This is a genomic window from Thermostichus sp. MS-CIW-15 (assembly GCF_054060575.1).
This window is the reverse complement of sequence record NZ_JBSSDI010000007.1, coordinates 1-55,140: the sequence shown is the minus strand read 5'-3', so window position 1 is coordinate 55,140 and position 55,140 is coordinate 1. Positions and strand designations below refer to the sequence as shown.

Annotated in this window: 58 protein-coding genes, 1 tRNA gene and 1 pseudogene (1 of these 60 only partly in view); 25 read left to right on the top strand and 35 right to left on the bottom strand. The window is 60.2% G+C overall.

The genetic code is table 11. The annotated features are described in order from the left end of the window. Nucleotides 1-339, bottom strand: partial view of an oxygen-dependent coproporphyrinogen oxidase gene (gene hemF / locus ACVW0R_RS04065; protein ID WP_099813229.1) — the start only. Its footprint begins 675 nt before the window's first position; only the first 339 of its 1,014 coding nucleotides appear in the window; the start codon lies at nt 337-339; its stop codon lies off the left edge, out of view. A 121-nt stretch (nt 340-460) separates the two neighbouring features. Next, nucleotides 461-703, bottom strand: coding sequence for a Ycf34 family protein (locus tag ACVW0R_RS04060; RefSeq protein WP_011429756.1), 243 nt, complete (start codon nt 701-703; stop codon nt 461-463). Between the two features lie 223 nt (nt 704-926). Between ACVW0R_RS04060 and ACVW0R_RS04055 the strand changes: the two genes are divergently transcribed. From ACVW0R_RS04055 to ACVW0R_RS04045, 3 genes are all read left to right on the top strand, one after another. After that, complete coding sequence (locus tag ACVW0R_RS04055) at nt 927-1,220, top strand: hypothetical protein (RefSeq protein ID WP_457501686.1); 294 nt, start codon at nt 927-929, stop codon at nt 1,218-1,220. 445 nt (nt 1,221-1,665) lie between these two features. Continuing rightward, nucleotides 1,666-2,916, top strand: a complete 1,251-nt coding sequence (locus ACVW0R_RS04050) for an MDR family MFS transporter (protein ID WP_011429752.1) — start codon at nt 1,666-1,668, stop codon at nt 2,914-2,916. Nucleotides 2,917-2,965: 49 nt separating this feature from the next. Beyond that, the gene (locus ACVW0R_RS04045; protein WP_011429751.1) at nt 2,966-4,180 is read left to right on the top strand and encodes an NAD(P)/FAD-dependent oxidoreductase; all 1,215 of its coding nucleotides are present in this window, start codon (nt 2,966-2,968) and stop codon (nt 4,178-4,180) included. Here ACVW0R_RS04045 and proC read toward each other — a convergent pair. From proC to speB, 5 genes are all read right to left on the bottom strand, one after another. Beyond that, nucleotides 4,166-4,969: a pyrroline-5-carboxylate reductase gene (gene proC / locus ACVW0R_RS04040; RefSeq protein WP_011429750.1), complete on the bottom strand. Its 804-nt coding sequence runs from the start codon at nt 4,967-4,969 to the stop codon at nt 4,166-4,168. The two genes, ACVW0R_RS04045 and proC, sit on opposite strands and share 15 nt — an antisense overlap. Nucleotides 4,970-4,974: 5 nt before the next feature. Further along, on the bottom strand, nt 4,975-5,544 hold the full coding sequence (locus ACVW0R_RS04035; protein WP_011429749.1) for a cell division protein SepF: 570 nt from the start codon (nt 5,542-5,544) through the stop codon (nt 4,975-4,977). Nucleotides 5,545-6,117: 573 nt separating this feature from the next. Further along, nucleotides 6,118-6,801 (bottom strand): YggS family pyridoxal phosphate-dependent enzyme, encoded by a 684-nt coding sequence (locus ACVW0R_RS04030; RefSeq protein WP_457501685.1) that lies wholly within the window; start codon nt 6,799-6,801, stop codon nt 6,118-6,120. Between the two features lie 111 nt (nt 6,802-6,912). After that, on the bottom strand, nt 6,913-7,116 hold the full coding sequence (locus tag ACVW0R_RS04025) for a hypothetical protein (protein ID WP_414400487.1): 204 nt from the start codon (nt 7,114-7,116) through the stop codon (nt 6,913-6,915). Nucleotides 7,117-7,288: 172 nt separating this feature from the next. Continuing rightward, a complete protein-coding gene (gene speB, locus ACVW0R_RS04020) occupies nt 7,289-8,194 on the bottom strand; it encodes an agmatinase (RefSeq protein ID WP_457501684.1) in 906 nt (301 codons plus the stop codon). A 173-nt stretch (nt 8,195-8,367) separates the two neighbouring features. Between speB and ACVW0R_RS04015 the strand changes: the two genes are divergently transcribed. The 4 genes from ACVW0R_RS04015 (at nt 8,368) to ACVW0R_RS04000 (ending at nt 11,383) form a co-directional block, all read left to right on the top strand. Beyond that, nucleotides 8,368-9,120, top strand: a complete 753-nt coding sequence (locus ACVW0R_RS04015) for a DUF561 domain-containing protein (RefSeq protein WP_011429746.1) — start codon at nt 8,368-8,370, stop codon at nt 9,118-9,120. Next, nucleotides 9,113-9,451, top strand: a complete 339-nt coding sequence (locus ACVW0R_RS04010) for a hypothetical protein (protein ID WP_041438164.1) — start codon at nt 9,113-9,115, stop codon at nt 9,449-9,451. Before ACVW0R_RS04015 ends, ACVW0R_RS04010 begins: the two co-directional genes overlap by 8 nt. Nucleotides 9,452-9,776: 325 nt before the next feature. Further along, nucleotides 9,777-10,379: a DnaJ domain-containing protein gene (locus tag ACVW0R_RS04005; protein WP_457501683.1), complete on the top strand. Its 603-nt coding sequence runs from the start codon at nt 9,777-9,779 to the stop codon at nt 10,377-10,379. Then, on the top strand, nt 10,370-11,383 hold the full coding sequence (locus ACVW0R_RS04000) for a hypothetical protein (RefSeq protein WP_457501682.1): 1,014 nt from the start codon (nt 10,370-10,372) through the stop codon (nt 11,381-11,383). Before ACVW0R_RS04005 ends, ACVW0R_RS04000 begins: the two co-directional genes overlap by 10 nt. Before the next feature lie 163 nt (nt 11,384-11,546). Here ACVW0R_RS04000 and ACVW0R_RS03995 read toward each other — a convergent pair whose 3' ends face one another. The 4 genes and pseudogenes from ACVW0R_RS03995 to ACVW0R_RS03980 all read right to left on the bottom strand — a co-directional run bounded on the left by ACVW0R_RS03995 (nt 11,547) and on the right by ACVW0R_RS03980 (nt 15,364). Then, nucleotides 11,547-12,545, bottom strand: a complete 999-nt coding sequence (locus tag ACVW0R_RS03995; RefSeq protein ID WP_457501703.1) for a tyrosine-type recombinase/integrase — start codon at nt 12,543-12,545, stop codon at nt 11,547-11,549. Between the two features lie 91 nt (nt 12,546-12,636). After that, nucleotides 12,637-13,992, bottom strand: a complete 1,356-nt coding sequence (gene accC, locus ACVW0R_RS03990; RefSeq protein ID WP_011429740.1) for an acetyl-CoA carboxylase biotin carboxylase subunit — start codon at nt 13,990-13,992, stop codon at nt 12,637-12,639. 534 nt (nt 13,993-14,526) lie between these two features. Continuing rightward, nucleotides 14,527-14,686: pseudogene (locus ACVW0R_RS03985) on the bottom strand (zinc ribbon domain-containing protein); the annotation flags it as partial. A gap of 267 nt (nt 14,687-14,953) precedes the next feature. Further along, nucleotides 14,954-15,364 carry an FHA domain-containing protein gene (locus ACVW0R_RS03980; RefSeq protein WP_011429738.1) on the bottom strand — a complete coding sequence of 137 codons (411 nt, stop codon included), beginning with the start codon at nt 15,362-15,364 and terminating at the stop codon, nt 14,954-14,956. Between the two features lie 469 nt (nt 15,365-15,833). On the opposite strand from ACVW0R_RS03980, the gene ACVW0R_RS03975 reads away from it, so the two are divergent. The 4 genes from ACVW0R_RS03975 to ACVW0R_RS03960 are packed head-to-tail and all read left to right on the top strand — an operon-like array spanning nt 15,834 to nt 19,047. Beyond that, on the top strand, nt 15,834-16,139 hold the full coding sequence (locus tag ACVW0R_RS03975; RefSeq protein WP_011429737.1) for a rubredoxin: 306 nt from the start codon (nt 15,834-15,836) through the stop codon (nt 16,137-16,139). Beyond that, on the top strand, nt 16,136-17,143 hold the full coding sequence (locus tag ACVW0R_RS03970; protein WP_457391054.1) for a photosynthesis system II assembly factor Ycf48: 1,008 nt from the start codon (nt 16,136-16,138) through the stop codon (nt 17,141-17,143). Before ACVW0R_RS03975 ends, ACVW0R_RS03970 begins: the two co-directional genes overlap by 4 nt. Before the next feature lie 7 nt (nt 17,144-17,150). Beyond that, the gene (gene murG, locus ACVW0R_RS03965; protein WP_011429735.1) at nt 17,151-18,239 is read left to right on the top strand and encodes an undecaprenyldiphospho-muramoylpentapeptide beta-N-acetylglucosaminyltransferase; all 1,089 of its coding nucleotides are present in this window, start codon (nt 17,151-17,153) and stop codon (nt 18,237-18,239) included. A gap of 19 nt (nt 18,240-18,258) precedes the next feature. Further along, nucleotides 18,259-19,047, top strand: coding sequence for an endonuclease III domain-containing protein (locus tag ACVW0R_RS03960; RefSeq protein ID WP_457501681.1), 789 nt, complete (start codon nt 18,259-18,261; stop codon nt 19,045-19,047). 3 nt (nt 19,048-19,050) lie between these two features. On the opposite strand, the gene ACVW0R_RS03955 is transcribed toward ACVW0R_RS03960, so the two are convergent. The 4 genes from ACVW0R_RS03955 to ACVW0R_RS03940 all read right to left on the bottom strand — a co-directional run bounded on the left by ACVW0R_RS03955 (nt 19,051) and on the right by ACVW0R_RS03940 (nt 22,727). After that, nucleotides 19,051-20,895: a chloride channel protein gene (locus ACVW0R_RS03955; RefSeq protein ID WP_457501680.1), complete on the bottom strand. Its 1,845-nt coding sequence runs from the start codon at nt 20,893-20,895 to the stop codon at nt 19,051-19,053. Nucleotides 20,896-20,901: 6 nt separating this feature from the next. Further along, the gene (gene map / locus ACVW0R_RS03950; RefSeq protein WP_011429732.1) at nt 20,902-21,690 is read right to left on the bottom strand and encodes a type I methionyl aminopeptidase; all 789 of its coding nucleotides are present in this window, start codon (nt 21,688-21,690) and stop codon (nt 20,902-20,904) included. A gap of 188 nt (nt 21,691-21,878) precedes the next feature. Continuing rightward, nucleotides 21,879-22,412, bottom strand: coding sequence for a DUF2062 domain-containing protein (locus ACVW0R_RS03945; RefSeq protein WP_414347020.1), 534 nt, complete (start codon nt 22,410-22,412; stop codon nt 21,879-21,881). 165 nt (nt 22,413-22,577) lie between these two features. Then, on the bottom strand, nt 22,578-22,727 hold the full coding sequence (locus ACVW0R_RS03940) for a hypothetical protein (RefSeq protein ID WP_011429730.1): 150 nt from the start codon (nt 22,725-22,727) through the stop codon (nt 22,578-22,580). Between the two features lie 109 nt (nt 22,728-22,836). Between ACVW0R_RS03940 and ACVW0R_RS03935 the strand changes: the two genes are divergently transcribed. After that, a complete protein-coding gene (locus ACVW0R_RS03935; RefSeq protein WP_457501679.1) occupies nt 22,837-23,244 on the top strand; it encodes an ATP-binding protein in 408 nt (135 codons plus the stop codon). On the opposite strand, the gene ACVW0R_RS03930 is transcribed toward ACVW0R_RS03935, so the two are convergent. Beyond that, on the bottom strand, nt 23,234-23,710 hold the full coding sequence (locus ACVW0R_RS03930; RefSeq protein WP_011429728.1) for a DUF4168 domain-containing protein: 477 nt from the start codon (nt 23,708-23,710) through the stop codon (nt 23,234-23,236). The genes ACVW0R_RS03935 and ACVW0R_RS03930 overlap by 11 nt on opposite strands. A gap of 771 nt (nt 23,711-24,481) precedes the next feature. Between ACVW0R_RS03930 and ACVW0R_RS03925 the strand changes: the two genes are divergently transcribed. From ACVW0R_RS03925 to ppc, 3 genes are all read left to right on the top strand, one after another. After that, entirely contained in the window at nt 24,482-24,823 is a 342-nt protein-coding gene (locus tag ACVW0R_RS03925) for a DUF3155 domain-containing protein (RefSeq protein ID WP_041438161.1), read from the top strand. A 200-nt stretch (nt 24,824-25,023) separates the two neighbouring features. After that, nucleotides 25,024-25,281, top strand: coding sequence for a DUF3146 family protein (locus ACVW0R_RS03920; RefSeq protein ID WP_011429727.1), 258 nt, complete (start codon nt 25,024-25,026; stop codon nt 25,279-25,281). 122 nt (nt 25,282-25,403) lie between these two features. Then, nucleotides 25,404-28,340: a phosphoenolpyruvate carboxylase gene (gene ppc, locus ACVW0R_RS03915; RefSeq protein ID WP_457501678.1), complete on the top strand. Its 2,937-nt coding sequence runs from the start codon at nt 25,404-25,406 to the stop codon at nt 28,338-28,340. A gap of 132 nt (nt 28,341-28,472) precedes the next feature. Here ppc and ACVW0R_RS03910 read toward each other — a convergent pair whose 3' ends face one another. Next, nucleotides 28,473-29,255, bottom strand: coding sequence for a Ycf66 family protein (locus tag ACVW0R_RS03910; RefSeq protein ID WP_457501677.1), 783 nt, complete (start codon nt 29,253-29,255; stop codon nt 28,473-28,475). 166 nt (nt 29,256-29,421) lie between these two features. Between ACVW0R_RS03910 and ACVW0R_RS03905 the strand changes: the two genes are divergently transcribed. Then, nucleotides 29,422-29,823, top strand: a complete 402-nt coding sequence (locus tag ACVW0R_RS03905) for a hypothetical protein (protein WP_011429724.1) — start codon at nt 29,422-29,424, stop codon at nt 29,821-29,823. Here the strand turns inward: ACVW0R_RS03905 and aroH are convergent. From aroH to ACVW0R_RS03875, 6 genes are all read right to left on the bottom strand, one after another. Then, entirely contained in the window at nt 29,820-30,194 is a 375-nt protein-coding gene (gene aroH, locus ACVW0R_RS03900; protein WP_457501676.1) for a chorismate mutase, read from the bottom strand. The genes ACVW0R_RS03905 and aroH overlap by 4 nt on opposite strands. Before the next feature lie 91 nt (nt 30,195-30,285). Next, entirely contained in the window at nt 30,286-30,975 is a 690-nt protein-coding gene (locus ACVW0R_RS03895) for a V4R domain-containing protein (RefSeq protein WP_011429722.1), read from the bottom strand. A gap of 56 nt (nt 30,976-31,031) precedes the next feature. Beyond that, complete coding sequence (locus tag ACVW0R_RS03890; protein WP_011429721.1) at nt 31,032-31,511, bottom strand: globin family protein; 480 nt, start codon at nt 31,509-31,511, stop codon at nt 31,032-31,034. Between the two features lie 45 nt (nt 31,512-31,556). Next, complete coding sequence (locus tag ACVW0R_RS03885) at nt 31,557-31,808, bottom strand: hypothetical protein (RefSeq protein ID WP_011429720.1); 252 nt, start codon at nt 31,806-31,808, stop codon at nt 31,557-31,559. Then, nucleotides 31,805-32,488 (bottom strand): V4R domain-containing protein, encoded by a 684-nt coding sequence (locus tag ACVW0R_RS03880; protein WP_011429719.1) that lies wholly within the window; start codon nt 32,486-32,488, stop codon nt 31,805-31,807. Before ACVW0R_RS03880 ends, ACVW0R_RS03885 begins: the two co-directional genes overlap by 4 nt. Nucleotides 32,489-32,639: 151 nt before the next feature. Continuing rightward, nucleotides 32,640-32,858, bottom strand: a complete 219-nt coding sequence (locus ACVW0R_RS03875; RefSeq protein WP_011429718.1) for an Hfq-related RNA-binding protein — start codon at nt 32,856-32,858, stop codon at nt 32,640-32,642. A 382-nt stretch (nt 32,859-33,240) separates the two neighbouring features. Here ACVW0R_RS03875 and gvpA point away from each other — a divergent pair, with 382 nt between their 5' ends. The 5 genes from gvpA to ACVW0R_RS03850 all read left to right on the top strand — a co-directional run bounded on the left by gvpA (nt 33,241) and on the right by ACVW0R_RS03850 (nt 36,976). Beyond that, nucleotides 33,241-33,459, top strand: coding sequence for a gas vesicle structural protein GvpA (gene gvpA / locus ACVW0R_RS03870; RefSeq protein WP_011429717.1), 219 nt, complete (start codon nt 33,241-33,243; stop codon nt 33,457-33,459). A gap of 648 nt (nt 33,460-34,107) precedes the next feature. Continuing rightward, complete coding sequence (gene gvpC / locus ACVW0R_RS03865) at nt 34,108-35,130, top strand: gas vesicle protein GvpC (RefSeq protein WP_099812338.1); 1,023 nt, start codon at nt 34,108-34,110, stop codon at nt 35,128-35,130. A gap of 88 nt (nt 35,131-35,218) precedes the next feature. Continuing rightward, on the top strand, nt 35,219-36,103 hold the full coding sequence (gvpN, locus tag ACVW0R_RS03860) for a gas vesicle protein GvpN (protein WP_011429714.1): 885 nt from the start codon (nt 35,219-35,221) through the stop codon (nt 36,101-36,103). A 39-nt stretch (nt 36,104-36,142) separates the two neighbouring features. Further along, entirely contained in the window at nt 36,143-36,475 is a 333-nt protein-coding gene (locus ACVW0R_RS03855) for a gas vesicle protein (protein ID WP_011429713.1), read from the top strand. 69 nt (nt 36,476-36,544) lie between these two features. Next, nucleotides 36,545-36,976 carry an LptA/OstA family protein gene (locus tag ACVW0R_RS03850; RefSeq protein WP_228375437.1) on the top strand — a complete coding sequence of 144 codons (432 nt, stop codon included), beginning with the start codon at nt 36,545-36,547 and terminating at the stop codon, nt 36,974-36,976. A 63-nt stretch (nt 36,977-37,039) separates the two neighbouring features. Here the strand turns inward: ACVW0R_RS03850 and ACVW0R_RS03845 are convergent. The 12 genes from ACVW0R_RS03845 to ACVW0R_RS03790 form a co-directional block, all read right to left on the bottom strand. Continuing rightward, a tRNA-Arg gene (locus ACVW0R_RS03845) sits at nt 37,040-37,113 on the bottom strand. Between the two features lie 17 nt (nt 37,114-37,130). Beyond that, nucleotides 37,131-37,796, bottom strand: coding sequence for a ribonuclease HII (locus tag ACVW0R_RS03840; protein ID WP_457501675.1), 666 nt, complete (start codon nt 37,794-37,796; stop codon nt 37,131-37,133). A gap of 58 nt (nt 37,797-37,854) precedes the next feature. Next, the gene (locus ACVW0R_RS03835; protein WP_414388410.1) at nt 37,855-39,990 is read right to left on the bottom strand and encodes an Rne/Rng family ribonuclease; all 2,136 of its coding nucleotides are present in this window, start codon (nt 39,988-39,990) and stop codon (nt 37,855-37,857) included. Between the two features lie 1,025 nt (nt 39,991-41,015). Then, nucleotides 41,016-43,655 carry a TIGR03960 family B12-binding radical SAM protein gene (locus tag ACVW0R_RS03830; RefSeq protein WP_457501674.1) on the bottom strand — a complete coding sequence of 880 codons (2,640 nt, stop codon included), beginning with the start codon at nt 43,653-43,655 and terminating at the stop codon, nt 41,016-41,018. A 142-nt stretch (nt 43,656-43,797) separates the two neighbouring features. After that, on the bottom strand, nt 43,798-44,970 hold the full coding sequence (locus tag ACVW0R_RS03825) for an aminotransferase class V-fold PLP-dependent enzyme (protein WP_041438899.1): 1,173 nt from the start codon (nt 44,968-44,970) through the stop codon (nt 43,798-43,800). A gap of 185 nt (nt 44,971-45,155) precedes the next feature. Continuing rightward, nucleotides 45,156-46,781 (bottom strand): peptide chain release factor 3, encoded by a 1,626-nt coding sequence (locus tag ACVW0R_RS03820; protein ID WP_099812341.1) that lies wholly within the window; start codon nt 46,779-46,781, stop codon nt 45,156-45,158. Between the two features lie 323 nt (nt 46,782-47,104). Further along, nucleotides 47,105-47,362: a hypothetical protein gene (locus ACVW0R_RS03815; protein ID WP_011429706.1), complete on the bottom strand. Its 258-nt coding sequence runs from the start codon at nt 47,360-47,362 to the stop codon at nt 47,105-47,107. A gap of 162 nt (nt 47,363-47,524) precedes the next feature. After that, nucleotides 47,525-48,709 (bottom strand): pyridoxal phosphate-dependent aminotransferase, encoded by a 1,185-nt coding sequence (locus ACVW0R_RS03810; RefSeq protein ID WP_011429705.1) that lies wholly within the window; start codon nt 48,707-48,709, stop codon nt 47,525-47,527. Nucleotides 48,710-48,752: 43 nt separating this feature from the next. Next, complete coding sequence (locus ACVW0R_RS03805; protein WP_011429704.1) at nt 48,753-49,310, bottom strand: hypothetical protein; 558 nt, start codon at nt 49,308-49,310, stop codon at nt 48,753-48,755. Between the two features lie 82 nt (nt 49,311-49,392). Beyond that, nucleotides 49,393-50,076 (bottom strand): DUF2232 domain-containing protein, encoded by a 684-nt coding sequence (locus tag ACVW0R_RS03800; RefSeq protein WP_011429703.1) that lies wholly within the window; start codon nt 50,074-50,076, stop codon nt 49,393-49,395. A gap of 501 nt (nt 50,077-50,577) precedes the next feature. Continuing rightward, nucleotides 50,578-50,859 (bottom strand): RNA-binding S4 domain-containing protein, encoded by a 282-nt coding sequence (locus tag ACVW0R_RS03795; RefSeq protein WP_011429702.1) that lies wholly within the window; start codon nt 50,857-50,859, stop codon nt 50,578-50,580. A gap of 102 nt (nt 50,860-50,961) precedes the next feature. Continuing rightward, the gene (locus ACVW0R_RS03790; protein ID WP_049749719.1) at nt 50,962-52,182 is read right to left on the bottom strand and encodes a serine hydrolase; all 1,221 of its coding nucleotides are present in this window, start codon (nt 52,180-52,182) and stop codon (nt 50,962-50,964) included. A gap of 371 nt (nt 52,183-52,553) precedes the next feature. Between ACVW0R_RS03790 and ACVW0R_RS03785 the strand changes: the two genes are divergently transcribed. From ACVW0R_RS03785 to ACVW0R_RS03770, 4 genes are all read left to right on the top strand, one after another. After that, nucleotides 52,554-52,886: a CHRD domain-containing protein gene (locus ACVW0R_RS03785; RefSeq protein WP_011429700.1), complete on the top strand. Its 333-nt coding sequence runs from the start codon at nt 52,554-52,556 to the stop codon at nt 52,884-52,886. A 361-nt stretch (nt 52,887-53,247) separates the two neighbouring features. Then, a complete protein-coding gene (locus tag ACVW0R_RS03780; protein WP_041438154.1) occupies nt 53,248-53,385 on the top strand; it encodes a hypothetical protein in 138 nt (45 codons plus the stop codon). An 86-nt stretch (nt 53,386-53,471) separates the two neighbouring features. Beyond that, on the top strand, nt 53,472-54,548 hold the full coding sequence (mutY, locus tag ACVW0R_RS03775; RefSeq protein ID WP_414346862.1) for an A/G-specific adenine glycosylase: 1,077 nt from the start codon (nt 53,472-53,474) through the stop codon (nt 54,546-54,548). 151 nt (nt 54,549-54,699) lie between these two features. Further along, on the top strand, nt 54,700-55,140 hold a 441-nt coding region (locus ACVW0R_RS03770; RefSeq protein WP_457501673.1), incomplete at its 3' end, for an IS607 family transposase.

Sequence of the window (55,140 nt, the reverse complement as noted above, 5' to 3'; positions counted from 1 at the left end):
CGGCACGTAGGGGTTGCGGGGGTGCAACACCATCGAGGTGCCGGTGGCGTAGAAAGGATGCCCTGCTGCCTCTGGGCGCTGTTTGCAAATCGAAGGGGGCAGCTGGGATCCAAACACCTCGGAAAAATTGACCCCTCCTTGCTCGAACACCCCTCCCTGCTGGATAACCCGCGAGCGTCCACCCCCTCCTCCGGGACGCTCCCAACTGTCTTCCCGAAACTTGGCTTTGCCGTCCAGTGCTTCTAGGCGAGCGCAGATCTCGTCCTGGAGGTGCCGCATAAACTGGCTTACTCGTTGACGGGCATCTGTTGGCGGCGCTGTCGGGCTTGCGGTCAGCATCATCGTCTTTCCATCTCTTGAAACGGACAGAACAACCTCCCCCTGCTAAGGGCAGACCCAAGGCTCAAGCCCCGCAGGCGCGGAGAACCCTTTTTCGGCGATCTAGGCCACTCCTAGGATTTTAAGTGGGAACGACCTCCTGGGGGCGAAGCCGAGCCCACTTGTTCCGCTCCTCGCGAAAGCTCTGGCAGGCCACCACATCCCACTCCATCTCGGTGCCGCCGTTGCGGATGTTGACGTTGATCTGGGGTCCTTGCGGCTCAAAATCTGGCGTCAGGGTGAGGTGGGGCTGTTGGTGCTGCGCTTCCACGGCGTGATAGGTGGTGCAGCGATCCACGTAGTAGCAGTGAATACAAATACACATGGCTGCTGCCTACCAGAAAGAGTCTGCGATCTCGACGATAGCATCCTGTCTTCGGAGAGACGAAGGATCCGGCTTGCTCAGCCGATTCTTGAGACATTTCTTAGGAAAGAGAGGCATCTCCCCTTCTCTCGTCTAAAATCTCAAGATACTCATATCCACCCGTGAGGCTAAGGCTTGGTTCCTAGTCAGGATCGAGTCAACCAGGCTATCCCGAGAAATTGCCATGAACACCCACACCCGCTACCGCTTTATCTGTACCCTCTCCTTTGGGGATATCTACGGCCAGATCATTGTTTGGCTAATCGTGATTTTTGCTGGCCTGGGCGCCGCCCTCTCTTTGATGAATAGCCCCCTCTACGCCTTTCTCACCATCGCGCTGATCTTGGTCATCTCCCTGCCTTTTCTGCTCTTTGCCTTCGTGACGACGCTGCTCAACCACATCGAGTTTGTGGCTGTTCCACCGGAAGAAGAGGAAGAGCGCGCTGCGGCAGCCGAGTCGCCGGTGACCGTCAGCTAGCAGCCATCTGAACCTGGCGGCCCCAGGGATCCCTGGGGGCGCGGGACAGGGGCACTTTCTCCTTAATACTTGTTTAAGCTTTGTCAAATTTTGTCTATAATCGGGGCTAGCAGCCCTGCTGGCTGGCCCCTTTGCCTTTGCGCTTCCTAGCTCAAGGAAACAGCCGGGGTTGGCTCAAGGAAGGGCTGCAGGAAAGCGTAGGAAAAGGTGTGTGCAAGGGTGATGAAGGCAATGGAAAATAGCTTGGCCCAGCTCGACTACCGAGTGTACCGGCTGGCGCGGCTGTTGAGCGAATACCTCAACTTGGGGAGTTAATTGCAGTTTCCGCCGGATCTTTGGAGGGTGAGCCGCTGGCTCCCCCTCAGTTTTCCGCCCGCTGAAGTGGATCTGGCGTCAGCGACCGGGATCCCGTAAGCTAGCTAACCTATCTCCCGTTGCATCCCCTATGCGGATCCCGTCCTGGTGGCCAAAGCTAAGTTTTCAGGTTTGGCTAATCTTTATCGGTCGGCTGCTCTCCCAAACCGGAACCGGCTTTACCCTGTTCTACGCCAGCCTCTTTTTCGTCAATCAGGTGGGGCTGACAGCTACCCAGGTGGGTTTGGGCCTGGGCTTGATGGCTTTTACTGGCGTATTTGGCCGCATCCTCGGAGGTTCGATGGCAGACGGAGCTTGGGGCCGCCGCTCCACCTTGATCCTCTCGCTGGCCATTTCCGCGCTGGGATCCTTCGGCTTTGCCCTTTCCCGTGGCTTCTGGAGCTTTGCCTTGGCCAACCTGGTGGCGGGGTTTGGGCAGGGCCTCTATTGGCCGCCGGCGGAAGCAATAGTAGCGGATCTAACCCCGCGCGAGCAGCGCAACGAAGCCTATGCCCTAAACCGCCTGGGGGATAACTTGGGCCTGAGCCTCGGCGTGGCCATGGCCAGCGCCCTGGTGGCTCTGACGAAGAACTACCGCCTCTTGTTTATTATCGACGGCCTCACGTACTTGATTTTTTTAGCCCTGCTCTGGCTTTGCATTCGGGAAACTCGGGTAGCTCCGTCGGCGGCAGAGTTCGCAGGCTGGAAAGCCGCCCTGAGGGATCGCCCCCTATTGGTGTTTGCCGCGGCCAACATTTTCTTCACCACCTACATTGCCCAACTCAGCAGCAGCTTGCCCCTTTACTTGCGCAAGGGGGCTGGGATGCCTGAGGTACAGATTGGCACGTTGTTTGCTCTGCACGGCGCCCTCGTTGCCCTGCTGCAGATGCCGGCAGCTCGTTGGCTCAATCGCTGGACGCGTGTCCGCGCCCTCCGGGGATCCGCACTGATGTGGGGGCTGGGATTTGGTTTGGTTTGGCTCAGCGGCCTGGCGGCCCAGTTGGGAGCGATGCCGGCTATAGGGATGGCGGCCTTGGCCTTGGCAGTGCTCTCGTTGGCCTTGGTGAGCTACAATCCCTCCGCTTCGGCGCTGGTGGCAGATTTGGCCCCGGATCATCTGCGGGGGGTGTATCTGTCGGTCAACTCCCTCTGTTGGGCAGCAGGCTTTGCCCTTGGGCCGCTCATTGGGGGAGTGGCTCTGGATCTGCCGCCAGCGTGGGCAGGCGGGCTGTGGTTGTTTTGGGTGGCCAGCGTTAGTCTTGTCTGGGGGATCCTTAACGTTTTGGATGGCCTTCTGCCCCTTCGCGCCAAGGAGGCTGCTCCCCTGGCCAGCAAGCTCTAGGAGGAGATGGGCAGCTTGTTAAGCTAATGTTACCTTCAGCTTTCTGAACATGCGTCGTATTTGCATCCTTGGGGGCGGCTTTGGCGGGCTGTACACAGCCCTGGAGCTTATCTGCCGACCTTGGCCGGAGCCGCCCCAGATTACCCTGGTAGATCGTCAGGAGCGCTTTGTCTTTGCTCCTTTGCTCTACGAGCTGCTCACTGGTGAGATGGAAGAGTGGGAGGTGGCCCCCCGTTTTCAGGATCTGCTGCCGGAGGGGGTAGAGTTTCGCCGCGGCGCGGTGCAGTCGGTTGACCTCCAAGACCACCGCGTCTTTTTAGCAGAAGGGCAGACCTTGGAGTACGACGCCTTGGTGCTGGCCCTGGGAGGGGAAACTCCCCTGCAGGGCGTGCCAGGAGCAACAGAGTTGGCCTTTCCCTTCCGCACCCTGGCCGATGCCCAGCGGCTGCGGGCCCACCTGCAAACTCTAGAAGCCCGGGATCCGGCTCAGGCGATCCACCTGGCTATTGTGGGGGCGGGGGCCAGCGGCGTAGAGCTAGCCTGCAAATTGGCTGACCGGCTGGGATCGCGCGGCCGGATCCGTCTTATTGAGCTGGGATCCCAGATTTTGTCGGGGTTTGCCCCCTCCAGCCGGGAGGCGGCCCAGGCGGCGCTGGCCCAACGGCGGGTGCAGGTGGAGTTGCAAACCAAGGTCTTGGGCATCGAGGCCCTGGGCGAGAACGGCGCCCCTCCCTTCCGCCTGCAACTGCAGCGGCTGGCGGCCCAAGAGATGGCCACGGATCTTGTGGATGGCGTGCTGTGGACCGTCGGAACCCGACCGGCAGCGGTGATTGCCAACTTGGATCTGCCCAAAACTGAGCGGGGACGGCTGCAGGTTTTGCCCACCCTGCAAACTCCCACCTTCCCAGAGATCTTCGCGTTGGGAGATGCGGCGGCGGTGCTGGATGCCAGTGGCCAGCCGGTGCCCGCCACTGCCCAAGCGGCTTTTCAGCAGGCCGGCTATTGTGCTTGGAACCTGTGGGCTCTGCTCACGCAGGAGCGGCCCCTGCTGCCGTTCCGTTACTTCTCTCTGGGGGAGATGCTGAGCTTGGGAGTGGATGCGGCGGTAGTCTCCACCCTCGCTGGCCTCACCCTAAGCGGCCCCTTGGGCTATTTGGCCCGACGAGCTGCCTACCTGGTGCGCCTCCCTACCCTGGAGCACCAGCTCAAGGTGGGATGGAACTGGATCGCCCGCCCGCTGTGGCAGGCGCTAGGATCCCTGTAGCTGACGGGAGCGCTCGTAGGCTGCCTGCACCGCCCGCATCAAGGCCCCCCGCACCCCCGCCTGTTCTAGGGCTTGGATCCCGGCAATGGTCGTTCCCCCTGGGCTGGTAACCTGATCCTTGAGGAGGGCGGGGTGAAGGTTCTCTTGCTGCATAAGGGCGGCAGTGCCCGCCAAGGTCTGCACCGCCAACTGAGTGGCGATGGAGCGCGGCAACCCCACCCCTACCCCGCCGTCGATCAGCGCCTCCAGGATCACCGCCAAATACCCTGGCCCCGACCCCGAAAGGGCCGTCACCGCGTCCATCTGGCTCTCCGGCACCGTCACCACCTGGCCCACGGCGCGAAATAGCTTCTCCACCTGCTCTACCTGGGCGGGCGTCACCCCCGGCCCGTAGCTGATGGCCGTTATGCCCGCCCCCACCAGCGCCGGCGTGTTGGGCATGGTGCGCACCACCTTTTGCTGGGGAAAAGCCTGCTGCAACTGCTGCAATGGGATCCCGGCCATAATCGAGATCACCAACTGCGTGGCGGACGGCTGGCCCATCTCTGCCACCACCTGCGGGAAAACCTGGGGCTTGACGGCCAAAAATAAAATCTCAGACTCTCCTGCTTGGGCAAGATCCGCCAACAGCCGAATGCCCAGCTCCTGCTGTAGGGTATTGGCCTTGTCCGGGTCGGGCTCCCGCAAAGCCACCTGAGCTGCAGGATAAACTCCCGCGGCCACCCAACGCCGCAGCAGGGCGGATCCCATGGCTCCACCCCCGATTACACTCAGCAGCGGTCGCTCCATGCCGGCTAGTGCTGCCCCACCGCCTGCAAATGTTCATAGCCGCTGGGCCAGAGAGGGGTGGGGCTTTGCAGAGGGCGCTGCAGCGGCGGCATCCCTTGGCTGCTTGGAGTAGAGACCGTCACCGTGCTGGGGGTGAACAAAAAAATGTTTTCGCCAATGCGCTCTTGGTGGCCATCGATGGCGTAGGTGCCGCCGGCAACAAAATCCACAGATCGCTGCGCCTCGGCGGGATCCATCAGGGTCAAGTTCATGATCACCGTCTTGCGCTCCCGCAGGTACTGGATGACTTGTGCCATCTCGTCAAAGCTGCGCGGCTCCAGCACCACCACTTCGCTAGTGGGTGGGTTGACGCCCGGTAATCCAATCACGTTGCTCCCCATACTGCCCCCCCCTAGGCGATCCCGATGTTGACTGCGCCGATGGCCCCGCGCCTCTTCTCGACCGACAGACCCTTCCCCGGCTTCCACTCCCCGCTGTCGGCGTCCGCGTGGAAGGGCACTGGCTTCCTGCTCTTCGGGAGCCGGTTGAGAACGGCGTCCCTCGTAGAGCAGTTGGTAATCCTCCTGCCCTTCCATCTCAGGGTACTCCTCCAGGCTGTCCACGGGATCATTTAGGCCCACAAAATCTCTTACCCTGCTCCAGATTCCATTGACGTTCATCGTCCACATCCTCACTACAGGTCATGGTTTGCGGCAAGCGCAGGATTCAGGCTCCTGATGGGATCTTGAGTAGCCCACTCCAGCCAAAGGGCATCTCCAGCCTCATATTTTTAGTTAAAGTTTTTCAAAAGGCCGAGACAGGGTTTGCTCAAGAAGCTGCCAACGCAGGTTAACAAAACCCATGGACTCGACGAGTCGAGTTTACCCAGAAGAAGTAAAGATGTCATCCCACTTGTCCGGCCATTGCTCTGGCCAGAGTCAACTCTGCTCCTCGTCCGGCTTGAACACGTGTTAACAGAGGTGACGCCAATGATTACAAACTTACCTAAAATTTGCCCTGCGAGGGAAATTTTAGGCAGGATTCCCCTGTTTTTGCCCGATCCAGGCCGAACTCCAGCCCTGAGCGTGCCTTGCAGGGCAGCTCCGGAGTTGGACGGCTTTACACAAAATTTAATCACAATTTAACGGCTTCATAGAGACTCCATCTATCTATTTCCGTTCGGCATCGGCAAACAAAGCGCGCCCCAGCCGGATCAAGTTAGAGCCTGCTGCCACCGCCAGGGGGTAATCGTCGGACATGCCCATGGAGAGGGTGTGCAACTGCAGATGCTCGTAGCCGCTGCGCTGGATGTGATCGGCCAGCTCGGCCAGCTTGCGAAACAGCTCCAGGGCTGCCTCTGAGCTCAAGCCCAAAGGCAAAATGGTCATCAGGCCCACAATTTGCACCTGCAGCAGTTGATTCAGTTGCGGCAGGCTTTGCAACAGATCGGGGATGAGCCAGCCAAATTTATGGGGATCCGGGGCCAATTTCACCTGCAGACAGAGCTTGGGGGTGAGGTGCAGCTCCCAGGCTTTTTGGTTGATCAGCTTGGCCAGGCGCAGGCTATCGACGCTGTCAATCCAGGCAAATTGTCTGAGGGCCGGTTTGACTTTGTTGGTCTGCAGGTGCCCGATCAAGTGCCAGACAATATCGGTCAGATCCTGCAGTTGCGCCTGTTTGGCGGCTGCCTCTTGCACTCGACTCTCCCCAAAATGGCGGATCCCGGCCCGATAGGCGGCGCGGATGTGGTCGGCACTGTAGCCTTTGCTCACTGCCATGATCTCCACATGGTCTGGGATCTGGGATCGGATGGCCTGAATGCGGCTGTGGATGAGCTGCTCGTCGAGGGGCATCGTCAGGTCAGCAGGCCGGGGATCTCTATCCCCATTCTCGTTCCGATTGGCAGCAATGCTTTGGGATAGATTTTTGCAGAACCCAGAGCCGGCGGACTGTCTGCTACCGCTTCAAGGCATACGTTCTCCCAGCGGTTGCGGCTTCAGCCCCGTCAGAGAGTTGAACACCACAGCCCGTGTGCCGGCAGGCACCACCACCAAGCACTGCAGCCAGGTGGCCAAGAGGAGCAGCACCAGTGCCCCGCCCACCAACGGGATCCAGAACCCAGTGGGAAGTTCCAAAGCAGGACGACGGGGATGGACCGATTTCACCAAGAAAACCCGGCGCGGAAGCCCCCAGATCTATCTGTGGGGAGAAGCACCGCCCTCCAATCCAAAACAGATAAACTGCTACCATGCAGCAAACCCTGACCCTAGTCTGTAAACTGGCTCCCACTCCAGAGCAAGCAGCCAAACCAGAGGATCCTCGGCCAAGCTCTTCTTGAGCTTAACCCAAGGCCGCAGCCAAGATCTGATAGGCCAGCTTGGCGACGGTGAAGGCGCTGCGGCGATCGGTTTCCCGTTCCCCGGTGACCGCCAGCTCCACCACATCGGCGCCGATGATTTGCCGCTGCTGCCCCAGTGCCCGGATCAGTTCCACCGTCTCCCACCAGCCCAGTCCACCCGGTTCGGGGGTGCCGGTGGCCGGCACAACAGCAGGATCCAGCCCGTCCACATCCACCGTCAGGTACACCTGGGATCCCAGCGTGGCGATCACCTCGGGGATCCACTCCTGGGCGGGCTTGTAGTGCAGGCTGTGGGCGAAGAAGGTGTGCAAGCGGTGCTTGCGAATGGCCTGGCGGTCTTCGGCGCAGATGGAGCGGATCCCCACCTGGGTGAGGCGACCGCCCACTTGCTCCACCACACGGGCCATGGCGGAAGCGTGGGAATAGCGGGATCCCTCGTAGCTGTCTCTCAGGTCGCAGTGGGCATCGATCTGCAGCACGTGCAGCTCTGGGTAGTGGGGCAGGTGGGCGGCAACCAAGGGGCCAGTGATGGAGTGCTCCCCGCCGATGGAGAGCAAAAACCGCCCCGGCCTCACCCACTCGGCGGCGCGGCGCTGGATTGCGGCCATGGCCAGCTCATGAGTGTCCAGCCCCTCGAACTCCACTGGCGGCGCCGTCCAGTAGCGGGAGATCTCTGCGGCAAAGTTGGGGTGGAAAGCCGGCTGGCAGTCTCTCACCTCGTCGTAGATCTCCACGTACGCCGAAGCCTCCAGGAGTGCTTGGGGGCCTTTGGCGGTGCCTTTGCCGTAGGAGGTGGTGGCCTCGTAGGGGATGGGCAACAGAATGGCTTGGGCCATCTCCGGATCCGGCTCAGGCAGGCCCAGGAAGGGGAAAGGAGAGCGGTACATGGCAAGAGCACAAGAAGGGATCCCTATTTTATTGCAAAGATCTTGCGATAGTCCGAAAGGATTGGGATGGATCCCTTGTAGGATGGCAGCAAACCCTCTAGACTGAGCAAAGGTTTCCACAGCCGATTTGCTTGCACTCCTCCTGTGTCCCGTTTCCACAAGCTGACAAGCCTATGACCACAGCCTCTCAAGCTGCCCTTTTCGACGCCCTTGCCCGGCGCCGTGCCCTCAAGATCATCAGCGGCCTGCAAAACTTCGACCTGCAGTCGGTGCTGAAAGTCACCCGCGCCGCCCAGGAGGGAGGAGCCACTTGGGTGGATATCGCCGCCAGTCCCGAATTGGTACAGCAGGTGCGAGCCCAGATCGAGCTGCCCATCTGCGTGTCGGCGGTGGACCCGCAGCAATTGGCTGCTGCCGTGCAGGCGGGGGCCGACATGGCCGAGATCGGCAATTACGACAGCTTCTACCCTTCGGGCCGCATCTTCTCCGCTGCGGAAGTTCTAGATCTCACTCGCCAAACCCGCTCCCTGCTGCCGCGCACTCTCCTGTCGGTTACCGTTCCCCATACGCTGCCTTTGGATCAGCAGGCGGAATTGGCAGAGAAACTGGAGGATCTGGGGGCCGATCTCATCCAAACCGAGGGCGGCACCAGCGCTGAGCCCCGTCACGGCGGATCCCTGGGCCTAATCGAGAAGGCTGCCCCCACCCTGGCTGCCGCCTATGAGATTAGCCGGGTGGTCTCGCTGCCGGTCATCTGCGCCTCTGGCCTCTCAGCGGTGACGGTGCCCTTGGCCATCGCTGCCGGTGCTTCAGGAGTGGGGGTGGGCAGAGCTGTCAGTCGCCTCCAGGATGAAGTGGCCATGGTGGCCCAGGTGCGGGCGCTGAGGGAAGCTTTGTCTGAATCACGGGTGTCGGCGCTTGTTTGACATTGGATGGGAGAGTCCTTTTCCCGGTGGGGTGGCAGGGCGCGGTGTGGCTCTGGCCGAAGCGCAGTTGGAGGTGGGTACCTCCACCACCTTGCCGCCGCAGGCGGCACCGCTGGTGTTGCCTCCCCCGCCGGTGGGAGTTCGACAAATTAGAGAGGATACCGATCCTGAGCAAACCGCCGATATGCCCCTTTCCCTTCTGGCCGAACAGGTGCTGGAGGCGGTGTGCGAAGCGCAAATCGATGCTCAACGGGCCCTGGCCCTCATGCCCGACCTGAGCGAATCCCACATCCGTGCTGCCTGTCCCAAGCGGCTGATCCCCAAAAGCTGAAGGAAAACAAAGGCTGCCCCAGACCTTGGGTTGACAAGTATCCGAAAAACAAGCTAGAGTAAGCGCGCTCCAGAGGAAGGGTGCTCTAACGGCCGGATGTGGGCGCAATTTGCCCAGGGGATCCCCCGTGCGGATTCGCTCCCCACACCAATCTATCCAACTGGGCATCGCCAGGGTGCATCCTATGTGATGCAGGGTTTTACGGTTACCGACAACATTGTTTCACTAATTTGAAATTCTCTGCTTCATCGTGCAGATAAGTTCACAGGCAGCCTGTGAGTTTTGTGCAGGTTTGCACTTGGCATTGGTGATTTGAGGAGAAACCGTGCCCAGAAAAGCCACCAGCACAAAAACCAAAACAACCAGGACAACCTCAAAAGAAGGAGCTGGGCCCCACCCGCAGGTGGCGATTGCCGCAGAAATCCAGCGTCTTTCGGATACTTATGGCATTTCTAAGGAGCTCCTAGAGAATTTTGCCCGGTTTGTAGTCAGGCAGCTACAGCCACCGCCCCGGCTGTCTGTCAAAGAGCTGCAGAAAGCCATTTACAACCACTTTGGCGTTAAAAACGCAGCCGAGCTGAGAAAATCAGCCAGCTTCAGACTGGCAACCAGTGGTATGGGCAAGCTGAACTTATCCAACATAGATGATTTGGAGCGCATTTATCGTCAGCACATCGGGATCCTTCCCAACGAAGAGGGAGAAGAGGGGTATGGCTGCATCAATGGGATCAACATCTTCAAGTACGACTTGCCTTGGCGGGTTTTTGGGCTTGACCCTGATCGAGCTACCGATGAAGACATCAAAGCTGCTTTTTATCGCCTGAGCAAGATTTACCATCCCGATTCTCCGACGGGAGATGACAAAATTTTCCAGCGATTGACTCTTTTCTACAAAAGCCTTACGGAGAAGTTTGAGCAATGGCTATAGTCTATGTTTCCTCAAACAAGCTCGCCAACTTCTTGGGTATCAGCCTTGAGGAACTCAGAGAGATTGAAGCTCACTTTGACAGTATCCCCGATGATGCATGGAAACTGGTGGAAGGTAAAGACTATCGTGTTATCAACAAAAGTTCTGGGCTAAGGGAATACACGCGGTCCGGCGCTTATGCCATTTTATCCTTTTTAAGGTCTCGATCAGAGCAAGGTTGCAAATCCTCTACAGGTACAAGCATTAGGAATTGGTTCAAGGAAGAGCATCGCAAGAAGCAGAAAGCTCTGGTAGATTACAGGATCCTTCAAAACAGCTCCTCTCTGGTCAAAAGACAAGATCAGTTTTGGCTATCTCGTCGAGATGTTGTGATGATCTTTAGAACTCGAACTGACTACCTTAAGAAGGCGCTTGAGCTTGCATCGAAGCAAAGTAAGTTAATCAAAGACGTTCATTACACACGTTTTGGTAATGATGACACTGTTTACCTCTCTTTGCGAGGTATCTATGAGCTTGCCAAGGTTATGGGAGAGGTTCTCAAGCAAAACCACAGAAAAGACTGGTGTCAATATGTTAGCGAACGCATTGAACCTCAAATTCAGGTAATCGTCAAGAAAATCCAGGATCGACAAAGAGAGATAGAAAAGGCAAAAGATCTTGCAAGAAAAAGGGATAAAAATCTTTGTAGAGTTACTCGAAAAGCAGCCAGTAGCCTAACGGTTCATCATCTCTACTCTGAAGCGCACTATCCAAAGCTTGCAGCGAATCTCTCCAACCTGATTACCATAGCCGACGAAGTGCATTGCCACTTTCATCAGTGGATGGGAGGTTTCAGCAAGCCATGTACAATTGATGACTTCATTAAGTATGTTCTGGAATACTACCCTGAGAACAGACATCTGATCATCTGGTTGGAGCAGCAGAAGGCCAGCCTTGGCTCGCAGGTGCCTATGGGAAAGGAGAGAGAACATGTGCTCTACCTTCCTCTCCAGCGTGTAACTTGAAATAACCCATTCGATTGTTTTCAGGTCATTCCAAGCACCTTAGCCAGGTGTACCTGATTGATTTCTTTTTCGGGGCTGCCCTTTGGATGTCCGGCTTCCCTTTCTGTTAGCAATCTGAACCTCTCCCTACTAGTAATAGAGGCCACGGCGCAACAGGGGATCCCTAGATCAAGCCCTGATCCAAGATCGCGCGGGAATGGGCAATAGCTGCTCTCAAGTTGGCCCGCTGGGTGTAGCGCATCGTCATGGCGGCAGTCGTATGGCCCAGCAGGTGTTGGATGTGTTCGGGGGCAACGCCGCGATCCAGCAGCAAGGTGGCAAAGCTGTGGCGAAACTGGTGGGGGGTTTGGTGGCCCGGCTCGGGCTCGGTAAGCTTGAGCACAATATGACGTAGGCCATCGTAGGTGAGGGGACGGCCCCGGTAGGCCGGGCAGCGGGATTGGGAGACAAACAAGGGATCCGTCGGCGCGCACGGGCCCCGTTCTCGGCTCAGATATTGTTGCAGCAGCTCGGAGAGGGGATCCCCGACCGCCACAGCGCGGGGTTTGCTGCCCTTGCCACAGCGCACCTCCAACAGGGATCCCTCAGGGCTGATCTGAAAATCCTGCACCGTCAAGTCCAACAGCTCCTGTGCCCGCAGCCCGCACTCCAGCAGCAGGCGGATCAAGGCCGCATAGCGCAGAGAATGGCTCTGGGCCCGCTGCAGAACCCGCTGCAACAACAGCCGATCCAGGTCGCGAGGCAGACGGGCGGGCAGGCGGGCAGGCCGAATCGCCTGGGTGGGCAAGGGATCTGGAAAGTAGCCCCGTTGGCTGGCCCACTCAAAAAACTGCTGCAGCGCCAGCCGCTTGAGGTTGTAGGTGGCGGGAGAGGCGGGCGGATGAACCCACTGGCCGGAGCGGTTGCGAAATGGACGCCCCTTCAAGCTGTTTAAAAAAGACTGAACGTGGGACGGCTGCACCTGAGGCAGCGGCACCGGGCAAGTTTTGGCAAACTGTTCCAGGGCAATGCGGTAGGTGCGGCGGCTGGCCGGGGCCAGATCCCGCTGCCGCTCCTGCAAAAATTGCCCCACCAACTGGCTCAGGCTGGGCACGGGGCAGCTCGCCTGACGCTGGAGATGGGCCTGTTGAACCAAGCCGGGCCGGGGATCCCTCATCGGCACGACCAGCAACCCTCCACTCACCTTTAACTTTAGCCTCAACTTTTGGCCAGCGCCGTTCAAAGACGCTCTCTGGCAATCTCCGAAGGGATTGCTACTGGCCAGTCAGCAGGTGTTGGGCGATGAAATCCGTGTACACCTCGCCCCGCAAAAAAGCCTCGTGGCGCAGGATCTGCTGGTGGAAAGGGATCGTGGTGGGCACCCCGGTGATGGCGCATTCCCCCAGCGCCCGCTGCATGCGGCGGATGGCGGCTGCCCGGTTGGGCCCCCAGACGATCAGCTTGCCCAACAGCGAATCGTAATAGGGGGGAATGGTGTAGTCGGTGTAGATGTGGGAGTCCATGCGCACCCCCGGCCCTCCAGGAGGCAAATAGGCGCTGATGGTGCCAGCGCAAGGGCGAAACTGCTGCTTGGGATCCTCGGCGTTGATGCGGCATTCGATGGCATGGCCCCGCAGTTCCACATCCTTCTGGCGAAAGGTCAGGGGTTGACCTTGAGCGATGCGAATTTGCTCGGCAATCAAATCCAGCCCCGTCACCATCTCGGTAACCGGGTGCTCCACCTGGATGCGGGTGTTCATCTCGATGAAGTAGAACTGGCCGTTTTTATCCAGCAGAAACTCCACCGTGCCCGCCCCCACGTAGTTCACCGCTTTGGCTGCCTTCACCGCCGCTGCCCCCATGCGGGCGCGCAAGCTCGTGGTCAGAGCCGGGCTGGGGGCCTCTTCCAGCAGCTTTTGGTGGCGCCGCTGAATCGAGCAATCCCGCTCGTAGAGGTGCACCACATTGCCGTGGCTGTCGGCCAAAATCTGAAACTCCACATGGCGGGGGCGCTCGATGTATTTCTCCAGATAGATGCCCCCATCGCCAAAGGCCGCCTGGGCTTCCCCCTGGGCGGTGCGCATCATCTTCAGCAATTCTTGGGCATCTCTGGCCACCCGCATGCCCCGCCCCCCGCCGCCGGCGGTGGCTTTGATGATCACGGGATAGCCGATTTTCTCCGCCAGCCTCACCGCTTCCTCGTCAGAGGTGATCAGCCCGCGGCTGCCGGGCACGGTCGGCACGCCCACCGCCTGCATGGTCTCGCGGGCCGTGGCTTTGTCGGCCATTTTGCGCATCGCCTCTGGCGAGGGGCCGATGAAGATCAAGTTGTGGTCGGCACACATCTCGGCAAATTTGGCATTTTCCGCCAAGAACCCATAGCCCGGATGAATGGCAGTGGCCCCGCGGGTGAGGGCTGCCGAGATGATGTTGGGGATGTTGAGATAACTTTTGGCCACTGGGGCTTCCCCCACACAGACTGCTTCGTCCGCCAGTTGGACATGTAGAGAGTTCTGATCCGCAGTGGAGTAGACAGCCACGGTTCGGATCCCCATTTCCTGACAGGTGCGGATGATGCGCAGGGCGATCTCGCCTCGGTTGGCAATCAGGATCTTGGTAATGGGCGGCATGGAGAGCGTTCCAAGTCAGAAGAACCCTGGCCGCTTAAGCCGGCGGCCCGTGCAAGGTAGGGTACGTAGGTGCTGATCCTACTATGGCAAGCAGACGGAAGGATCCAGATGGGGATCCCGTATCCGATCAATCCAGTTGACACCCTAGCTGAGGCTGCAGGGATCCAGCAGAATCCCGGTGGGTCAAACTCTACATCTCCGGATACCCATCCGGACGGGATCCGAGGATTTTCAGGTAGAGGTTGATCTTGGCGCCAGCACTTGCATGGGGCGAAACTCTGGATCAGCAATAACTCTCAGCTCCCCTCAGCCTGTACAGACCTGTTCAAAACCCAGGCTTCTCCGGGAAGCTCTCCCAGCCCGATTCTGACGGCAATGGATCCCTCCATCTCTCTCTAGTTGTCGGAGCGAGGCCATGGCCCCAGCCACTCTCCGCCGCGAAAGCGCCAGCGGGGAAACAAAATCCGCATCACCACCCAGAGGTAAAGGCAAACCCAGACTACAACGGAATCGCTTCCCTTCCCGTTGGCCAATCTACAAGTACTGGTGGCAGGTCTGAGACCTGTAGGCAGGTGGCACCCACACCATCGCTACCCCTGCCCACAGCACTTCGTAGGTAATCAATTTGCCGCAACTGGTAGGACGCCCAACTACTAGCGCGACGCCGCTCCCTTCTGGAGCGTGGCTGCCGGTTACTCCCTCGGCTCGCGCCAGCGAGCTGTAGGCCTTTCTTGGTCGCCGGCTCTGGAGTTGGAGCCGGCTTGCAGACTGCGGTCAGCGCTTGCTGCCCAGTAGCAGCCTACCCGTTCCACAGTGGCGGGCAGCGCTCCTCCCCACCACTGGCGACGGCAAGCTGCAGGCCTCTAAATCAGGGAGCTGCCGCGCTGCAAGGAGTTGAGCATCCCCCGCCGGCAACCATCCTACCTCGCCAAAACCTTCCCCCTGACTGATGAGTCGGCTCTCACAGGCCAACGATCTGGGTATTTTCAAAGGAGGAGAGAATCCTGTCCAAATCCTGAGCTTGCAGGGAGTAGGTGGCAGTAGCGTCGTTGCCAAACTGGATCTCGTCTCCGTCCTCAAGATCGCGAAACTCCACCCGCTCCCCCCGGATGTAAAGGCCGTTGGTGCTGGGCGTGCCATGGATGTCTCCATCGATGATTTGGTAAGTAAACCCATCGGGAGAGGAGGGAGATTCGGTCTTCACTAAAATGGCGTGGTGGCGGGAGACGTATTGGGAGTCGATGCGGATGCTGTTGCTCGGATCCCGCCCCAAGGAATAGAGCTCGGCTGTCAGCCAGTAGGCCTTTGGCCCGTGGCGATCCTTGACGATCAACACGTGGTTAAGGGTAGGTCGGCGAGGGGGCGTGGTCATAGCGGACACCCACTGGCACAACACGCGAATAGGATAGTCAAAACATAGCATGGGATCCGAGGCGTGAACCCTGGCCGGTTTGTCTGCCAGAGCCCTTGCCCTGCTGGCGAGTGAGACGACGTTCCTTGACGCTGCCAGAGAGGTGTCAAGAGAGGCCAGGTATGCCCCTGTTCAAGACCGAGTCCCAGGGGATCCCATCTCGTGGCTGTTTTTAACTCCGCAAAATCTCCCTGCCCCCTGAGTTGGCAATCGATGCTTTGAGGAAAGGTCTGAGAAAGGAAAGGAGCAGAAGGCCGAGTAGATTTTTGTAACAATTCCTCTCATAATAAGATTTGATGATGCAAATGCCTCCCAGACCATGAATGGCTCGCAACCGGATCCCGTCAACCAGCCCAAGCCCTCTAGGGTACCGAAGCTGATCGAGTTGCCGGAAGATGAAACCGATGCACAGGTTGGCGATCCCCTGCGCATGCAGCGCTATGAATGTCGCTCTTGTGGCTATGTTTACGAGCCGGCCAAGGGGGATCAGCTCAATCGGATCCCGGCAGGTGTGCCCTTTGAGGAGCTGCCCGCCGACTGGAGATGTCCGGTGTGCCGCGCCGGCAAGCGCCTGTTTCAAGCGGTGGGCGCCAAGGGCAAGCCTTCCGGTTTTCAAGAGAACTTGCGCTATGGCCTGGGGGTCAATGTGATGACCCCTGCCCAGAAAAACCTGCTCATCTTCTTGGGGTTGGCGCTGGGATTTTTGTTTTTGATGAGTTTCTATTTCGTCGAGTGATGGCCAAAATGCTTAAGCTCTGGAGACTGGTGCTGCTAGCTGCCTTCTCTCTCTTGCTGATGGCGGCGCGGATGCCGGACATGAAGGTGGTGCCCTGGCAACAAGTCGAGGTGCCCACCCAGAACATTCTGCTGGACATTGCTTTCACCGGCACCAACCCTTCTCATGGCTGGCTGGTGGGCGATAAAGCGACGCTGTTGGAGTCTCAGGATGGCGGCCTCCACTGGCAGGTGCGCAAGCTGACGGCACTGGAGCCGGAAGCCTATCTGAGCTCGATTAGCTTTGCCGGAGCAGAAGGCTGGGTGGTGGGGCAGCCGAGGATCCTCCTCCACACGCTCAACGAGGGATCCGACTGGACATCCATTCGTCTCAGCAAGCAACTGCCGGGGGAGCCGATCCTAATCCAAGCCCTGGGTCCTGGAGCGGCTGAGATGGTAACCAATGTGGGGGCCATCTACCGCACGGAAGATGGAGGACAGACCTGGCATGCCCAGGTGGAAGAGCCGATTGGGGCGATTAAAAACATTGCCCGCGGCCCAGGAGGAGAGTATCTGGCCGTGTCGTCGCGGGGCAGCTTCTACTTTCTCTACACTCCAGAAAGCCGATCCTGGAAGCCGTATCCGCGGGAAAGCTCTCGCCGCATTCAGAACATGGGCTTTGGCCCCAACGGCAGCGCCTGGAAATTGAACCAAGGCGCGGAGATCGCCTTCACGAGTGACTTCACCTCCGGCGAGTGGTCCAAGCCGTTGCGACCCGGGCGTGCCCTCAGCTTTGGCTATCTAAATGCGGCCTACCAGAACGACCACGACCTCTGGGTGGTGGGCGGCGGCGGCACTCTGATCCACAGCCCCGATGGCGGCAAAACCTGGGAGGAGGCCAAGAAATTGAGCAACATTCCCGCCAATTTCTACAGCATCGAGTTCTTTGGCCCCGACCGAGGATTTATCTTGGGGCAGCGGGGCACGCTTTTGCGCTACGTTGGCTACAGCAATTCCCCGTCCTAGTCCTAGGGTGAATGGAGACAGGAGGGATCCCACCTCACCACCACGGCTGCTGGTGGCGGCCAGCGGGACGGGGGGGCATATCTTTCCGGCGCTGGCCGTTGTCGAGCAGTTGCCCACCTGGCAGATTGAGTGGCTGGGGGTGCCGCAGCGGCTGGAGGCGAAGCTGGTGCCGGACCGCTACCCGCTGCACCGAGTGGCCATGTCCGGCTGGCAGGGATCCCCCTGGCAGAAGCTGGGATCCCTGGTTCAGTTGGCGCGGGCAACGCTGCAGGTGCGGCAGATCCTGGCTTCAGGCCAGTTTGACGTGGTGTTGACCACCGGCGGCTACATCGCCGCCCCGACCATCTTGGCAGCTCGCTCGCTGGGGGTGCCGGTGTTGCTGCACGAGTCCAACTGCCTTCCGGGCAAGGTGACCCGCTGGCTGGGAAGATTTTGCCGGCTGGTGGCCCTGGGCATGGCGGAAACGGCAGAGCATTTGCCAGGGGCAGTTACCCGGGTGGTGGGCACGCCAGTGCGGGCGGAGTTCTATCAGCCCCAGCCCTTGCCCGCGGATCTGCCGATTCCAGAGGGGGATCCTTTGATTGTGGTGATGGGGGGGAGCCAGGGGGCGCGGGGCCTGAACCGCCTGGTTGCCGCCTGTGCCCCCGCCTGGTTGGAGGCAGGGGCGTGGATTGTGCATTTGACCGGCGGCAGTGAGGTCGGGATCCCTTCCCACCCCCGCTACCGCGCTTTTCCTTTCCGCGCCGATGTGGCCGCCTTGCTGCAGCGGGCAACTTTTGCCATCAGCCGGGCTGGCGCTCTCAGCTTGGCGGAGTTGTGGGCCACCGCCACCCCGGCCATTTTGATCCCCTACCCCTTTGCCGCCGAGGATCATCAGTACCACAACGCCCTGGCTTTTGTGGGTCGCGGCGGGGGAGTGGTCATGCGAGAATCGGAAGCGAATCTGGACTTGCTGCGGCAGACGGCCCTGGCCTGGTTGGCTCAGCCCCAGGTGGTTGCCCAAATGGCCGCCAACTTGAAGGCGACAGCTCCTCCTGCTGCCAGCAAGGCAGTTGCCCGCCTGCTCCAGGAGATCTGCCGAGATTCCGCCCGTTAACTCCCCCAAGGGGCCAGCCGTGGTACAGCCGAGATTGGATCGGGATCCTCTTGCCCGCCGCCTGCCTGAGCCTGCCGCAGCCATGGAGACTTCAGCCTGGCTGGAACCTCGTCCTGGTGAGGCGAGCCCCAACGCCGTCGTGCTGGAATCACTGTTGGCGCGCCTGGAACAGTGCTTTGGCATCCCCCAACGTCCTCGCAGCCCTGATGGTCTGCCCCTCTATCCCGACCTCTTGGACGAATTGGTGGGCACGATCCTCTCCCAGAACACCACCGACCACAATAGCAGCCGCGCCTTTCGCGCCCTCAAAGCCGCTTTCCCCTCCTGGGAAGCTGTCTTAGCTGCTGATCCAACCAAGCTGGCCCAGGTGATCCGTCCCGGGGGCCTGGCCCAACTCAAAGCAGCCCGCATTCAGGAGATTCTGGCTGCCATTGTCAAGCGACAGGGATCCCTGAGCCTGGACTTTTTGCGGGATCTGGACGACGCGGACGCTCTGGCCTATCTCCTTTCCCTGAAGGGGGTAGGACTGAAGACAGCCGCCTGCGTGCTGTTGTTTGGCCTGGGCCGGGATCTCTGCCCGGTGGATACCCATGTGCATCGGGTGGCCAACCGTCTTGGCTTGGTGCGAACCAGACATCCCGACGACACCTTTGCCCAACTGTCGCCGCGGATCCCGGCAGGCAAGGCTTATTCCCTACACGTCAACCTCATCCGGCTGGGCAAGCGCATCTGTAAGGCGCGCATGCCCGAATGTGGCCGCTGCCCTCTGCGACACGAATGCCCCTCCGCCCTGCTGCGGCAGCGCTGATCCCTAGTCTGCCGGCGCAGGGGAAGAGGGAGTGGGCTGGGCAGGGATCCCGTTTTCGACCCCACCTGGGGCAGGAACTTCCGGCTCGAGGACTTGCCGCACAGATTCGATCTCTTGGGAGAGCAACACCCGCTCCCGATCCAAGAGGCCAACCACATGCTCCGGATCCTCCCGCGAGACCACCGGCAACTGGCGCAAATCGTATTCGTACAGCGGCTCGGCGGCCACCGCCACGGCTTCGTCGGGGAAAGTGGTGAGCACAGGCGACTGGCTGACCTGCTCCACCGTCAGCTCGGCCAGTTCCCCGGCCTGCTTGTGGGCCAGGGCCCGCTCCAGGTCTTCCAGGGTGAGAATGCCCCGCAGCCGCTCTTGCCCGTCCACCACCAAAGCGCTGTGGCACTTTTGCTGCAGCAAGCGCTCCAGCGCCTCCCGCAGGGGCGTATCCTGGGGTAGCAGCAGAGAAGGGGGCACCATCACCTCTTGCACCGTCAGGCCCTTCGGCTCCTGCCTGCGACGGGCGGAGGGGTAGATGGCCGGCGGGTGCAACTGCTCCGTCAGCCAGATACTCAGGCCCACCGCCGCCATCACCGGCAAGGCGATGTGGTAGTCCCGCGTCATCTCAAACAGCAGCAGAATGGCCGTCAGGGGAGCCCGCACGCTGGCCGCCAATACCGCCCCCATGCCCACCATGGCGTAGGCGGCAGGGGGAGAGAGGGCAATAGCAGGCAAAGCCTTTCCCACCACCTGGCCATAGCCTGCTCCCAACACCGCCCCCAGGAACAGAGCCGGGGCAAAGGTGCCCCCGACAAAGCCGCTGCCCACGCTCACCGCGCTGAGGAATACCTTGCCCGACAACAGCAAGCCCAACTGGCCAAGGGAAAAGGGCACCCCCTGCAAGATCGACTCAATGGTCTCGTAGCCCACCCCCAGGGCCAACGGGATCCCCAGGCCGACACAGCCCAGGATCCCACCGCCCAGAATCGGCTTGCTCCAGGCTGGCCAGGCCGCCAGGGGGCCACTGCCGAACAGGTGCTTGACCCATTCCAGTGCATAGCCGAAGGCGATGGAGACCAAGCTGGCCAAAAGGCCCAAACCCAAATAGAGGGGCACCTCCAGCAGACTGTGCAGCTCGTAGGCGGGCAAGACAAAAGCCGGCTGCGTAATGGTCGGCAGCAAAAAGGCCGGCTGCGCCCCCAGCCCCACCTGGGCAATCAGGGCCGACACCACCGCTGCCAACACCACCACACTGACGGCAGAAGTGGTGAACGTGCGGGCCAAAGCCAGCTCCAGCGCCAAAAACACCCCGGCAATCGGCGCGTTAAACCCCGCCGCCAGCCCCGCCGCCGCCCCGGCGGCCATCAACAGTTGCACCCGCTCCCGCGCAAGGCGCAGGTTTTGCCCCAGCAGGCATCCCAGTAGGGCCCCGCTTTCCACGCTGGGGGCCTCCGGCCCAAGCGCAGCTCCCGCCCCCAACGAGACGGCGGCAGCCACCAGCTTAAGTGGGATCCATTCTGGGCGAGGGGCGAGAGGCCGGTTGGCACTCACCAAACTGGAGAGGCTGAGGTTGGGGAAAGGCAGAACCACCCCCAGGGTGCCGATCAACAGACCCCCCAGCAGCGGCGCCAAAATGGTTGCCCAGGATCCCAGCAGCAACAGGCCGTGTTGTTGCGCAGCCCTGACAATGCTGTCGACGAGAGTATCCTGCAAAAGATAGCGACACCAGCCGATGAGATAGCGAAACCCGATCACCAACAAACCTGTGCCCAGCCCCGCCGCTGCCGCCAGCAGCAGCAGCAGATTCTCAGAGGAAAGACGCAGGCGGGGATCGGCAACGCTAGCGCTATTCATACCTGCTCAAGGGCCGGAGGAGGGTAGGGTCAGGATCTCCACGCCGGTTTCGGTAACGGCAACCGTATGTTCAAACTGGGCGGAGAGCTTGCCGTCTGCCGTCACAGCAGTCCATCCGTCTGCAAGCACCTTCACCTCCCACGTGCCTTCGTTGATCATCGGCTCGATGGTAAACACCATGCCGGGGCGGAGTTTTTCCCCCTTCCCCCGTTCGCCGTAGTGGGGGATCTGGGGCGCCGTGTGGAACTGCCGTCCTACCCCGTGGCCGACAAAGTCCCGCACCACGCTGTAGCCCTGGGACTCGGCGTACTCTTGAATAGCAGCCCCAATATCCCCAACTCTGCCGCCTGGCCTCACGGCGGCAATGCCCCGCCGCAGGCACTCTTCCGCCACCTCCACCAGACGCCGCGCCCGCTCGGAAGGCTGCCCGACAAAGAACGTTTTGGAAGTGTCGCCGTGGTAGCCATCCAAAACGGGGGTGACATCGATATTGATAATGTCCCCTTCCCGCAGGACCTGCTTGGGGCTGGGAATGCCGTGGCAGACAACGTGGTTGACGCTGGTGCAGATGGACCTGGGAAAGCCGTGGTAGCCCAGAGGGGCGCTCCTGGCCCCGTGGGCCCGCGTCCAGCGCTCCGCCTCGTCGTTAAGCTCTTGGGTGGTGACCCCCGGCTGCACCATCGGCTCCAGGTGCTTGAGCAGATCCGCAGCCAGGCGGCAGGCCCGTCGCATCTTCTCCAGCTCCCGCGACGAGAGCAACACAATCGGCTGAGGAGCTTGGGTAAGCTGGCTCATGCCCGTCTGCAAGGCGGATCCCAACTGTTCCCCCCATCGCTGAGAGCGGCGGCTGAGATCGGTTAATAGCGATCGCATATCTTCCATCGTCAAACCCTTCTGTTCTCTGAAGTTGGATCCATCTCCGAAGTCTGAGGCGGCAGGGATCCCGGCCTAGCTCAGCTTTGGGTTGGGCCTTTTGAGCCGCCCTACATCCCTTCACAGGAGACCCGGCCCCTTCTCCGCCGCCGGCGGATCCACTCCACCAGCCACAGCCCCAGAAAGTAGCTAACGAGGGCGCCCCAAAACCCGACAAACGCACAGCCCACCAAGAGTGTGGCCGACACCTCCAGGCCCCACTGCATCCAGTTCTGAGCTACCACCAGTTCCGAAGTGGCAAAGGCTGTTCGGGATCCCAGCAGCCATTCCCCCACCCGGTAGTTAAAGGCATAGATCGGCACATAGGTGAGGGGGTTGCTCACCCAAGTTCCTGCCGCCGCCACCAGCTTGTTGCCCCGCAAAGGAACGGCCAACAGCAGGGCCACCAGGGTTTGAAAGCCGAAGATGGGAAAACAACCCGCAAAAACTCCCGCCGCCAGGCCGCGGGCAATTTCTTTGGGGGAGGATTGCATTCGCAACAGGCGCAGATACAGGTACCGCAGCCAGCGCCTCCAGCCCAGATCCCGGCGGGGCCAAGTCAGCGCAGGTTGAGACTCAAGATAAGGCCCAGCGGATCCCGGCAAACCTGCGAACCAAGAAAATGGTCTCAGCCATGAGAGGGGGCTCATGATGGGGAGCGTAGAAACTGAGAAAAGGTGTTAAGCCCTGTAAATCCATTGTATCTTTCCTGCTGCCGAAGACAAAGGGCTATCGGCAGATCCGCGCCGAGGAATCGCCTCAGGGAGTGGCTAGCTGAGCTTGTCCACCAAGGCCAGCACGAAGTTGAGGCTCAAGTAGGAAACCAGCGCCAGTAAGAACAGAAACAGCGCAATGCTCAGCGCAGCTCGCAGAGATCCCGCCTGGACTTTGGGGGCGGGCCTTTCAGGCGGAGTTTTCATCCTCAAGTCCCAGAAAAGATCCTAGAAGACTCCAATTCTAGGATCTCATCCTGGAGAGACGGGAGCGGGAAGATTGCCAAAAAGTTGCTCAGTACCCCAAGTGTAGAGTTTGGCCCCTGACCCGCTAACGGGGTTACCAGAAAGCGCCTTATATCCCCTGCCCAAAGATAGGGGCTTTACGGCGCTTTCCGGGAAATTTACTCCTGCCCAGCACCGGATTAACCTACAGGTCACCAGCGCTCCTGCTCACCTGGAAATCCAAATTGGCAACACCGGCATCATCATCCCCCCTGCAGAACAAAAGCGGGTATTTGAGAAGTTTTACCGCGTGCCCAGCTCGGATCCCCGGCGGCGGGGAGGGACAGGGTTGGGCTTGGCCCTTGTGCAACAACGGGTAAACTTGTTGCAAGGGAAAATCTACCTTAACAGCGAGGCCGACCACACTTGTTTTACCTTGCGGTTGCCCCGGCTTCTTTCTGTCTCCGGCCAACAGCAGTCAGCTCAGCCTAGGGCCTAGGCGTCGGGGTGGCTGGCTGGGGAGAAGCAGAGGATTCCCTTTCTTCGATCACTTTTTGCAAGCGGGCCCGCACTCGCTGGTTCAAAACGGGATCTTCGTTGGCCAAGGTCATCAGCTCGCGATATTCGGCCACCGTCAGCCCCTGCTTCTCGACAATGCGGCTGGCTTGGGTTTCCGTGCGCTGCATGATCTGCTCGTACTCTTCTTCGTTCTGGGTCTCTCGCAACTGAGCGCTGGCTTCCCGGATCAAAGGATCCAATTCCAACAGAATCTGCACCAACTGCTCCACCTGAGCATCGGTAACTTGCTCTGGGGTTAGAGTTGGGGAAGCTTGCGGGCTGGGAGCCCCCCCTGTAGCCGCAGAAGGAGTTGCAGCAGGACTGGGGAGCGGGGTTGCCTCCTGCGCCCAAAGCGGCGGGGATCCCAGAATCAATCCCAGACTCACCAGCAACGCGAATTTCCTCATGCCCAAAACTCCCTCGACCTAGAGTAAACTACCCGGCTCCGACCGCCTCCCTTCCCCCCCAACCCCCCGCATACCAGGGGCAGGGAGGCGGGGGGATGGAAGGGAGTACGAAGCGGAGCTCCTGCAGCTTCTACCTGAGACCGACCGGAACCCTTATGGCTCAGGTCATCCCTGAAGCCAGAGTAGCAAGAGGTCTGTCTGCCGTCTAAGGGTTTAACGCAGTACGGGAAACCTATCCTGGACATATTGTAGAAACGGAAAATTGGTTGTACAGTCGTAGTACCCTCTCCAAAGGCTGCTCGCCCCGCGAGTATTCCTTTTGGTGAAGCTGCTCTAGGTTTGCGCAGTTGCAATTGGCCAACCCTAATCCCCACTAAGGGGAGTTGCCCGTACCTGGGTTTAGGTATGTGTTCTGTTGAGCGTTCCTTATTGTCGATGCTATCTCAGAGGCCAGATCGGAAGGGAGTCTCCTGCGCTGGCAGTTGACTTTCTTCGCAGGCATCAGAGCTAATCGATACCCTATTTCTCTTTGCTCCCTTCCGGGGAGAAAGGGTTTATTTTTCAACTGAATAAGCAGTTTCCCGGCAAAGTTCTTGGAGGGGAGACAGAGGTAAGTTGCCTTCCTTTTCCGCTCGTGGAGGAGGACGTTCGTTGTCCTTTGTTATTTCTGTAAAGGATGATAACAAAAGCCGGTAGAAGCTATTGATTTTCTTAGGTATTGCTGATATATTTTTTAAGGTTGTCTTGTAATCCTTCTACAGGAGGCCGACATTGGTCAGGAGAAGAAAGCGTAAGAGCCGCCGTCGTTTGGAGGGGCGCAAAATTTTAGATTATATTCCTCAATTTAAATTAGATAGCGGCGAAGAAAAGTCTGTAACCGCCGCCCGGAGATACATACAGGAAAACTCTATTCAGCCGCCTGCGCTGATTCTGGTTCGGCGAAACGAGCACACGATAGACCGATTTTTCTGGGCGGAGAAGGGACTATTCGGCGCGCAATATGTCGAAGAAAATCACTTTCTCTTTCCCAGCTTACGGGCTTTGCTAGCGCAGGTTGCGGCTGAGAAGCCGGAGAAAAAATCTTCCAAGGCTCTGGCAACTGCCGCTCAATAGTTTCTATATCAATACCGGCCTCAGGAGCTGAAGAAACAGCCCCCCCACGGGGGGCTTGCTTTTATCCTCGGCAAGAGAACCATCCAATTAACGGGATCCCTTTCCACCTAGCATCTATCTAGCCCCTCATCGCCCATCTTCGACTTCTCGGAGAGGGGTTTGCGCGCTACCTTACAGGGGATCCCGTCGGGAGGTTCTGGATGAGCCGACTGCCGCAGACCACCGCCCATGTACAAATTACCCGCCGCTCCTGGCAGGAGGGCGCCATTGAAGGGGAAGTCAACGCCAACGGTTGGGTTTGGCGCTTTTGCTGGCGCTTTCGATCCGGGGAGCTGAAGGTGGAACCCTCTGTAGGGCGGGCCTTGATTTGCGATCCCTTGAGCCGTTTTTTGGAGAAATCGGATTACTTACTAGAGCCCGGCAGCAACTACTCATTTGTTATTCGTAGCCGCCTCTAGGGATCCCTGGGCAAACAGGGGGAGAGTTGGCCATGCTGCCGAGACAGCTCTCCTCCAAGAGTAATCTGCGCTTCCAGCGAACAGGCTCTAATATTGGGATGGTTGTTCTAGGAGCTGCCTTCATGACCTCTTCCTCCCACCTGACGACTGCAGAGCGGGCAGTGGGTTCTGCCAACGGCCTGAAGGAGGCCCCTCCACTGGCGGAACGGGATCCCTTGGCCCGTGCCCTCGCCGTGGATGAAGCGCTCGACCGCAGGAACAACCTGTTGAATCGCCGCCTGCAAATGGTGGAAGAACTTTGGGAAGCCGTAATCCTGCAGGAGTGCGGGCAGCCTTTGGTAGATCTGTTGCAGCGGCTGCGCTCCATGTGTTCCCCTGAAGGGCAGGCCTTGGAGTACCCCATCCCGGAAGTACTACAAATTGTCGAGCATCTCAGCCTTGATGCAGCCATTCAAACGGCCCGCGCCTTCGCTTTGTTCTTTCAGTTGATCAACATCGTTGAACAGCACTACGAACGGGCAGAAGACTCAGATATGCGCATGGTGGACAGCCAACAGCGCACCGTGCGGGAAAACGAAAAATTTGAACGGCTCTTCCCCTACCTGCGGGCTCAGGGAGTGCCGCCTGGCTTGCTGCGCTGCCTGCTGGAGCGGCTGCACATCCGCTTGGTGTTTACCGCCCACCCCACCGAGATCGTCCGCCACACCATCCGCGAAAAACAACGGGTCTTCTCCCGTCTGCTCAGCCAACTGGACTGGGCAGAGCAGTTCGACCCTCTGCAAGCTCAGATGTTGAGAGAACAGCTGGCAGAGGAAGTTTTGCTCTGGTGGCACACCGACGAGTTGCACCAGACCAAGCCGACGGTGCTCAACGAAGTCGATTACACCCTGCACTATTTTGAAGAGGTACTGTTTCAGGCTATCCCTCTACTGCACGAGCGCCTCAGGCGCAGCCTAAAAAAGTCCTTTCCCACCGTCGAGCCGCCCCCTGCAGGATTTTGCAACTTCGGCTCGTGGGTGGGCGGGGATCGGGACGGCAACCCTTCCGTCACTGCCGACGTTACCTGGCAAACGGCCTGCTACCAGCGCAACCTGATTTTGGGCAAGTACATCGAGTCCGTGAAGGCCCTCACCAAAACCCTGAGCGTCTCTTTGCACTGGGGGGATGTGGACAGCCAGTTGCTGGATGTCCTTGAGCAGGATCGCCGCCGCATGCCCGAGGTTTACGAGTCCTTTTCGCTGCAATATCGCCAAGAGCCCTACCGGCTCAAGCTCAGCTACATCCAGCGGCGGCTGGAGTTGACGCGGGAGCGCAACCGCAATTTGGCCGACTCCGCTTGCCTGCCTGTCCCGCCCCCTCTGGACAACGCCTACGCCAATGCAGAAGAATTTCTGGCCGACTTGCAGCTTATTCAGAGCAGCTTGAAAAACAGTGGCCTCTCCTGCCGCCAGTTGGATCACCTCATTTGCCAGGTGCAGGTCTTTGGCTTCCATCTGGCCCACCTGGATATCCGCCAAGACAGCAGCTACCACGAGGCCGCTCTCACCGAGATCTTCGAGTACTTGCGGATCTTGCCGCGGCCCTACAGCGAGATGACGGAGGAGGAAAAAACAGCTTTTCTCCTGCGGGAGCTGCAAACCCGCCGGCCCCTCATCCCTCTAGAAGCTCCCTTTTCCGATAAAGCGGCGGAGCTGATTGCCACCTTTCGCACCCTGCGCCGGCTGCAGCAGGAATTTGGCATGGCCATGTGCCAAACCTACGTGATCAGCATGAGCCGCCAGTTGAGCGATCTGTTAGAGGTGCTGCTGCTGGCTAAGGAGGTGGGCCTTTACGATCCCATCAGCGGGCGCGGATCCCTGGCGGTGGTGCCGTTGTTCGAGACCGTTGAAGACCTAAAGGGGGCGCCAGAGGTGCTGCGGCAGTTGTTGGAGATCCCCTTCTATCGCCAGTACCTGGCCCAGCAGGAAAACCTACAGGAGGTGATGCTGGGCTACTCGGATAGCAACAAGGACGCTGGCTTTCTAAGCAGCAACTGGGAGATCTACAAAGCCCAGCAGCGGCTGCAGGCGGTGGCCGAGTCCTATGGGGTGAAGTTGCAGATCTTCCATGGCCGGGGTGGCTCGGTGGGGCGCGGGGGAGGGCCGGCCTACGAGGCGATCTTGGCCCAGCCGGGGCGCAGCGTGGGGGGCCGCATCAAGATTACTGAGCAGGGAGAGGTGTTGGCCTCTAAGTACTCTCTCCAGGATCTGGCCATTTTTAACCTGGAAACTGTTACCAGCGCCGTCATCCAGGCGAGCCTGCTGCGCACCTACCCCAACGACCTGCACGAGTGGTCGCGCCTGATGGAATCGCTGGCAGAGCGCTCTCGCCAGGTGTACCGCAACCTGGTCTACGAGCAGGAAGGCTTTGTCGAGTTTTTCCACGAGGTCACCCCCATCGAAGAGATCAGCCAACTGCAGATTAGCTCCCGCCCAGCTCGCCGCAGCGGCAACTCGAAAGATATCGGATCCCTGCGGGCCATTCCCTGGGTATTCAGTTGGACACAGAGCCGTTTTCTCTTGCCCGCATGGTATGGAGTGGGCACCGCTCTAGAGGAATACGCGGCTAAAGGCGAACACAACCTCAACCACCTGCAGCATCTCTACCGCGAGTGGCCCTTCTTCCGCATGGTGATCTCCAAAGTGGAGATGACCCTGGCCAAGGCGGATCTGCAAATTGCCCGTCACTACGTGCGAGAGATGAGCTCCCCCGAGCGCCTGGAGCGGGCGATGGAGCTATTCGAGCTCATTGCCCAGGAGATGTACCGCACCCGGGAGATGGTTTTGAAAATTACAGGACACAAGGAGCTGTTGGAGAACGACCCCTATCTGAAGCGCTCGGTGCAACTGCGCAACCGTTCAATCGTGCCCCTCGGGTTTATCCAGGTCTCGCTCCTCAAGCGCCTGCGTGGCAAGCAAAAATCCCATTTCCACAACACCCAGTACAACCGCGCCGAGCTGCTGCGGGGAGCTCTGCTCACCATCAACGGCATCGCCGCCGGTATGCGCAACACAGGCTGAGCACCGACTCTTCCTGGGGATCAAGGATAGCTACGGCCCTCTCCAACCGGCCTAGGATATCTCCGGGAGCAAGGCGGTTGGGAGTTGCCTCAGCAGGAGCAGCCCTCAGGCCAGGACGGCTTGAGGGTGAGGTCAGAACAAATCATCTTCGTACTCGTCTGGCTCCGCCTCTTGCACTTCCACCGATTCCACCTCGACAACACGGCGGGAAGGACGACGAGGTTTTTGCTCAACGTAGCTCTCACCCTGGTCTTGAGGCAGACGGGGGGGACGACGGCGGGTGACTGTGCCTCGTTCTTCCTGCACATCCTCGGGATAGTCCTCGGCAGCCGAGCGGCGAGAGGGATCCGGCTCATCGTCCTCGGTGTCCCGACGGAAGCGAGTCTCTTGCTCCTCGTAATACTCCTCCGCTGCCGGGCGAGGGCGGGGGCGCACACGGGTATCGCTGGTCAGTTGGGGCCGCGGGCGACGAGCTGGCTCCTCGCTGCGTTCAGGAATGGAGCGGCTGGCGGAGGAGGTGTCGCGAATGCGGGATCCGCTAGGCCGCGTGGAAACGCTGCGCGTCTGGGCATAGCCATCGGGTGGATAGGTGCGGCTAAAGCCCCGGGGCCCCACGACCGGACGCACTCCACCCCCCTGCCGTACCTTTTCGTTCAAGAGGATCCGCAATCGGAAGGTTTCGAAGGCAAACCAGCCAGCTATCACCGCCAGCAGCACCTGGGCAAAAAACAGCAACGGGATGAGCCGCTGACCCTCCAGAAGCAAACTGATGGAATAGATCAGGCCCATCGTGGCGAAAATCACATCCGACTCTGCGGAAGCCTCTCGCTTGATGAACCGAACCGCAAAGATGGCCCCACTGGCAATTGCCACCAGCGCTGCCATCAAAAAATAGGGGCTTTGGGTGAGAAACATGCCAGGGATCCCTAAACTGCTGAAAACAGGAAGGCGTCAGGCCTTACCCATTTCGCAGCCGATCTTAACATCGATCCTCCCAGGGACAACCATCCCGGTTTTAGGGCAGGATCCCTCAAAGGAAGGGGATCGGTGCTAGGATGGCCTGTACATTCCAGTAGGCTTCATGCTGTATCTGGCGCGGGTAGACAAGAAAAGTCTTTTTGGCCAGGCGGAGCTGCAGCTCTTGGCCCAGCAAGCCGAGGGTGGGGTTTGGGCGCCGCTTCGCCAGCCAGAACGGGTTACCTCTAAGGAGGCAGCCTCCTACAACGTGGGGGTATTGCTGCTGGTTGAGCTTGCGGAAAATCGGCAGGTGCAGCGGGTGGAAGAGGCGGCGATGAAGTTGGTGGAGATGTTGCACAGCCTCTCGCAGGCCCGCAGCCTGGCCGACCTGGCGGAGATCGAAAGCTGGCGTCAATCTTTGACCCGGCAAAGTCAAGAGCTGAGCCGTCGCGAAGCGGAGATGGCCGCTCTCCAGGAGCAACTGCAACAGTGGGAGGCTCGGCTGCGCGAGAAGCTATCCTCCTAAACTGGGCTGAGATCAGGCCGTAGCTCGCGGGCACCTCGCAGATAGACGTGGTGCATCTCAGCCTGGGCCAGCGGGGTGTTCAGTTGGATCAAAACGCGGATACAACGGGGCAGAGCGCCGTTGACGTCCATTTGTTGCACGTCCAACAGAGGCACCAACTCCCAGCCGGGGCGGCGGCGGGCAAATTGGGCAGGAAAGGCCGCGTTGAGATCGGGGGTAACGGAGAAAATGACGCTCACCAACTCCGTCGGATTGATGGCGTTGCGATGTTCCAGGGCGTCCAGTAGCTCGTTCACCGCAGCGCCAATGGCCTCGGCAGTGTTTGCCGGAACGGTGATGGCCCCTCGGATTGCTCTGACCCGCCACCCCAATGGCTACACCCTCAAGCGCTTGAGCTCGTCCTGCTTCCAGAGAATTATACAGACTCGTCCCGACGGGATCCCATCCCGCTGCTGGATCTGGTTACGGGGCGGGCTGTAACAACTTCTCCAGGATCTGGTCGTGGCTGAGGCCGGAGTCCACCCAGGCCTCTCCTTCCTTGAGGCGGGCGGCAGCGGTCAAGATAAACAAGTTGCTCTTCGCTCCCAAAGCCTCGCTGGTGGTTTGCACACAGCCCAGATCCTGGCCGGTCAGCTGGCTAAACCAGGTGGCCAACAGCCCTGCCTCCAAAAAGCCCATCGGGCGCTTGAAGTGGGGGGGTGTGGCAGCGGCAAAGGGAGAGTTGCGGATCGACACCACCAGCACCCCCTGATTTTTGTAGGTCCAGTCGATGTCGATCAGCCCCCAGCCGTGGGTCTTCCAGGCTTGTTTGAGATTTTGTAAAAAGAGCCCCATCTCCAGCTCGGACAAAGGCTTCTGGTAGTAGTCGGAGAGCTCCTGGGCAAAGCGGCGGAAAAACTCTTTGCCCCACATACGGCCACAGTTGCGCAATACCAGGCGGGCGGCCTGCCCTGTCTCGTATTCCAAGCCGGTGTAGATGCCTCGTAGCAATGCTTCTGGAAGGGCCAAGAGCCGGTCGCCGTGGCGACTTTCCAGCAAACCGGACTCCAGATCGCCTTGCAGATAGGCGCTGGGCGCGTAGTAGTTGGCCAAAACAGGCGTGTAGGGGTCAAAGTCGGCGAGGCTGCTGGGGATGGGGGGGGTGCTGGCCATAGGGGATCCCTGGGTTATCAGTATCGGTAAGTTACCAAAAGGCGGTGGGGAAGGTTCTAGGCGGATTTGAGGCCGTTTAAAGAGAGCAAAGCTGCCTGCACCTGGGTGATCCAGGGGCGGATGAACTCCAGTTCGCCGGGAGTTAGGTGATCCCTAAGCTCTTGCTGAAAAGTCCGATGGACTACCTCATAAACGCTCTGCAGCTCGTACAGGCGCACCTCCTCTTCCATCCACTCGATCAGCCGCTCCTTCAAGAGGTTTTCGTCCTGCAGCAACATGGCCAGGGCGCTCTGACGCAGCAACAGGAGCAGGTGCCGCCGGCACAGGTTTACCGTTTGCGGAGAAAGATTGGGCATCTCCTTTTGAAGGGTGTCTAGGGTGCGGCTCACCATCTGGCTCTCCCCTTCCCGTACGACCCGGTACACGTGCAGCCGCTTTGGCCAGCCGAGCACATAGGCTTTGAGCTGCTCCAGTTGCTCCGGCGTGAGGTAGCGGGCCTCGGCCTCAATTAGCATCTGCTCCAGTGGGCTCACCATCTCACTTCTCCAAAGTGTTGGTGGGTGCTCAGCGGGTGTCGGCGTTCAAAACAGGCTGAATAAATCGGCCAAAGTAATCGGTTCCTCTTCAGGCTGGGGCGGCAGCGCTGCCGAGAGGGATCCCAAGGAACGGGCCGCCAAAGCCAGGGGATCCCCCGTCCAGGGGATGGAGGCAAAATGCTCTCGCACCCGTACAAAAGGCATGGGCAGCGAGGGGTCTTGCAGAGGGCGGTTATCCCAATTCAGGCGAGCAAAAAAGCTCTGCACCGATTCTTCCAGAAAAACCTCTGCTGTCATGGCTTGGTCACTCCTTGACCGGAGCGCAACTTTTGGGCAATTTCGCTGGCGCTGGCCCCTTCGTTGAGCCAAAAGGCAGCCGCATCGATGCGATCTTTGCTGCCGAGCAAAAACTTACAGTAGCTTTCTCCCATGGAGTAGCACTGGATCTCGATGCAGTTGAGCTGCCGTTCCACCATGGCGCTGAAAAACCCGGCAAATAAGCCAGCGTAGAGATGGCAAACCGGCTTGCCCACATCCCCCAGGGTGCGGGCCACGGCGGAGTCAAAGAGGTTGATAAAAATAAACCCCTGCCGCCGGCTCTCGGTCTCCACCTCCCAGCGCCCCCAGCCTTGCGAGGTCAAGGGCCACCACCAGGTTTCCAAGAGGAACATCAGGTGGCTCTGCTTGGGTTTGCGCCGATACTCTTCCTCAAACCAGTGGGAGAAGTGGATTGCATCGTTGCGGCCCCACTCGCGGCCAATGGTGTACATCAAGGAGGCCGAGGCATCCCCCACTTCTTCTTCCAGGCCCTGTTGCAAACCTAGGATAAAATCCTCGCTTACCAAGACGTTGCGCGCGCCCGTCCAGTCTACTAGGGATCCCTGGGAGCGGTCGAAGCGAAAAAAATCCTCGCGGCTGTAGTGGTTATGCCGCTGGGCGACAGGTTGCAGGGCAAGCTCGATGGGGCCGGTTGACATGGCTAGAGGGGAGGAGGGTAAATTTTTTCACACTTCTTGCTGAATCATAGCCTTTTCGCCGGGGGCTTTGGCCAGAGCTGTCGATAGGTGCGCCAAAGAAACCCTTGCCGCCGGGAAGCCAGCGACGGCCAAGGGCTGCAGGGGTTTGGGTTTAGGAGGGAGGTCTGACTTTGACGAAGGCGATGGCGGAGCGCCACAGCAGCGATTCTTGTCCCTCAGCGTCGGCCAAACAAAGGCAGTCGGGATCCTGCCAGCGCAACTGGCCGACGAAGACATCGCCGGTATTGAGCTTAACCTCAACGATTTCCCGATCCCGGATCACCCGCTGCAGGCGACGCACGCTTGGGATCCCGGTGTTGAACTCGGTCACAGCAGCCCTCTTGGCCAGCGGAAGGACGGCATGTCGGCAAGCGCACTGCTCTCAGTATAGGGGATCCCTGCCGGCCCGCACCCTGACTTGAGGGCCTCTCCCCGGGACGCTCTCACCCTTTGACCCATTTTCTCTACCAGCGGGTACTATGAAGGCGGGGTGGCGCTCGGAGGAGACGGCGACTCTTGTCAGCCCGTCACGTTTTTTAAGCGAATCTACGGGTGTTCTCCCCGAAAAAAGCCAGCACAATGGGGCTGGGGTGATACAAGGGGCGGGTGTTACCCCAGGGGGCCGATCCAAGGTTAGGATCCCTTCCAACCTGCAATTTTGCCGCCGATTCGTCTTCAACCATCCAACCATCATCAGTGCAGGAGAGATCGTCATGGCAGTTGAGAAAGTGAACTCTTCTTCCAGCCTGGCCGAAGTGATCGACCGCATTTTGGACAAAGGGATCGTGGTCGATGCCTGGGTGCGGGTTTCTCTGGTGGGGATCGAGCTGTTGGCCATTGAAGCTCGCGTTGTCGTGGCTTCGGTGGAAACCTACCTGAAATACGCCGAGGCGGTGGGCCTGACGGCTACTGCTGCTGCCCCTGCCGTCTAAGTCTGGCCGTCTTCAGCCACTTGTAAAGAGGCGGCAGCTGCCTCCCGCAGCCGCTATGGCTTGGCAGTCCTGTCGAAGCAGGTGGCTAGTGAGGCAGGGACCAGGGTAGAGTCTCTGCCTCGCTTTGCTCAGTTCTGGCCAACTTTGACCGACCAACAGCCCGGCTATTCCCGCTCCCAGGTGGAGGACTTGTGCGGCCTGCCGGTTTGCATTGCCACGCAAGTGCCGAAGCCAGCTATCTGGGAGAAGGGAAAAAGGCCGTAGTGCCCCTGACCCACACAAAAGGGTAGTCAGCATTATGGCATTGAATTTATTGAGGTAGAGGAGGCGTACAGCTCGCAGGCAAGCTTCCTAGATGGAGATGGGCTACCTAGTTATGGTGAAAAACCCGACGGGTGGAGACCCTCTGGAAAGCGTGTCAAGCGGGGCCTGTACCAAACGGCAAAGGGGTGGTTGGTCAACGCTGAGGCAAATGCTGCCGCCAACCTGCTTAAGAAAGTCAGCAGAACCTTGGGGCTTTGCGTGAAGGAACTGTCTAGAGGCGCTTTGACAACGCCATTACGGGTTCTTTTGTGGACTGCGTAAGAATCCCCCGCCTTTAGGCGGTGGGAGTGTCAAAGTAAAAACCAACAGGAGAGAGGGAGCGCCATGAGTTTGCGGGAACAGTGGGCCATGGCCCACAACCAACGGGTGGCCCAGAATCAAAGTTTGTTCAGTCAATCCCGGCAGCAGCGTCTGGAGCAGCACCGAGCTCTGATAGCCGAGCTGGAGCAACGCCGCCGGGAACGACAAGAGGCAATCCGGCAACAGAGGGAGCAAACCCGTAGGCAACTGAAGAGCTTCAACCAGAGCCGGGCGGCGCAGCGGGCCTTGGACGAGCATTCTCGCATGGAGGCTGTGGCCCAGCGGGTCAAAGCGGTGGCGGAGCTTCTCTCCCGCATGGCTCAAGAGCGAGCCGCCCAATCGCAGGCCCAGCAGCAGGAGCTGCAGACTTTTCAAGCCAACTTGACAGCGACGGTGGGGAGATTGCTGAGCACCTGTGCACAGGCCCGGCAGACCATGGCCGGCCAAACTCGACAAGCTCGCCAGTCTTTTTATGCTGAGTTGCGGCAGCGGGTACAGGCTTTGCAGCAGCTCGCGCGGCAGGAGCTGGCTCAGGTCGCTCAGGATCAGCGGGCAGAGGCCCAGGCTCTGCGGCAAGCTTTGGCGGCTTTCCGCAGGGCGTTGCACGAGCAGGTCTGGGGGAATGGGATCCCAGAGGCCCAACCCATCATCCCTTCTGAGGGCTTGGAAGGTGAAAAGTCTGAGAGCTCGGCCAATGCCTCGAAAACGGTTTCGGCTGAGGTTTCCCTGCCAAAGCCTGTGGTTGCGGTCTCAGAAGAGGCGGCTCCTCCTCCCCCTCAGCCTGTGGTGACTCCGCCACCACCTGAACCTGCTCCAGTTCGGCCCGCGCCCCCGCAGGAGGCAAGTTCGGATCGCATCATGGCCTACGTCAACAACTATGTAACCAACCTGCAAGCGCAGGCTCCCGATCTAACTTTGCTGCAGGTGATCGGGGATCGGGAGCGGGTGCGGGATCTGCTGGCCCGCGGTGCGGTGGATCTGGGGGTGGATCCCTCCGAGATCCTGGCCACCTTGCGGCGTATGGTGTCAGCGACGGTTGCCATCTGATCCCGGCCTAACACCTGTGAGCGCAAGAAGACCGTTGCCGCTATAGTCGAGGCAAGAGCGTCAAGGCAATTGAGAGTTGGGTATTGCTATGGCCACGGTTCTGCAGGCGCGTCCCCGCCAGTTCGTAAACACTCCTTACATCGAGCGGATTACCCGCCGCGCTTTGCGCTATCTGCAATCGGGTTTTGCGGTGCATCTGCGGGGCCCTTCGGGCACGGGCAAGACTACCCTGGCGATGCATCTGGCTAGCCTGCTGGGCCGTCCCATTATGCTGATCTACGGCGACGATCGCTTCGATTCTTCCGACCTGATCGGGGGGCGCACCGGCTTTACCCATCGGCGGGTGGTGGACAACTTTATCCACTCGGTGGTGAAGACGGAGGAGGATGTGCAGCAGCGCTGGGTGGATGCCCGCCTCACCTTGGCCTGCCGCGAGGGGTTCACCCTCATCTACGACGAGTTCAACCGCTCCCGCCCGGAGGCCAACAACGCCCTCCTGAGCGCTTTGGAAGAGAGGCTGCTGGTGTTGCCGCCGGACAGCAACCGCTCGGAGTATCTGCGGGTGCATCCCCAGTTCCGGGCCATCTTCACCTCCAACCCAGAGGAATACACCGGAGTTCACAAGGCCCAGGATGCGCTGCTGGATCGGATGATCACCATCGATATCGGCGAGCCGGATATCGAGACCGAAAAGGAGATCCTCACCGCGCGCATCGGTCTCTCTGCCCCTGATGCGCTCAAGATCGTCCACATCGTCCGCGCTTTTCGCCGCAAATTGGATCTGACCCGCCACCCCAGCCTGCGCAGTTGTCTGATGATCGGACGCATTGTCAAGGAGCACGAGCTGGCGGTGAGCAAGGACAATGCCGATTTTCGCGCTCTGTGCGCCGACGTGCTGTTGCCCAGGGCCGGCAAGCGCTACGAGGAAGGAGCCCAGGTGCTCAACTATTTGCTGGATCAACTGCCCGGCTGATATTTGTATGCTTTCGCACACTTTGGAGGGAAATTCTCTGTGCCTATTACCTCTCAACCCCTGGCCACGGCAACGCATGGCTCCTCTCTGGCCGATGTCTTGGAGCGGGTTTTGGACAAGGGGATTGTCATCGCCGGGGATATCACCGTTTCGGTGGGCAATGTGGAGCTGCTCAATGTGCGCATTCGGCTGCTGATCGCTTCGGTGGACAAGGCCAAGGAGATTGGGATCAACTGGTGGGAATCGGATCCCTATCTCAGCAGCCAAGCCCGCGAGCTGCTGGAAACCAACCGCCAGTTACTGCAGCGGGTCAGCGAGCTGGAAAAGCAACTGGCCCAAGGCCTGCCCAAGGGAGGAAATGGTAAGGACTAACGCGCTGCCCCGCCAGCGGGGCCAGGGATCCCGGGCTAGACTGGCAGGTGGGGTGGTTTGATTGGGGTGATGCGCATGGCGGTCGGGATCGACCTTGAGCAGAAAAACAGGTGCCAGCTAAGGGGGGTAGCCTGGGCGGTAGGGGTGGCGCTGCTGCTGGCGATCCCCAGCCTGGCTTGGGGGCAAAACCCGCGTGCCCTCAGCATCAGCGCCGATGTCCAGGAGGCCAATGCCAACACGGGGGTGTTTGTAGCCACCGGCAATGTCACCCTCAGCTTTCCCGCCGAGCGCCTCACGGCCCGCGCCCAGAGAGCGGTGTACTACAGCCGGGAGCAGCGGATCGAGCTGGAGGGCCAGGTCACCATCCGCCAAGGGGAAAATCAGTTGCAAGCAGAAAAAGTCATCTATCACATCGAAAAAGGCACCATCCAGGCCGTGCCAGCAGCAGGAGGCCAGGTGGAGTCCGTTTATGTGCTACCAGAACCCACTGCGAGCCCCTAGCTAAGGCTTAGATCCAGATCCTGCTGAGAGAAGTGCTCCTTCGCTGTCTGCTTCTGGAAGAAACGCCCACGAAAGGATTCGAACCTCCGACCCCTGGGACCGGAACCCAGTGCTCTAGTCCGCTGAGCTACGTGGGCAGTACGTGGACTCTATCCTACCCTCCAATTTCGCCTGCCTGCAAGTCTCGCAGGGGGGCAAAGCTACGGCGGTGCTGGGGGCTTGGCCCCAAGCGCTGCAGCGCCAGTCGGTGCTCCTGCGTGCCATAGCCGACGTTGGTGCGCCAGCCGTAGCCGGGGTACTGGTGATCCCAGCTCTGCATCAGGGTATCCCGCCAGACTTTGGCCACGATGGAAGCGGCGGCGATGGAGAGGCTAAGCTGATCCCCTTTGACCAGGGCCGTCTGCCGGGATCCCAGCTCTGCCAACGGCAACCCATCCAGCAGGATGTGCTCCACTTCCCCCACCTGCGCCAGAGCTCGTTGCATGGCCAGCAGCGTGGCCTGGCGAATGTTGAGCTGGTCGATCTCGGCGGCAGAGGCGCTGCCAATGCCTACGGCCAGGGCTACTTGGGCAATCCGCTCCGCCCAGTGGGCGCGCTGCGGCGGGCGCAGTTGTTTGCAGTCTCTCACCCCTGACAGCGCCTCCGGATTCAGATGGGCCGGCAAAATCACCGCCGCCGCCACCACCGGCCCCGCCAGGGCCCCCCGCCCCACCTCATCCACGCCTGCCACCCGCCGCATCCCCTGTTGCCACAGGGATCCCTCCCACTTCAGGCTGGGCTGCACCACCTTGTCCACACCCCCAACTCCGGAGCCAACCATCCTCTTGACCGAGCCAACCGACCAACGGCGAGGTTTGCTCCCGGGCTCAGCGGGCCGGCTAGCTGCTGCGGGAGCGCCGTCGTCTGGAGGCCGCCGGAGATTGCTGAGACGGGTCGATGACTACCTCCTGGGGCGTCACCGTTGCCGGCGGCTCCGCCATCGATGATACAGGCGGAGGAGTTTGCGGCTCGGAGGGTGCTGGCGGGGGAAGAGTATTTACCGGCTCCTGCTCCGGCAAAGCTGCGGCTTCAGGGGCAACCGTCTCCGCCGTGCCGTTGGCAGAAGTTGCACCGGCCTCCGCCTCTTCCGGGCTGGCCATCTTTACAGTGCCCGGCAGGGCCACCATAACCACCGTGTCGCGGCCCGAGGGCGGTGGCTGATCCAGAAGCAACAGCGGCGACAGCCCTAACTCTGAGTAGACCCGCTGTTGCAAGGGGGTCATCTCCACAGTAATGGCTTGCCGGGCTGGACGGCTTTCTGAGGACTCCACCCCACCGGCGCGAGCGGATCGCCCCGCGGTAGGCTGGTCTCTGTGGGAGCCCTGCTCTTCCCCATCTTCTCCCCGGCTGGGACGCCGGGATTCTTTGCGCTTCTGCTCCGCCCCGCCCCCTGCCGGCTGCAAGAGATCTTCCCCAGGCACCTCCAGACTGCCCCCTTCTGCCTCTCCGCTCCGGGAAACCGGGCGCTGGCCTACGCGGGGATCCACCCACTCGTCGCGGGAGCGTTTGCGCCCCACCTCAATTCGCGATTCCTCCAGATCCGGTCGCTGTTCTGGGGCAGTACGGGAGCGGCTCAGGGAGACACGGCCTTCGGTTCGCGACACCCCATTGCTCCCCAGCCGCAGGCCCGCCCGCTGCGAGTCGCCCTCCTGGAGCAGGCTTGGGCTGGAACCGTCCTCCCCCTCAGTGGGCAACGTTACCGGCAGGCCACTTTCGACCGTCAACAGCCGTCCTGGCTCAGCTCCTGGCAGGCGGGCCAGGATCCCTAGCCCCTCACAAGTAGGACAAGAGTGGCCGAAGATCTCGTAAAGGCTTTGCCCCTGCCGCTTGCGGGTGAGCTCCACCAGCCCCAATTCCGACAACTGAACCACCTGGGGGCGAGCTTTGTCGCTGGAGAGGGCCTTGTTGAAGTGCTCCAAAACCAGCAACTGGTCGCGGCGGGAATCCATGTCGATGAAATCCACCACGATCACGCCGGCAATGTTGCGCAGCCTCAGTTGACGGGCAATCTCGGTAGCCGCCTCACAGTTGGTCCACAGCACTGTCTCGCGAGAGGTGGCCGATTGGGTGAAAGAGCCAGAGTTGACATCGATCACCGTCAGGGCTTCGGTGGGCTCAATGACGATGTAGCCGCCGGAGGGGAGATCCACCCGGGGTCGCAGCGCCTGCCGGATGACTGCATTGACCCGGAAATACTCCAGGATGGGGGTGGGTTCGCGGTGGGCATCGACCACAACACCGGGCGGCATCTGGCCCTTGTTCCAACCTTGCAAATAGCTACGCACCCGCTTCGCCCCTGCCGGCGAGTCGGTAACGATGCGGTTGACGTCCTCCGAGTAGACATCCCGCAGCACTCGCTGGATAAAATCGTCATCTCGGCTGAGCAGCCCCGGACCCCGTGCCGCCTGATACTGCTGTTGAATATCCTCCCAGAGCTTTTTCAATTGCTCCAGGTCTTCGATCATCGCCTCTTCAGACACCCCCTCGGCCTCGGTGCGCACCAACAGGCCCATCTGGGGGGGTTTGATCAAAATAGCCAGCGACTTGAGGCGATTGCGTTCTTCCCGATCCTCGATGCGGCGGGACAGATGAACCCCTTTGCCGTAGGGTCGCAGCACCAAGTACCGCCCTGGAAAGGCCAGATCGCCGGTGAGGCGTGGCCCTTTGTTGCCGGTGGGCTCCTTCATAACCTGCACCAGCACCTTTTGCTGTGGCAGAACCAGCTCCGAGATGGAGGCATGGTTGCGCTTGAGGCGTAGCGGGCCTAGGTCGCTGACGTGAATAAACCCGTTGCGTTCGCCGGAGCCAATGTTGACAAAGGCAGCGTCGATGCTGGGCAGGACGTTCTCGACGATCCCGACGTAGACGTCTCCCACCTGGTAGGTGCCACTGGCAACGATCAGCTCTTGGACTTGGTCTTCGGCAAAAACAGCAGCGACGCGGTGTTGCTCATCAATTACAATCTGCCTGGGCATTAACGTTCCTCCCCGCCCCCAGGGCCTGCGGTTGTGGATTGAACCCTCCTTGCGGCGAGGCGCTGTCCTTTTGGCGGGATCCGCTCAAGTTTTTTTAGCCAGAATCGATTCATCATGAGGCTGTCCATTACCCTAAGCTCTGCTTTGACGGAGGATGACCGATTTGCTGGGCTTCCACTCCACCATTGATGAGGTGAGTCCAAGCTCATCGGATCCTTAGGATTGGGTGGGATTTGCATGGGGATTGATGGATAGGCTCAGGAGGCAAGATGACACCCCTCCGCCTCAGACATCCCAGAAGAGATTAGACGATGGTTCGTGGCAGAACCCCAATCGTGCCAGCCTAGATCCACAGAAAGACAGGGTTTGCACGCGGAAAGAAACACCTTCTCAGGAGAAAAAATATAGTGCTAGAGCCAGGCCACAGGGGCACACCTCTCTGTACCGCCTATCGACTGGGCCCTGTTGCGCCCGTTACCTGCCCTGGGTACTGAGTTAGGGTTGACACTCCCTCCGCCTGAAAGCGGGGGATTCTTACGCAGTCCACAGACGAACTCGTAAAGGCGTTGTCAAGCCGCCTCTGGACAGTTCCTTGGGGCAAAGTTCCAAGGTTCTGCTTACCTTTTCTGATCAAGTTGGTTGAGACGTTGACATCTCCTCGGCGCTTGCCACCGGTCGGGTTTTTCACCGTGATTAGGTGCTCGCCTGGAAACGGTACGCCTCATCAACAAGTATACTAACTCCCTGAGCACCATTGGCGAGCAACCGAAGTTGCTTGCGGGCTTTTCCGCACCGTACTAACTAAAGTACAGGGCCGCCAAGCTATCCTTCTGGGTCTCCATTTCAGAATCCGATCAAACTGTTGCCTGCTGCCTGCCCTGCCTTTGGCCAAGTTGATCCCGGCAAGCTCCGCAGCGGCAGAAGCCAGCAATAGACAACATAGCGCCTGTCGGATCCCCCCCTCCAGACAGGGGCAGAGCCCAGCCTTGGTCTCCTTTTTGTCCGGTCGATCCTGAGGCCGCTCCTCAGTCGGGATCGGAGGTGCCGTCTTGCCACAGCAGACGCAGCCGCCTGGCCATCTGTAGCGTCCAGCGGGGCAAGCCCAAGGACTCGGCCATTTGCACGAGTTGATTGGGCCGCAGGTAAGCGCCGTCGTTGCGGCAACTGCCGCGGTAGAGGAGGCGGGCGCTGCCGTCGGGGGCCAGGCCCTGAAACTCCAGGTAGTAGAGCAGGGGGCGAGCGTTGAAGCGACAGGGTTTGCCGGATTTGGTGGATTTTTCAATCCAAATTTCCCGCGCATCCAGGATCTGGGTAACCCAGGTCGGCCAGTCGGCTTCGGGCAACTCGCAGCTCACGCTGAGTTGATATTCGGCGGCGTAAACCGCTTCGGTAGCCGAGGGATCCCGCAGGCCGATCTCTTGAATGGCCTGGATGGGAATTTCGGGGGGCAGTTGCTCGGCCAGCAGGGCGCGCAGCTCCTCCGGGGTAAAGGGAGCCCCGGGGCGGGCCAGGAGTTCCAGATCGAGGATCTCCCCATAGCCTTCCTGGCCGATGGGCAGGGCGTTGGCGTTAGCCAGGCGGGGCATGGGGTGGTAACCGCCGCTAAAGGCCAGAGGCAGCCCCGCTCGCCGACAGGCCCGTTCCCACAGCCGCATCAGATCCAGGTGGCCCAGCCAGCGCAGATCCCCAGTTTTGCCGTAGGTGATGCGGAAGCGCTGGGCGGGCGGCTGCGGCTCCAGGGGATCTGGGGTGGGGGTGGGCCGGCTTTGCAGGGGTGGGACGGGCGGGGGCGGGATGACGATGTTGTGGCCAAAGCCGGGGCCGCAGATGCCGCAGGCGGAGCACTTCTCAAAGGAGCAGTCTTCCACCGTGATGGCTTCCAGGGCGCGGCGGTAGTCTTTCTGCAGCCATTTTTTGTCGATGCCGGTATCGATGTGATCCCAGGGCAAGGGATCCTCCAGGCCCAATTCGCGCATGGGGAGATGGGCGCAGAGGGCAACCGGATCGGCGCTGGGATCCACCGCTTCGCCGCAGTAGGCCTTGACCCAGGCGGCATAGGCGGCGTCGATGTTTTCCCACCAGGCGTCCAGGCCGGCGCCGGCCCGCCAGGCCTGCTCGATCATGCGGCCCAGGGAGCGATCCCCCTTGCCAATAAAGTCCTCCAGGATGCTGAAGCGGATGTCGGTGAAGTGGGCTTTGACCCCCCGCAGCCGCCGCAGCTCCTTTTGCAGCAAGGCCTGCTTGCGCTGCACGTCGGCGTAGTCCACCCGGTGCCACTGGAAGGGGGTGTGGGGCTTGGGGACAAAGTTGGAGACCGTGAGGGTAAACTCCACCTTCTTGTGACCCAAGGCCGCACATTCTCGCTGCAGCATCTCAACCGTGCGGGCAATCCCAATGACATCGGCGTCAGTCTCTCCCGGCAGGCCGATCATGAAATAGAGCTTGATCTTGTCCCAGCCCTCCTGGACGGCGGTGCGAATGCCGCGAATGAGGTCAACATCGCTAAGACCCTTGTTGATGATGTCCCGCAGCCGTTGCGTGCCGGCTTCCGGAGCAAAGGTCAGCCCCGAGCGGCGGGATCCCTTCATGATGGCGGCAATTTGCTCATCGAAGCGATCCACCCGCTGGCTGGGCAGCGAGAGGGCGACGTGCTCCCCCAGCAGGCGGTTGTGCAGCTCGGCCCCCACCGCCGGCAGGGAGAGGTAGTCGGAGCAACTGAGGGAAGAAAGGGAAAATTCGCTGTAGCCGGTTTTGCGCAGGCCCTGCACCACCGCCTCCACCACCGCTTGCGGATCCACATCGCGAGCCGGGCGGGTGAGCATGCCGGGTTGGCAAAAGCGACAGCCGCGGGTACAGCCGCGCCGCACTTCCATGACCAGGCGGTCGTGGACGGTTGCCACCAGCGGTACTAGACCAACGGAGTACTGCAGTTGGGGCAGGGCCACGCGGCGGCGGATGCGCTCCGGCACGCCGGGCACGATGGGGCGGGGCGGGATCCCCTCGTAAAACTGGGGCACATACACCCCCGGCACCTGGGCCAGCTCCAAGAGCACCTCGCGGCGGGGCTTGGCTAGAGATTGAGCCAGCACCTGGCCGATCTCCGGCAGCACCTCTTCCCCATCCCCGAAGACGAAGAAATCGAAAAAGTCGGCAAAGGGCTCTGGGTTGGAGGTGGCGGTGGGCCCGCCGGCAAAGATCAGGGGACACTCTTGCGGGGTAAAGGGCTGGCGCTCCCACCATTTGAGGGGGATCCCGGCCAGATCCAGCATCTCTAAGATGTTGGTGCCCCCCAGCTCGTAGGCCAGGCTGAAGCCGATGATGTGGAAAGCGCGCAAGGGGCGGCGCGATTCTACGGCAAACAGCGGGATCTGCAACTGCCGCATCCGGGCCGCCAGATCCGGTCCCGGCAGGTAGGTGCGGTCGCACAACTGGTCTGGCTGGGCGTTGAGGATGTTGTAGAGGATGAGGTGGCCCAGGTTGGAGGCCCCCACCTCGTACAGCTCCGGGTAGCTCAGCACCCACCGCACCCGCCCCGACTCCCAGGGGCGGTGGGCGGCGCCGAACTCTTTCCCCAGGTAGCGGGCTGGCCGCTGGATCTCAGGCGTGAGCAGGCGATCCAGATCGATCGGGCCTAGATGGGCTTGCGTGGCAGCCAGAGAGAGCATGAGGATCCGAGCAAGAAGTGAACGCAGCTACTGATCTGACTCTAGCCGAACTTTCCCGGCAACCCAAACCCAAGACGGGGGTGGCGAGACCGTTCCATCTCCCCTCTCCCGGAGGGAGAGGGGTTGGGGGTGAGGGCGCACATCACTCCGGCAGCCGCTGCAAGGCTAGCGCCAACTGTTCGTACTCAGCCAGGTGGTTGTAGACCTGGGCCGAGATGCGCACCCAAAGCTGCCCGGCAAAGGGAAGGATGGGAACCTCGATGCGGTGCACCTGCCAGAGGTAGTCGTGCAGGCGGCGGGCCCGCTCCGCCAAAGGCAGCTCCGGGATCCACTGTTGCCAGAAGGGTGGCAGGGGCAGGGTGGCCATAAAGCCCAGCATCCGCTCCGGGGCAGGTGGGATCCCTTCCAATTGTTCCAAGAGCACCTGCCGCGCCTGCAGCAGCAGCGTGTGGTTGTGCTGGCGCAGCCTCTCCACCCCCAGCTCCTGGATAAAGGCCAGGGCTGCCGAGATGGCCAGCCAGGCGCTGGGATCGCGGGTGCCCACCCAGTCGAACTCGGCTGTGAACCCTTGCCCGTAGCCGTGGGAGATGGCCAGGGGATGGGTTTGGGCCTGGCGGTGGGGGGCCACCCACAGGAAGGCACAGCCCTTGGGGGCAAACAGCCACTTGTGGGCGTTGCCGGTGTACCAATCGGCTCCTAAGCTTTCCAACTCCAACGGGAGAACCCCCGGCGCATGGGCCCCGTCCACCAAGACTGGGATCCCGCGCTCTCGACAGAGGCCAATCAGCTCCGCCAAGGGGTAGACCAGAGCCGTGGGCGAGGTGAGGTGATCCAGCACCGCCAGCCGAGTCTGGGGGGTGAGAATGGCCGCAAACGCCGCCAAAACCTGCTCCGGCCCCGCAATCGGAAAGGGAACCTGGGCTTCCGCCAGCACCGCCCCCCAGCGTTCACAGACATAGCGCAACGCCTGGCGGACGGCCCCATAGCTGTGGCTGGTGTAGGCGATCTGATCCCCTGGCCGAAACGACAGCGAGCGCAGCACGGCATTGACGCCGCCGGTGGCATTTTCCACAAACACAAGGTTTTCAGGCTCAGCCCCAACAAACTGGGCCAGCTCTGCCGCCGCCGCCCGCAAAGCCCGCGGCAGCTCTTCCCCCATAAACTGTACCGGCTGGGCCTCTAGGCGCTCTTGCCAGGCTCGCTGGGCCTGCAGCACCGTTTTCGGGGTCGCGCCGTAGGAGCCGTGATTCAAAAAAATAGCCTGCGGATCCAGCCCCCACAACGAGCGGTCGCAAAGCGGTTTATCGACTGCCATGGGTTTGCCTTGGAAATAAGACCTGGCAAGCATGACCCAAAAAAGAAGAAAAAGAAATTGCTGGGATCTACAAAAACGAGATTGCCAGGCAGCGAGAAGATGTCAACCCCGATCCCAGACAGCAGCAAAGCTTTGGTCAGGTAGCGGAACTTGCAGGTTCCCGGAGAAGGTTGCTCTGAGTGGCCTTAGGAGCCGTCCTTGGATTCGGGGCCAAGATCCGCGATGGGAGCAATTTTGCTCAGCTTAATTTTGGGGTTGCTGCTGATAAATTGCTGCAAGGTCCACTCGTTTTTAAAGAGGAGAACCGGCCTATCTTGAATGTCTTTGACAATGAGGGTGTTAAACAGGCTGGGGAAATTCTGGAGGACTTCCCAGCCGTTTTCTACCCAGCGGGCCAGGGTGTAGGGCAGCATCTCCAGTCGGGTTTCAACATTGTATTCGTGTTCCAGGCGGTACTGCAGCACCTCAAACTGCAACTGGCCCACTGCCGCCACGATCGGATCCCGTTTCGACTCGTCGAGGGAATACATAATCTGCACCGCCCCTTCTTCCCGCAGCTCCGCCACCCCCTTCTGGAACTGTTTAAACTTGGAGGGGTTGGGATTTTTCAGATAGGCAAATAGCTCCGGCGAAAAGCTGGGGATCCCGGCGTAGCGCAACCTCGGGCCGGTGTAGATGGTATCCCCAATCCTGAAGATGCCGGGGTTGTTGAGGCCGATGACATCGCCAGGATAGGCTTCATCGATGGAGATGCGCTCTTGGGCGAACAATTTTTGGGGATAGGAGAGACGGATGGGGCGATTGAGGCGGGCATGGTTGACCACCATGTCCTTCTCGAACTTACCGGAGCAGATGCGTACAAAAGCAATGCGATCCCGGTGGCGGGGATCCATATTGGCCTGCAGCTTAAAGACAAAGCCGGTGAACTCAGGATGTTCGGGTGGGATCAGCCCTGCCGTGCTCTCGTGGGGCATTGGCGGCAGGGAGTACTCGATAAACGCATTGAGAAACAGCTCCACCCCAAAGTTGGTCATGGCGCTGCCGAAAAAGACGGGGGTTTGCTGGCCAGCATGAACCTGTTTGAGATCCAAGCTGGGCATGAGGCCATCCAATAACTCCAGCTCTTCTTTAAATTGGTAATAGAGATCCTTTTCAATCAGTTCTTCAATTTGCGGATCCCCGAGTTTAACGACGGTATCTTTGACCCGCAGCCGCCCCCCCGAGACTCGCTCAAAGAAGTGAAACTCCTGAGTCCGCCGGTCAAACAAAGCTGTGAAGCGCTCCCCTGAGCCAATCGGCCAGGTTACAGGATAGGGCTTGAGGCCCAGCTCCGTCTCGATTTCGTCCATCAGCTCGAGGGGATCCCGGCTGGGGCGATCCATCTTGTTGATGAAGGTAAAGATCGGCAACTTCCGCAGTTGACAGACTTCAAACAGCTTGCGGGTCTGGGGTTCTAGCCCTTTGCCGGCGTCTTCTAGCATCACAGCGTTATCAGCCGCCGCCAGGGTGCGGTAGGTGTCTTCGCTGAAGTCTTGGTGGCCGGGAGTATCGAGCAAGTTGAGGCGAATGTTGCGGTAGTCAAACTGCAACACAGTCGAGGTAATGGAAATGCCCCGTTGTCTTTCCAGCTCCATCCAGTCGGAGGTAACCCGCTTTTGGGCGCGACGGGCCTTCACCGCCCCTGCTTCTTGAATCGCCCCCCCGTACAACAGCAGCTTTTCCGTAAGGGTGGTCTTCCCGGCATCGGGGTGGGAAATAATGGCGAAGGTGCGCCGTTGCTGGATAGCTTTGGCCAAATCCACTGCTTTCATAAGAAGTAAGTGCTCCAATCAAAACCCGCTCGTCTCACAGCGCGCTGACGCTATGCGACCCTTAAAAAATAGCGATGGCACTCCCCTTGCTGCCCTGCTGCTGCTTCGCAGACGATGGAGAGCTTTAGCGAGGAGTAGAAAAGAGAGAGGCTGGGATGGCCGTCCGCTAGCGGGGGAGGGAGCACAGGTTGAAAAGCCGGGGAAGAGCACTAACCTACTCTGACCGTAGCACAGGACGTGGTTCTGCCGTTGCCTGGCACTCTAGGACAGAGATCCTTTGGAGCGGAATTCCCACCGAGCGGATCGGGATCAACGGGTCTCGTTCAACAGTTGCTTAGCAGTTGCTCAATGGTGGCGATGGTGAAGTTTTGGCTGACCACCAGCCGTTCCACGCGAATGCGGTGGGCCTGCAGCAGGCACTCTTGTTGCAATGCTTTGGGCAGTTGCTCCCAATGGTCCAGCAGGACTGCCAGCAAGATCTCGCCCGGCAAGAGGGATCCCAGCTTTTCCACACTCTCGGCAGACCATTTGAGGGTAAAGCCAGCGGGCAATTTTTTGGGAGACTTTTGGGTGGGAGCCATCTTAGCGCTCCCTCAGCATCGCCTCGAGGACTTCACGGTAGGCCTGAGCCAAGAGTCTTCTCCTGCCTCTGCCAGGCACCAGCCCCTGCTGTTGGTTTGCTGCGCCACCGTTTTGTAGAGAAGTCTCGGCCAGCCCTTGTCTTCAGCCCTCCTCCTGCCCCCTCAGAGGGAAGACAGGAAGCGGTGCAGCCGTTCCAGTCCTTTTTCAAGCGTGGCGCGGTCGGCGGCATAGGAGAGGCGGATGTAGGACTCTGCCCCGAAGGCCACCCCCGGCACGGCGGCCACGTGATGTTCTTTGAGCAGCCGTTGGCAAAACTCTACCGAACCCAAGCCGGTTTGGCCGATGTTGACAAACACATAAAATGCGCCCTCCGGCTCCGGGAAAGTCACCCCCGGCAAGGTGCGGATCCCTTGCACCATCAGATCCCGTCGCTGCCAGAATTCTTGGCGCATCTTCTCCACCGCTGCCGCCGAGAGGGGGCTGGTGAGAGCCTCCAGGGCGCCGTACTGGGCAAAGGTGCAGACGTTGGAGGTGCTGTGGCTTTGCAGGCTGATGGCCGCCTCGATGATGGGCTTAGGGCCCGCCAAGTAGCCAATCCGCCAGCCGGTCATGGCATAGGCTTTGGCGAAGCCGCTGCTGAGGATCAGTCGCGGCATCAAGTCAGGGCAAAGGGATCCCAGGCTGATGTGGCGGGCTTGGCCGTAAACCAGCTTTTCGTAGATCTCATCGCAGACCACATAGAGATGGGGAACCGAGAGGATCACCTCTGCCAAAGCTGCCAGCTCCTGCCGGTGATAGACAGCGCCGGTGGGGTTGGCCGGCGAGTTGAGGATGAGCAACTTGCTGCGGGGGGTGAGGGCCTGGCGCAGTTGGTCGGCGGTGAGCTTGAACCCCTGGCCCTCTTGCGTCTCCACCCGCACCACCTTGGCCCCGGCCAGAGCCACCATCTCGGGATAGCTAACCCAGTAGGGGACGGGCAGGATCACCTCGTCGCCGGGATCCAGGAGCACCATGGCCAGGTTAAACAGGGTTTGCTTGCCGCCGTTGCTAATCAGGATCTGGTCGGGGCTGTAGTCCAAGCCGTTTTCTCGGCGCAATTTGTCTGCCACCGCCTGGCGCAGGGTGGGGATCCCGGCAGTGGGGCCGTAGCGGGTTTTGCCCTCTTCCAGGGCGCGGATGGCGGCAGCCCGAATGTGCTCAGGGGTGTCGAAGTCCGGCTCGCCAGCGCTCAGGATACAGACATCCAGACCCTCTGCCCGCATGGCCTTGGCCAGAGCCGAAATCGACAGCGTTGCGGAAGGAGAGAGACGAGCAACCCGTTGGGACAAGCCGGCAGCAGACACCATCAGTTGGGGATCTGGGGTAGCAGGTTGGGTTAGTTTTAGGCAGTTAGGCCACCGCTGTCAAGAGGCGGCTGCCATCCACCAGCAGCAGCTTATGACCCTCCCGCTCCGCCAACAGATCCCAAAACTCGCCGGCGACGGCCCCCGGCAAGAACCCTTCCAGACGCAGCTGCAGGGGGGGGAATTGCTTGTTCCCCTGGGGCTTGCGCCGCACCGTCACCCAGATGAAGCCGTCGTGGGGCTCGACGATGCCGCGAATGTTAAAGCCCTCCTCTACATCCTCGGGGGCAGGCAGAAAGGGCTCGTCCAGATCTGGATCTTGCTCCTCCTCCGGCAAGGCCAGGATGCGGATAACGCTCAGGCCCAAAGTGCCGCCCGACCGCGGCTGCGGCTGCACGTAGTACCAGTAGGTGTGGCCGCTCTCGATGCAATAGGTGAAAGGGCGCAGCAGCTCCGCGCGGCCAGGGGTGGCCGGATACTCTACGCCATCGGCGGCAACCAGCGTCGCCTGAGCATAAGTCTGCGGGATCGATTTTAGGGATCCCTTGATCAAGCCCAGGGCGCGGAACTGGTAGGGGTAGGCAGGAGGGGGCAGTGGGTTCATCAGGAACAGGGGTAGAAGCTATGGGGGTAGGGTCTACAAGTTTATCCCATGGCGGTAGTCACCTTAGAGGTATAGGCGGCTGCTAATCCAGCAAAAATTGCACCCACTTCGGCGGCGGCGGCAGCGGACAGCGGAAATGCTCCATCACCAGAGCTGCCACCAAATGCACCGTGAAGACGTAGACCAGGGAGTTAAAGGCGATAAACCCTGCCACCACCACCTGAACCATCCAGGGTTCTGCCACCCAGTACACGCCCAGCCTGGCCAGAGACACATCCAGCAGCCAGTTGGTCAAGCCGGTGAGTTGGATGGTGACGTAAGTCCAGAGGTTTTCCCCCACCAACAGCGAGGAGAGCAGCAACTGGAAAACGAGGCCGAAAGCGCTGAGGGCAGCGCCGCTGGCCACCGAGACATACCAGGAAAGGCGCCGCCGCCATAGGCGGGCACACCAGTAGCCCAGCAGGCCGTAGGGAATGACGTAGAGAATGCTGCGCGTGGGCCCCATCAGCACCGTCAGCAACAGAGCAGAGACCGCCAGCGCCATCGCCCCGGTGCGGGGATCCCAGCGCATCACCGCCAGCGCCACCGGAATGGGGAAAAACAGACGCATAAACGGGGCCAGCGGCGTGTAGCTCAAGATCCAGATCAAAGCAGCAGTGCTGGCTAAGAAAGCTGTCTCCACCACCCTTAGAGCCGGAGAGCGGGGAGGTGGCGGGGGCAAGGGAGGAAAATCCTGCTGCACAGGAGGCTGAGGGGACGCAGGCACAGCGAGAAAAAGAAAAGAAAACTGTTCCCAGCTTAGGTCAGCGGTTGTGGAGTTGGTTGCAGTTGGGGAGCAAGGGCTCGGCTACTTGACCTTGCCGCTCCGCAAGACTTACACAACGCTAAACAAAAACGAACTTTTGTCCAGCGTCGTTGCTTCCTTTCTACTTCCACGACCCATACCTCGTTGGTTGCCCAACCCCCCCTTAGTCCCCCCGTATACGGGGGGATGTAGGGGGGCAGAGGAGTCTTCACAGGCGTAACTTCCCGTCGTTCGCGGCAGCGGGCCGTAGGCCTTGAACACAGTTGGCTGGAAGGGAAGAACCTGTTCACCACAACCGACTGACAGCTCTAGAGCTTGCACTTGTACTCTAGCTGTCGCCGAAACTCATAGAACCCACAGTCAGCAATGCTGCCTACCAACTTGTGGTTCTTGAGCATCCCTGAAACGTAAGGACGCCGTCCCGCTGACGCGAACAGTTTTTCTCAGCAAAACCCTGACTGACTAGAGGCAGACCCGACCTCCCCCTGTGGCAGAGCTCTGGATCCTCTTCCCATCCCAGCCCACCTGCCAAACTTGGCCCGCTACTGCCACCTCATCCCCCAGGCGTAACTTGCGCCCTCGCCGGGTTTCCACCTCGCCGTTGACCCGCACCTGCCCCGCCTGGATGAGCTGCTTGGCCTGCCCGCCGGTGGGCACAACTCCCGTCAGCTTGAGAAATTGATCCAGTTTGATAAGGGGATCCCCTGCTGGAGGAGCTTGGGAAGGGGGAAGAGTCTCGGCCATAACCTCACCGTTCTGGCTTGGATGTTGGCTGATCCAACTTTTTAAGATCCAACTTTTTAATTTTGACGCTGCTGCTCTGCCGGGATGGGCGATCCCCTAGGGCTACGGGCTATCGGCAGCAGCCGAAGCGGTGGGCTCGCCTTCGGCAGACCAAAACTCATAGGCAGCCTGGGAGAGTTTGGCGATTAGCTCTTCGGCTTTGGGATCGTTGGGAGTTTCCCGCTTTACCCACACTGCTGCCACGTAGCGTCGCCCGTTGGGCAAATCGAGTATGCCGGCATCTCCCACCACCGACCTGAGAGTTCCCGTCTTGTGGGCAATGCGCACCTCTTGGCCCAAGTTGGGGCGAAAATAGGAGGGCCGCTGCGTGCGCCAGAGGATGTCCAAAAAGCGGTCGCGGCTGCGGCGGCTGAGCATTCGCCCCTGCTCCACCTGGCTGAGCAGCCAGACCATGTCGCGCGGGCTGCTGGTGTTGGTGCCCTCCAAATCCGGCAGCCACCAGGAAATTTGCGTGTGCTGCAGCCCCCACTGGCGAAACTTTTGGTTGAGGGCTTCCCGACCGCCGAGGCGATCGATGATGAGGTTGGCGGCGAAGTTGTCGCTGATGGTGCTCATGAGGGTAGCTGCCTCCAGAGCAGAGACCCGGGATCCGAGGGGACGGGTCTGCAATACGCCAGCTCCCCCGCCCCTGAGGTCTTCTCTCAAAGTCAGCCTCTCGTCCAGCCGCACCTGACCCGTTTCCACTGCCTGCAAAAAAGCCAGGAGAATCGGGATCTTGATGACGCTGGCGGCAGGAAAAACCTGATCCGGCCTCACCCCGGCAAAGGCGCCGCTTTCCACCTCCCAGAACAGGGCTCCTGCTGTCAGGCCCGGCTGATCGGCCAGAGCAGCCAAGCGCTCCTGCAAAGCGGGGATTTCCTGTCCTCTTAACAGGTCTGTGGGCAAGGTGGAGGGGAGCTCCTGCATCGCATCCTGTTCTGGCCGGGCAGGAGTGGTCGATTGCAGCAGTTGCGATAGGCCAGCCATCGTCAGGCCCAACATCAGGCTGAGGCCCAGGCCTCGCAGCAACACCTCCAACAGGGCCGGAGACCGCCTCAGGCGGCGAGGCTGGGCAGCTCGTTGGCGCATCCGGGCAATGGCTCTTTGGCGAGAGAGGCGCAGCGGTTGGGGGCGGGAAGCCAAGAGGGATCCCTCGGCAGCCGGAGCAGGCAGCAAGTGGCGAGAAGGGGAGGCAGCCTGAGTGAAGCGGCGCTGACGACGCACCGGATCCCGAGACCTTTCTCGAGCTAAGCTGCTGCCTTTCCCCTCCCCTGTCCTCGCCATAAGAACGACTGCCCCAACGAAGGTCTTGATGACCGATATCGCGACAATTTTACTGAACTTGCGCCGGCGAGCCCGGTTCAATTAAACCCACAGATCGGCGAACCTGGCCTGGGAAAGTTTGGCGAGGGAGAGCTTTGGAGCTTGGCCATCTCCGGCCCTCCACCCCTCCTGAGTCGGCAGTCGGGCTGCTTCGACCTCTTGGGAAGCCCCTCGAGAAGAAGATCGCGGAGAAACAGGGGCAACTCCTCAGGCAATCGCGACCTTGTTCTCCGAGGGTGAATCCGAAGCTCGGCCTGCTCCGTACTTGAGGTGGCTTGTTCTCCGACCGAGGAGCTTTTTCCATATTGTTGACGCTTTTGCTGGATTCGGCCTTGCGGCCTCGTTTTGTCTTCAAAACTTTTTGGGGCGTCTGCCTAGCTGCTGACTTGTTTCTCAGCGGCTGCGGGAGCAGCAACTCGGCGACCCCTGCGCCGGGAGCTGTAGTCTCTACGGCTACCTTGACCCTATCTCCTGCTGCTGAAGTACCGCCGGTAGCGGTGCCCAGCTCCGCCAGCGGCAGTGCTGTGGTCACTTTAAACCAAACCGCCCGTACCCTATCTGTTGAGCAGGTCTCCAGCTTCTTGGCCGGGGCCTACTACCTCAACATCCATACGCAAGCCAATCCTGCCGGCGAGTTGCGGGCCCAGGTGGTTTTCCCTCGCTAAACCTGAGAGGCGACTTCTCAGCCGCCTAGGCGGCGCGGAGCCCTGCGAGGGCACCTTTTATACCTGCTGGGCCGGGTGGACTGTCTCTTGCAGGGCCCCGCCGTCGGCAGGTTGTCTAAATAGCAGGGAAGTTGGCTGCCCAAGCCTCTGCCTGGGCGGCTCCTGTGCTCTAACTTTTGCGACCAGCGGAGGCGGTAGGGCTTGCCCGACGGGGATCCCTCTTTGGGGGGCGGCTCGGATCCGGGCCAAATTGGCTATCCTAGAGATGAGGGGGTTGGTCGATAACGGAGTTTCCCCATCGCGACACGTATCCCAAGTGAGATCCTCGACACCCCAAAGCCGAAGCTGGTGGGAGGCAACAATGGCTGACTACAACCGCGGCATTATGAGGTTCAAGGGGGCGGATAGCCCAATTGTGGTTCTGATCTCGGCCAGCATTGTGGCGGGGGTGGTCTCGGCCCTGATCTGGTGGGCGTTGCACTTCGCTTACGCGGCTTGAGATCCCAGGTTCCTTCTCGACGGACTGGAAGAGAGTCCGAGGTTGCGGTTGCTGGCGAGCAGTCGCTAGGTTGGAGCAGCGCAGTTTTGCAGCGCCTGCGGCAGTCCTTGCAGCGTTGGTACTGCCAGCAGGGTCGAGATCTGCCCTGGCGACGCACGCGGGATCCCTATGCCATTTGGGTGGCGGAGGTGATGCTGCAACAGACCCAGGTGGCAACCGTGATCCCCTACTTTCAGCGCTGGATGGAGGCTCTGCCCGGGATCCCAGAGTTGGCGACGGCTCCGCAGCAACAAGTGCTGAAACTGTGGGAAGGGCTGGGCTACTACCGGCGGGCGCTGAATCTGCACAGAGCTGCTCAAATCCTGATGCAGGAACACGGGGGCCAGTTTCCCAGGAATCTGGAGCAGGTGCTAGCGCTGCCGGGGATCGGGCGCACCACCGCTGGCGGCATTCTCAGCGCCGCCTTTGACCTGCCCCTGCCGATTTTGGAGGGCAACGTCAAGCGGGTGTTGGCCCGCCTGGTGGCTTTGCCCCAGCCGCCGGCCCGTTGTCTGCCCCTGTTGTGGCGGCTTTCGCAGCAGTTGCTGGATCCCGAGCAGCCGCGCACCTTTAACCAGGCCCTGATGGACTTGGGCGCGACCATCTGCCGGCCCCGGCAGCCTCGCTGTGGCCAATGTCCTTGGCAGGCCGATTGCGCTGCCTACAATCGAGGTCAACAGCAACACCTGCCTATGTCTGAGCCCCGTCCCTCGCGCCCTCACAAACAGATCGCGGTGGCCATCGTTTTGCGAGGGAAAGAGATCCTCATCGATCGGCGGCTGGAAAGCTCCATGCTCAGCGGCCTGTGGGAGTTCCCCGGCGGCAAAATCGAGCCGGGAGAAACCCCTGCGGAGTGTGTGGTGCGGGAGGTGAAAGAAGAAATCGGCATCGACATTGAGGTGGTGGCTCCGCTGGCCACCATCGAACATGCCTACACCCATTTCACCATCACCCTTATTGCTTTTATCTGCCGCTATTTGCGCGGAGAAGCTCAAGCCCTGCAATGCAGCGAAGTGCGCTGGGTCGAGCCGGCGGAGCTGTCGCAATTTCCCTTTCCGGCAGCCAACCAAAAGCTATTTCCCTACCTGTACGCTTGGCTGGAAGCGCGAGGGCATCTCTTATAATCCGCCAAACTGCTTAAATCCCTCCGGCTTTGCTCGCACAAGACATCCGATAGGATGATAGGTGTCCTGCTGAGGTGAGCATGACTCTAGTCAATGATATACTGGACTATACTGAAAATAATGTACAGTATGTTCAGTATAGCTGCTTGGTATGGCTAGGTATGTAAAACCGAGAGAAGCGGCGGATTATTTTGGGGTGTGTCTCCACACTTTGAGGCGATGGGAGCAGAAAGGTTGGATCAAGGCAATACGTACGCCATCTGGTAGGGCAAGAAGGTATGACCTCGACAGCTACATCAAAACGCCAAAAAAAGTCAAACGAGTCGTTTTGTACGCCCGAGTCAGCAGTCGGGGGCAGAAGTCAGATTTGGAGCGACAGATTGCAAGGCTGGTTAGCCTCTATCCTGGAGCCGAAGTGGTCGGAGAGATTGGCGGCGGTCTCGACTTCAAAAGACCAAAGTTCCTTGCCTTATTGGAACGAGTTCGTGCGGGAGATGTCGGAACGATTGTGGTCGCTCACCGGGATCGACTCTGCCGGTTTGGATTTGAGTTCGTTGAGTGGTACTGCCGTCAATACGGGTGCGAAATCTTG

Bases quoted from the DNA above. Each gene is read 5' to 3' on its own strand.
- ACVW0R_RS04060 (WP_011429756.1), bottom strand. From the start codon at position 703: ATGTGTATTTGTATTCACTGCTACTACGTGGATCGCTGCACCACCTAT.
- ACVW0R_RS04055 (WP_457501686.1), top strand. From the start codon at position 927: ATGAACACCCACACCCGCTACCGCTTTATCTGTACCCTCTCCTTTGGG.
- ACVW0R_RS04050 (WP_011429752.1), top strand. From the start codon at position 1,666: ATGCGGATCCCGTCCTGGTGGCCAAAGCTAAGTTTTCAGGTTTGGCTA.
- ACVW0R_RS04045 (WP_011429751.1), top strand. From the start codon at position 2,966: ATGCGTCGTATTTGCATCCTTGGGGGCGGCTTTGGCGGGCTGTACACA.
- proC (WP_011429750.1), bottom strand. From the start codon at position 4,969: ATGGAGCGACCGCTGCTGAGTGTAATCGGGGGTGGAGCCATGGGATCC.
- ACVW0R_RS04035 (WP_011429749.1), bottom strand. From the start codon at position 5,544: ATGGAAGGGCAGGAGGATTACCAACTGCTCTACGAGGGACGCCGTTCT.
- ACVW0R_RS04030 (WP_457501685.1), bottom strand. From the start codon at position 6,801: ATGCCCCTCGACGAGCAGCTCATCCACAGCCGCATTCAGGCCATCCGA.
- speB (WP_457501684.1), bottom strand. From the start codon at position 8,194: ATGTACCGCTCTCCTTTCCCCTTCCTGGGCCTGCCTGAGCCGGATCCG.
- ACVW0R_RS04015 (WP_011429746.1), top strand. From the start codon at position 8,368: ATGACCACAGCCTCTCAAGCTGCCCTTTTCGACGCCCTTGCCCGGCGC.
- ACVW0R_RS04000 (WP_457501682.1), top strand. From the start codon at position 10,370: ATGGCTATAGTCTATGTTTCCTCAAACAAGCTCGCCAACTTCTTGGGT.
- accC (WP_011429740.1), bottom strand. From the start codon at position 13,992: ATGCCGCCCATTACCAAGATCCTGATTGCCAACCGAGGCGAGATCGCC.
- ACVW0R_RS03980 (WP_011429738.1), bottom strand. From the start codon at position 15,364: ATGACCACGCCCCCTCGCCGACCTACCCTTAACCACGTGTTGATCGTC.
- ACVW0R_RS03975 (WP_011429737.1), top strand. From the start codon at position 15,834: ATGCAGCGCTATGAATGTCGCTCTTGTGGCTATGTTTACGAGCCGGCC.
- ACVW0R_RS03955 (WP_457501680.1), bottom strand. From the start codon at position 20,895: ATGAATAGCGCTAGCGTTGCCGATCCCCGCCTGCGTCTTTCCTCTGAG.
- map (WP_011429732.1), bottom strand. From the start codon at position 21,690: ATGAGCCAGCTTACCCAAGCTCCTCAGCCGATTGTGTTGCTCTCGTCG.
- ACVW0R_RS03940 (WP_011429730.1), bottom strand. From the start codon at position 22,727: ATGAAAACTCCGCCTGAAAGGCCCGCCCCCAAAGTCCAGGCGGGATCT.
- ACVW0R_RS03930 (WP_011429728.1), bottom strand. From the start codon at position 23,710: ATGAGGAAATTCGCGTTGCTGGTGAGTCTGGGATTGATTCTGGGATCC.
- ACVW0R_RS03920 (WP_011429727.1), top strand. From the start codon at position 25,024: ATGAGCCGACTGCCGCAGACCACCGCCCATGTACAAATTACCCGCCGC.
- ppc (WP_457501678.1), top strand. From the start codon at position 25,404: ATGACCTCTTCCTCCCACCTGACGACTGCAGAGCGGGCAGTGGGTTCT.
- ACVW0R_RS03910 (WP_457501677.1), bottom strand. From the start codon at position 29,255: ATGTTTCTCACCCAAAGCCCCTATTTTTTGATGGCAGCGCTGGTGGCA.
- ACVW0R_RS03905 (WP_011429724.1), top strand. From the start codon at position 29,422: ATGCTGTATCTGGCGCGGGTAGACAAGAAAAGTCTTTTTGGCCAGGCG.
- ACVW0R_RS03895 (WP_011429722.1), bottom strand. From the start codon at position 30,975: ATGGCCAGCACCCCCCCCATCCCCAGCAGCCTCGCCGACTTTGACCCC.
- ACVW0R_RS03890 (WP_011429721.1), bottom strand. From the start codon at position 31,511: ATGGTGAGCCCACTGGAGCAGATGCTAATTGAGGCCGAGGCCCGCTAC.
- ACVW0R_RS03885 (WP_011429720.1), bottom strand. From the start codon at position 31,808: ATGACAGCAGAGGTTTTTCTGGAAGAATCGGTGCAGAGCTTTTTTGCT.
- ACVW0R_RS03880 (WP_011429719.1), bottom strand. From the start codon at position 32,488: ATGTCAACCGGCCCCATCGAGCTTGCCCTGCAACCTGTCGCCCAGCGG.
- gvpA (WP_011429717.1), top strand. From the start codon at position 33,241: ATGGCAGTTGAGAAAGTGAACTCTTCTTCCAGCCTGGCCGAAGTGATC.
- gvpC (WP_099812338.1), top strand. From the start codon at position 34,108: ATGAGTTTGCGGGAACAGTGGGCCATGGCCCACAACCAACGGGTGGCC.
- gvpN (WP_011429714.1), top strand. From the start codon at position 35,219: ATGGCCACGGTTCTGCAGGCGCGTCCCCGCCAGTTCGTAAACACTCCT.
- ACVW0R_RS03850 (WP_228375437.1), top strand. From the start codon at position 36,545: ATGCGCATGGCGGTCGGGATCGACCTTGAGCAGAAAAACAGGTGCCAG.
- ACVW0R_RS03840 (WP_457501675.1), bottom strand. From the start codon at position 37,796: ATGGTTGGCTCCGGAGTTGGGGGTGTGGACAAGGTGGTGCAGCCCAGC.
- ACVW0R_RS03835 (WP_414388410.1), bottom strand. From the start codon at position 39,990: ATGCCCAGGCAGATTGTAATTGATGAGCAACACCGCGTCGCTGCTGTT.
- ACVW0R_RS03830 (WP_457501674.1), bottom strand. From the start codon at position 43,655: ATGCTCTCTCTGGCTGCCACGCAAGCCCATCTAGGCCCGATCGATCTG.
- ACVW0R_RS03825 (WP_041438899.1), bottom strand. From the start codon at position 44,970: ATGGCAGTCGATAAACCGCTTTGCGACCGCTCGTTGTGGGGGCTGGAT.
- ACVW0R_RS03820 (WP_099812341.1), bottom strand. From the start codon at position 46,781: ATGAAAGCAGTGGATTTGGCCAAAGCTATCCAGCAACGGCGCACCTTC.
- ACVW0R_RS03815 (WP_011429706.1), bottom strand. From the start codon at position 47,362: ATGGCTCCCACCCAAAAGTCTCCCAAAAAATTGCCCGCTGGCTTTACC.
- ACVW0R_RS03810 (WP_011429705.1), bottom strand. From the start codon at position 48,709: ATGGTGTCTGCTGCCGGCTTGTCCCAACGGGTTGCTCGTCTCTCTCCT.
- ACVW0R_RS03805 (WP_011429704.1), bottom strand. From the start codon at position 49,310: ATGAACCCACTGCCCCCTCCTGCCTACCCCTACCAGTTCCGCGCCCTG.
- ACVW0R_RS03795 (WP_011429702.1), bottom strand. From the start codon at position 50,859: ATGGCCGAGACTCTTCCCCCTTCCCAAGCTCCTCCAGCAGGGGATCCC.
- ACVW0R_RS03790 (WP_049749719.1), bottom strand. From the start codon at position 52,182: ATGGCGAGGACAGGGGAGGGGAAAGGCAGCAGCTTAGCTCGAGAAAGG.
- ACVW0R_RS03780 (WP_041438154.1), top strand. From the start codon at position 53,248: ATGGCTGACTACAACCGCGGCATTATGAGGTTCAAGGGGGCGGATAGC.